Genomic DNA, 57,671 nt, shown 5'->3' with positions numbered 1-57,671 from the left:
CCTGAAGTGAGGACGTCATGACCTCCCATCCCCGGCTGAGCATCGGCCTGCCCGTGTACAACGGCGAGGAGTACCTGGCCGAATCGCTCGACGCCCTGCTCGGCCAGACCTACGAGGACTTCGAGCTGGTCATCTCCGACAACGCCTCGACCGACGGCACCGAGGACATCTGCCGCAAGTACGCCGCACGGGACTCACGCATCCGGTACGTCCGGCTGCGCCGGAACATCGGAGCCGCGCCGAACCACAACTACGTGTTCACCGAGTGCCGCGGCGAGCTGTTCAAGTGGGCCTCGCACGACGACCTGTACGCACGGGACCTGCTGCGGCGCTGCGTGGAGGCGCTGGACGAGCGGCCGGACGTGGTCCTCGCGCACTCCGGCCAGGCGGTCATCGACGGCGAGGGGCAGGTGAAGGTCCCGTACGAGTACGGACTCGCCACCGCCTCGCCGCACGCGCCGGAGCGCTTCCGCAGTTTCCTGTTCGAGCCCGGTGGCGACGACTTCTACGGGGTGATGCGTGCCGACATGCTGCGCCGGGTGAAGCCGCACGACAGCTACCACCACGCGGACCGGACGTTCGTCGCCGAGATCGTCCTGCACGGGCCCTTCCACCAGGTGCCGGAGCTCTTGTACTTCCGCCGCGACCACCCCACCCGCGCCGAGCGGGCGAACCCTTCCAAGCGCTCCCGGTGTGTCAACCTGGACCCGCGCCGGGCGGGCCCGCTGCACCCGACGCCCAGGCTGCTCGCCGAGTACGTCTGGGGCTTCGCCTCGGCGATCCAGCGGGCGCCGCTGTCCGCGGCCGACCGGCGCGCCTGCTACCGCCACCTGGCCGCGTGGATGACCAGCCGGGCCCGGCCGGGCGCCGGCGAGCGGGTCGAGGACCGTGCTCCGGCCGACCAGGCCCAGCTCACCGTCTCCGTCGACGACCTCGTCGCGGGACGCGAGGGGCGGCTGACGTGAGCACTCCCGTACGCGTCGGGGTGTTCGGCCTGCTCGGCTCCGGAAACCTCGGCAACGACGGGTCGCTGGAGGCCGTGCTCGGGTACCTCCGCGCCGAGCACCCGGAGGCGGTCGTGGACGCGCTGTGCGGCGGACCCGAGGTCGTCGCAGCCCGGTACCGGATCCCCGCGACGCGGCTGCACTGGTACCGCGGGGAGTACCGGACGGCTTCGCGTGCGGGCGCGATCGCGTCGAAGGGCCTGGGCAAACTCGTCGACGTCTTCCGCACCGCCGCCTGGGTGCGCCGGCACGACGTGGTGATCGTGCCGGGCATGGGCGTCCTGGAGGCCACGCTGCCGCTGCGGCCGTGGGGATTTCCGTACGCGCTGTTCCTGCTCTGCGCGAGCGGCCGGCTGTTCGGCACCCGGGTCGCGCTGGTCGGCGTCGGCGCCGCCGCGATCGGCGACCGGCCGACCCGGGCCTTGGTGCGCTGGTCGGCGCGGCTGGCCGCCTACCGGTCGTACCGGGACGCCCTGTCGCGCGACGCGCTGCGGGAGATGGGCGTGGACACCGCGCGCGACGAGGTCTACCCGGACCTCGCGTTCGCTCTGCCGGCACCACCGGCCGGCACGCCCTCCGGGCCGCCCGGCCTGGTCTGCGTCGGCGTCATGGACTTCCACGGCGGCAACGACGACCGCGCCCGTGCGGAGGAGATCCACCGCCGCTACCTGGACGGGACGACCCGCTTCGTCCGCGCGCTGGTCGAGGACGGCAGACCGGTGCGGCTGCTCACCGGCGACGAGTGCGACGCCCGTGTGGTCGCCGCGATCCTCGAAGCGGTGGACTCGCCGCTGGTCACCGCCGCGGAGGCGGCCTCGCTGGCCGATCTGATGAAGGAGACGGTGGCGGCGGACACCGTGGTGGCGACCCGGTACCACAACCTGGTCTGCGCGCTGAAGGCCGGCACTCCGACGCTCGCGCTCAGCTATGCGGCCAAGAGCGACGCGCTCATGGCCCGGATGGGGCTGGACGCGTACTGCCACCCGGCCCGCGAGGTCGACGCCGACCGGCTGCTGGAGCAGTTCCGCACGCTGGAGAAGCGATCGGCTGAGCTGCGGCAGACCCTCGCCGAGCGGAACCGGCTCACCGCTCGGCAACTCCGGGATCAGTTCGCCGCGTTGACGGCCGCCCTGTTCCCGGCGAACGACGACCCGCACGCCCGCACCCGGCAGGAGACTCCATGAAGGCGACCCAAGTCCCGGCCATCGCCGGCGCGTATCTCTTCGAGCCGACGCCGTACGCCGACGAGCGCGGTTTCTTCTGCCGTACGTTCGACACCGACGTGGTCCGCTCGGTGGGCCTCGACCCGGACGCCTTCGTCCAGGACAGCGTGTCCCGCTCGGTGCGGGGCGTGCTGCGCGGCCTGCACCTTCGTTCCGGCCTGGGCGAGGCCAAACTGGTGCGATGCTCGTACGGGCAGATCTTCGACGTCGTCGTGGACCTGCGGCCGGACTCGCCGACGTACCGGAACGTGGCCTCCTTCGAGCTGTCCGGCGAGACACAGACGAGCCTGTACATCCCGGCGGGGTGCGCGCACGGCTTCCAGGCGCTGACCGAGACCGCCGACACCTCGTACCGGATCGACCGGCCCCACGATCCCGCCGAGGACGTGACGATCGCCTTCGACGACCCCGAGCTCGCCATCGACTGGCCGCTGCCGGTCGCATCGATGTCCCAGCGGGACCGGGAGGCGCCGAGCCTCGCCGAGGCCCTGAAGCACATGGAAAGGTGAAGTGAGCGTGGACACCGAAGAGTTCCCCCTCCCCCGGTCGCGGGCGGCGAACGAGCGGCTGCACGCCCTGGTCCCCGGGGGCGCGCACACCTACGCCAAGGGCGACGACCAGTACCCCGAGCACCTGGCCCCGGTCATCAGCCACGGCCACGGTGCCCACGTGTGGGACGTCGACGGCAACCGCTACGTCGAGTACGGCTCCGGCCTGCGGTCGGTCAGCCTCGGCCACGCCCACCCGCGCGTGACCGAGGCGGTGCGGCGGGAACTCGACCGCGGCAGCAACTTCGTCCGGCCGTCCGTCGTGGAGGTCGAGGCCGCGGAACGCTTCCTGGCCACGGTGCCGACCGCCGAGATGGTGAAGTTCGCGAAGAACGGCTCCGACGCCACCACCGCCGCGGTGCGCCTCGCCCGCGCCGCCACCGGGCGCCCGCGGGTCGCCATCTGCGCCGACCATCCGTTCTTCTCCGTCGACGACTGGTTCATCGGCACCACGCCGATGTCCGCCGGTATTCCGTCGGAGACCAACGAGCTCACCGTGGCGTTCCCCTACGCGGACCTGGCCGCCACGGACGAGCTGCTCACCCGGTACGAGGGCGAGGTCGCCTGCCTGATCCTGGAACCCGCCACCCACACCGAGCCGCCGCCCGGCTATCTCGCCGGCCTGCGCGAGCTGGCCGACCGGCACGGCTGCGTCCTGATCTTCGACGAGATGATCACCGGCTTCCGCTGGTCCGAGGCGGGCGCCCAGGGCCTGTACGGCGTCGTCCCCGACCTTTCCACGTTCGGCAAGGCGTTGGGCAACGGATGCGCCGTCTCGGCGCTGGCCGGGCGCCGCGAGCTGATGGAGCTGGGCGGGCTGCGTCACTCCGGCGACCGGGTGTTCCTGCTGTCCACCACGCACGGTGCGGAGACACACTCCCTGGCGGCCGCGATGGCCGTGCAGACCACCTATGCCGAGGAGGGCGTCACCGCGCGGCTGCACGCCCTCGGCGAGCGGTTGGCCACCGGTGTCCGGGACGCCGCGGCGGCCATGGGCGTCGGCGACCACGTCGTCGTCCGGGGCCGGGCCAGCAACCTGGTCTTCGCCACCCTCGACGAGAACCTCCGGCCGTCGCAGCAGTACCGCACCCTGTTCCTGCGCCGGCTCCTCGCGGGCGGGGTGCTGGCACCGTCCTTCGTGGTGAGCAGCGCGCTCAGCGACGCCGACATCGATCACACGGTCGATGTGGTGGCCCAGGCGTGTGCGGTGTACCGGAAGGCACTGGACGCCGCCGACCCCACCCCCTGGCTGGGCGGACGGCCGGTGAAGCCCGTGTTCCGCCGCTCGGTGTGACGTGCCGTCAACGCCGCTCCGGCCGGCCGGCGTCGGCCGGAGCGTCAGCCGGACGGCCGGCCGTCCCGCCGGCCGTCCCGTCAGCCGTCCGGTCGACCAGCCACGCGGTCGCCGGTGTCACCGCCAGCGCGGTGCACCAGCCGCCGAGGACGTCGGTCGGGTAGTGCGCGCCCAGGGCCACCTGGGCCCAGCCCATGGCGGCGCCGGCGGCCAGCGCCGCGGCGAGCACGAGTGAGGTGCCGGCCGTCCGGCCGAGGCCGAGGCGCCCGGCCGCGAGCAGCGCCATCACGAGGGCGAGCGCGGTGAGGAAAGCGGTGTGCCCGCTCGGGTAGGACAGGTTGTCGTCGCCGTGGATGGTGCGTCCCACCAGGGGCTTGATCAGTGTCGTCGTCCCCACGGCCAGGCCGACGGCGACCACGACGAGCACGGCCGCGCGAGGACGCCGAAGCAGCAGGCAGCCCGTCACGGAGGCCAGGACCAGCATCGCCGCTCCCACGGGCTCCCCCAGGAAGTCCGTGGCCAGAGCGACGTTGCGCCACGGCGGCCCCACACTGTCCGCCGTCGGCTGGACGACCCACCTGTCCACCCTGCCGGGCTCGCTGTGTCCCGCGTACAGGAGCCCGAGCACGACGACCACCAGCCCGGCGAGCACCGCGACCAGCCCGAGCCACCCGCCCAGCGACGGAGGCAGCACCGCACGCGCCGGCCGGCCGGTCACGCGCCCACCGCTTCCGGTGGCGGCTCGGCCTGCCGATGCCCCCGGTGTCCGGCTGCCGCCACAACCCCGGCGGAAGCCCTCACACCGTCGAAGATCGTCCGGCGGATAACGCTGCACCTCCCCCTTCGTCATGGCTGACGTCATGTCACCCGCTGCCGCGATGCAGCGCCCCCGAGAACTGCCCGCTGCCTGCGCCCGCCCCTCCCTCAACGAGCCCCCACCGACTCTGACTTGGTCCCGCTTGGCCGCACGGGCGGTGCACGACTGCCACCCTAACCAACAGTGATGGTCAGCGGGCCCTAGCGGGCCCTTCCTCGTGTTTCCGACTCCTCCTGCGATCGCCCAATCCAGTCCCGGAACCCGGTTTGCGGCGGGACGGCGTCGTGTCAGAGGCGTTCGACGATGGTCACATTGGCCTGACCGCCGCCCTCGCACATCGTCTGCAGTCCGTAGCGGCCGCCGGTGCGTTCCAGTTCGTGCAGGAGCGTGGTCATCAGCCGGGTTCCGGTGGCGCCGAGCGGGTGACCGAGGGCGATCGCGCCGCCGTTGGCGTTGACCTTCTCCGGGTCGGCGCCGGTCTCCTTCATCCAGGCGAGCACCACCGACGCGAAGGCCTCGTTGATCTCGACCAGGTCGATGTCGTCGAGTTTCATCCCGGACTTCTTCAGGGCGTACGCGGTGGCGGGGATCGGCGCGGACAGCATGCGGATCGGGTCCTCGCCGCGCACCGAGAGGTGGTGGACCCGGGCCCTGGGGGTCAGGCCGTGCTCCCGCACGGCCCGCTCCGACGCGAGGAGCATGGCCGAGGCGCCGTCGGAGATCTGGGAGGAGAGCGCGGCCGTCAGCCGGCCGCCCTCCACCAGAGGCTGCAGTCCCGCCATCTTCTCCCGGCTGGTGTCGCGGCGCGGGCCCTCGTCGTGGGTCACGTCGCCGTAGGCGACGGTCTCCCGGTCGAAGCGGCCCTCGTCGATGGCCCGGACGGCCCGCTGGTGGGAGCGCAGCGCGAACTCCTCCATGGCCTCCCGGGTGATGTCCCATGTGCGGGCGATCTCCTCGGCGCCGAGGAACTGATTGACGGGCCGCTCCCCGTAGCGGGCCCGCCAGCCCGCGCTGCCTGCGAACGGGCCCTCGGTCAGGCCCAGCGGTTCGGCGGCCTGCCGGGTGGCGAAGGCGATGGGGATCTGCGACATGTTCTGCACACCGCCGGCGACGACCAGGTCCTGGGTTCCGGAGAGCACGCCCTGGGCGGCGAAGTGCAGGGCCTGCTGCGAGGAGCCGCACTGGCGGTCGACCGTCACACCGGGCACCTCATCGGGCAGTCCGGCGGCCAGCCAGCAGGTGCGGGCAATGTCACCGGCCTGCGGGCCGACGGTGTCGAGGCAGCCGAGGACGACGTCCTCGACGGCGGCCGGGTCGACGCCGGAGCGTTCCATCAGCGCGGTCAGCACGTGGGCGCCGAGGTCGGCCGGGTGGACGGCGGACAGCCCGCCGCCCCGTCGGCCGACCGGTGTGCGCACCGCTTCGACGATGTAGGCCTCGGCCATGGCGTCTCCTCCTTGGTGGCTGCGATCTGCGGGTCCGTCTACGAGCCGCGCAGGGCGATGCCCTCCAGCACCATCGACAGGTACTGGCGGGCGATCTCCTCGGGGCTGTGCCGGCCGCCCGGCCGGTACCAGGACGCGGCGACCCAGACGGTGTCGCGCACGAAGCGGTAGGTGAGCCGTACGTCCAGGTCGGCGCGGAAGACCTTGGCGGAGACTCCGCGCTCCAGCGTGCCCAGCCACGCCTTCTCGAACTTCTGCTGCGACTCGACGAGATAGGCGAAGTGCGGCTGGGCTCCGAGGTGTTTGGCTTCCTTCTGGTAGATGGCGACCGCGTCGAGGTGGCGGTCGATCTCCCGGAAGGACTCGGTGACGAGGGCCTCCAGCGTCTCCCTGGGGCCGAGACCGGCGGAGAGCACGGCGTCGTACCGCGCCCAGAGCTCGTCCAGGAAGCCGGAGAGGATCTCGTCGAGCATCGACTCCTTGGAGTCGAAGTGGTAGTACAGGCTGCCCGCCAGCATTCCCGCCGCGTCCGCGATCTTGCGGACGGTGGTGGCGTTGTAGCCCTGCGCGGCGAACACCTGGGCCGCGATGGCCAGGAGTTCCTCGCGCCGCTCGGGCGGGCTCATCGTGGTCTTCTTACGGTCGCTGCTGCTCTTGCTGTTCGGCACCGGGCCATTCTCGCCTCACGGGTGCTGGCTGCTGACCGACAGCACCTCGCCGGTCAGGTACGACGAGTAGCCGCTGGCCAGGAACACGATCACGTTGGCCACCTCCCATGGTTCGGCGTAGCGTCCGAAGGCCTCCCGGCCGGTCAGCTCCTCGAGCAGTTCGGGGGTGGTGACCTTGGCGAGGTGCGGGTGCATGGCCAGGCTCGGGGAGACGGCGTTCACCCGCACGCCGTACGCGGCTGCCTCCACCGCGGCGCACCGGGTGAGGGCCATGACGCCGGCCTTCGCCGCGGCGTAGTGGGCCTGGCCGCGCTGGGCGCGCCAGCCGATCACCGAGGCGTTGTTCACGACGACACCGCCGGCGCCCGCGGTCTTCATGCGGCGCAGGGCGGCGCGGGTGCAGCGGAAGGTGCCGTTGAGGGTGACGTCGAGGACCTTGTCCCACTGCTCGTCGGTCATGTCGACGAGGTCGGCGGTGCCGCCGAGGCCCGCGTTGTTGACGACGATGTCCAGACGTCCGTGCCGTTCCTCGGCGTGGTCGAACAACGCGGTGACCTGGTCCTCGTCCGTGACGTCGCAGGGCAGGGCGGTGACGCGGTCCGTGCCGAACCCGGTGGCCAGTTCCGCCTCGGACTCCTTCAGGCGGCGGGTGTGGGCGTCGGAGAGCACGACCCTGGCGCCCTCCTCGAGCAGCCGCCGGGCGGTCGCGCCGCCGATCCCGGCGCCCGCGGCGGCGGTGACGACGGCCGTGCGGCCGGTGAGCAGGTGATGGCCGGGCAGGTACGGGGGCGGGACCGAGGTCATGGGCGTACCTCCTTGGGCAGGCCGAGGACGCGCACGACTCCTCGACGGCGACGATCGGCGGCAGGGAGCGTTCGCGCTGCCCGGGCGTGCCGAACGCGATGAGCCCTGCTGTTCCAGGCTCGCGCCCCGGCCTCCGTACTCCTTCGGCCGGCCGACGCAGGTCCACCCGGCGGTGCTCATGAGCGGCTCCCGGCGACTCTCGACGGCTGACGTCCCGTACGTTAGCCTACCAAACACTTGTTAGGGAAGGAGGATGCGGATGTCCACTGCCCGTACTGCGCCCTCGGAGCCCGTCCGCTACGAGCGCCGCGGCGCCGTCGCCGTGGTGACGATGGACCGGCCCGAGTACCGCAACGCCCAGAACTCCGCGATGACCTACGCCCTGGACCGGGCCTTCTACCGCGCGGCGGACGACGACGAGGTGAAGGTCGTGGTACTCGCCGGAGCGGGGAAGCACTTCTCCGCGGGCCACGACATCGGCACCCCGGAGCGGGACGCGCACCTGCCGTTCGACCGCAGGGCCGGGCTGTGGTGGGACCACTCGCAGAAGTCGGGGGCCGAGAGCCGCTTCGCCCGCGAGTCCGAGGTGTACCTGGGCATGTGCCGGCGCTGGCGCGAACTGCCCAAGCCGGTCATCGCCTCGGTGCAGGGCGCGTGCGTGGCCGGCGGGCTGATGCTCGCCTGGGTCTGCGATCTGATCGTCGCCTCCGAGGACGCCTTCTTCGCCGACCCGGTGGTGCGCATGGGCATCCCGGGGGTCGAGTACTTCGCCCACCCGTGGGTGATGCCACCGCGGATCGCCAAGGAGTTCCTCTACACCGGCGACCGGATGGCCGCGCGGCGCGCCTACGAGGTCGGCATGATCAACCGGGTCGTGCCCCGCGAGGAACTCACCTCGCACACCCTGGAGTTGGCGGACCGGATCGCTGCGATGCCCCGGATGGGGCTGGCGCTGACGAAGCGGGCCGTCAACCAGGCCGAGGACCTCCAGGGCCTGCACCAGGGGCTGGACTCGGTCTTCGGTCTGCACCATCTCGCCCACGCCCACAACGCGGAGACCGCCGCCGACTCGCTCGGCGGGATGGACGTGCGCGCGATGAAAGAGGCACGCCGCTGATGGACCTCGACTTCACCCCCGCCGAGGAGGACTTCCGGTACGAGGCCCGGGACTGGCTCGACTCCCATGTGCCGGCCGTCCCGCTCCCGTCGCTGGAGACCGCCGGGGGATTCGCCGCCCATCGGGAATGGGAGCGGACGCTGTTCGCCGACCGCTGGTCGGCGGTCTCCTGGCCCGAGGAGTTCGGCGGCCGTGGGGCCTCCCTGCTGAAGTGGCTGATCTTCGAGGAGGAGTACTACGGGGCCGGCGCGCCAGGCCGGGTCTCCCAGAACGGCATCAACCTCCTCGCTCCCACGCTCTTCGAGCACGGCACCGCCGAGCAGCGGGCGCGCGTCCTGCCGCCCATGGCGAGCGGTGAGGTGATCTGGGCGCAGGCCTGGTCCGAGCCGGAGGCGGGGTCCGACCTGGCCTCGCTGCGGTCCACCGCCGTGCGGACGGAGGGCGGCTGGCGCATCAGCGGCCAGAAGACCTGGTCGTCCCGGGCGGCCTTCGCCGACCGCGCGTTCGGCCTGTTCCGCAGCGACCCGGACCCGGACCGGCCGCACCGGGGCCTGACGTACCTGATGTTCCCGCTGGACGCGGAAGGGGTCACCGTACGGCCCATCGGGCGGCTGGACGGCAAACCCGCGTTCGCCGAGCTCTTCCTCGACGACGTGTTCGTACCGGACGCGGACGTCATCGGGGAGCCGGGGCAGGGCTGGCGGGTCGCGATGAGCACCACCGGCAACGAGCGCGGGCTGACCCTGCGCAGCCCCGGCCGCTTCACCGCCGCGGCCGGCCGGCTGACCGCTCTGTGGCACTCCACCGCGGGCCCCGATCCCACAGCGGGCCTCACCTCCGGCTCCGACCCCGACCCCGACCCCGGCTCCGGCTCCGGCTCCGGTGACACCGCGCTGCGGGATCGGGTCGCCGACGCGGTGATCGGTGCGCGCGCCTACCAGTTGTTCACCTACGCCCACGCCTCACGCATCGCAGCCGGTGGGTCGATCGGCGCCGAGTCCAGCCTCAACAAGGTCTTCTGGTCCGAGCTGGACATCGCCCTGCACGAGACGGCTCTCGATCTGCTCGGCGCCTACGGCGAGCTGTCCGACGAGGCCGCCGAGGCACCGGCACACGGAAGCTGGGCGGAGGGGCACACCTTCTCCCTGGCCGGACCGATCTACGCCGGCACCAACGAGATCCAGCGCGACATCATCGCCGAGCGGCTGCTCGGCCTGCCTAAGGGGCGCCGGTGATGCGGTTCCTCCTCGACGACGAACAGCGGGAGTTCGCCCGCGCCCTGGATGGCATGCTGGCATCCGCCGGCACACCCGGCGTCATACGGTCCTGGGCGACCGGCGACCACGGCCCCGGACGCGCCCTGTGGGGCCGGCTCGCGGAGGCCGGCGTCTTCGCCCTCGCCGTTCCCGAGGAACACGAGGGTCTCGGGCCGCTGCCCCTCGAACTGGCCGTCGCCTTCGGCGAGCTGGGCCGCCATGCCGTGCCCGGTCCGCTGGCCGAGACGGCCGCCGCGGGTGCGCTTCTGAGCCGGCTCGAGGGCGGCACGGCCCGAACCTGGCTGCCGCAGCTGGCGTCCGGCAAGGCCGTGGCGTCCCTGTGCGTCCTCGCTCCCGGCGGCAGCCCGTACGCCCTGGACCCCGACGCCGCCGACGCGGTGTTCGTCGTGGACGGCGACACCGTACGCCTCGCGGAATCGCACGGCCCGGTCCAGCCGTCGGCCGACCCGGCGCGGCGACTGGCCCGCCCGCTCGGCGGAGTGGTCCTGGAGCAGGGCCCCTCGGTGGTGGAGGCCGCCGCGCACGCCGCCGATGTCGCCGCGCTGGCCACCGCCGCCCAGGCCCTCGGGCTGGGACGCTCGCTGCTGGAACGCACGGTGGACTACGTCCGGCAGCGCACCCAGTTCGGGGTGCCCGTCGGCTCGTTCCAGGCGGTGAAACACCGCCTGGCCGACACCCTCATCGCGCTGGAGTTCGCCCAGCCGCTGGTCCACGCCGCCGCCCTGGCCCTGGCGGCGGACGATCCGACGGCAGGCCGGGAGGTCGCCGCGGCGAAGGTGTCGTCCTGCGAAGCGGCGTACACGGCGGCGCGGACGGCCCTGCAACTCCACGGCGCTGTCGGCTACACCGAAGAACTGGACGTGTCCCTGTGGATCCGCAAGGCCCGCCCCTTGCGCACCGCATGGGGCACCCCGGCCACCTGCCGCGCGCGGGTCCTCGCGGACGGAGCGGTGCGATGAGGTGGACGGAGGAACAGCGCGAACTGCACTCGCCCGTACGGTCGTTGCTCTCACGCCACGCGGGGGCGGCGGCCTGACGCGTCCCACATCGTCCTCGTCCACGTCGGCACCTGGCGGCGCAGGTCCGTACGTCAGACGAGGGTCGGCAGCCTGTCCAGCGTGGCGTGTGCCTCCGCCATGATCCGGTCGACGAGTTCGGCGCAGGACGGCAGGTCGTCGATCAGTCCCCCGACCTGCCCGCAGGCCATCACGCCGAGGTCGGTGCGGCCGTCGACCATCGCGGCCTTGAGGAGCATCGGTGTGCTGGCCGCCAGCAGCACCTGGCTCCAGGTCAGTTCCTTGCCGTGCCGCATCGCCAGACCGTCGCGCACCAAGGCGGCCCAGCTCATGCCCGACTCCCGCCTGAAGGCGGAGGCGTGCCGGAGAGCGCGCAGCAGGGAGGCCGCGCGGCCCGAGCGCTCCAGCGCGTCCACGAGGTCGGTGCGCAGCATCCGGTGGGGCAGGCCGTCGACCTTGGTGGTGACGGTGACGTCCTGGACGGCCGCCGCGAGGTAGCGGGCCTTGACGGCGTCGGGGACGGTGCTGTCGGAGGTGAGCAGGAAGCGCGTACCCATGGCGATGCCGGCGGCGCCATAGGCCAGTGCCGCCACCAGGCCGCGTCCGTCCCGGAAGCCGCCGGCGGCGATCACCGGGATGTCGACGGCGTCCACAACCTGCGGGAGCAGCACGGTGGTGGCGACGCTGCCGGTGTGGCCGCCGCCTTCACCACCCTGCACCAGCACGGCGTCCGCGCCCCAGGCCGCGACCTTCTCGGCGTGCCGCCGGGCGCCCACGGAGGGGATGACGACCACTCCGGCGTCCTTCAGACGGGCGATGAGTTCCGGTCGCGGCGCGAGGGCGAACGAGGCGACCTTCACGCCCTCGTCGATGATGAGCCGCACCCGCTCCCCCGCGTCCGCGGCGTCGGCCCGCAGGTTGACCCCGAAGGGCGCGTCCGTACGGGACTTGACCTCGCGCACCGCCGAGCGGAGCTGCTCCGGGGTCATGGTGGCGGACGCGAGGATGCCCAGCGCTCCGGCGTCGGCGGCGGCGGAGACCAGGCGGGGCCCGGCCACCCACCCCATGCCGGTCTGGACGATGGGCGTGCGCACTCCGACGAGTTCGGTGAGGGCCGTGGCGATCGCGATGCCGCTCATGCGGGCACCTCACGGTCGCGGGCGCCCTTCGGGTCGATGACCTCGCGGATCAGGCGCAGCTCCTCGGTGGTGGGCTCACGGGTGTACGACACCTCGTCCGGGACGGTGAGCGCGAAACCGGTGGCCTCGAGAACCTGCTCGACCGTGACCCCCGGATGCAGCGAGCGCAGCCGCATCGAGTGGTCCGGCGTGGCGAAGTCGAAGACGCCCAGGTTGCTGACCACCTCCGGGACGTCGTGGAAGCGGGTGGCCGACGGGCCAGCCTCGGCGGCACGGTCGTAGCCGACTCCGCACACCATGTCGACCTGCTCGACGAAGACGCGCGTCGAGTGTTTGGGCACCCAGTAACTCGTCGGGTTGTTGAGTGTGTTGATCGGGGCGCCTCGTACGCCCAGGAGTTGCCGGGCGGGGCGGGCCCAGTCGCCGATGCAGGAGATGTTCTGGTTTCCGTGGCGGTCGATCTGGCCGGCGCCCATCATCACGTGCCGCCGCCCCGTGGCCACGAGGGCCAGGTGCTGGCGGTAGGGCAGCCAGCCCTCCACCACCTGGGCGCGGGCGCCGAGCGCCGGGACGTCGCCGATCAGCAGTGCCTCACCGTCGGTGAGCAGCAGGTCGGGCGCGAACGTCAGCTTCGCCAGCCGGGCGCCGATCGTGGGGACGGTGCCCATGGGGCCGGCCAGGACCTCCCCGGCGTGGCGCCAGGCCTCCGCGCAGGCCACGACGCAGTACTCGGCGCGCGTCGTCTCGTTCGTCGTGGGACTGCTCACGCCCGCTCCTCGTGGAATGCCGCGACAGCGGCTTGGTACGTCTCTTCGCCTGCGGACAGATAGCGATCGGTGAAGGCCTGCCAGGCTTCCGGGTCGCGGGCGGCCTGGGCATAGGCGCGTTGGAAGGGCTCGTCGCGGTCGTAGTCGGGGGCGCAGGAGGTGAAGTGCGCGCCGTGGGGCGTCTGGACGACCCCGGTCACGAACGCGCGCTTGACCAGGAGGGACTGGGGGGCCGCGTCCTTGAGCAGGTCGGCGGTGTCGACGAGTTGCTCGCAGGAGACGTACGCGGCGTCGGCGGCCTGGCAGAAGAGGTCGTCGAAGTACGGATCGGGCCCGAGGTATTGGGCGTTGCCCTGTGCGTCCGCCCGGTTGAGGTGGACCAGCGCGGCGTCCAGGCGCAATGCCGGGACCGCGACGAGCTCCTCCCCGTCGTCGTAAGGGGAGACCACCGTGCGCAGGTGCGGGTTGACCCTCATCACGTCGGAGCCGAGTCCGGCCCGGACCGGCAGGAAGGGCAGCCGCTGCGCGGCGGCGGTCAGGCCCCACATGAACATCGCCTCGTCCAGCTCGACCAGGTCGAAGGCAGCACGCTGCCGTGCCGCGGTGAAGTGCGGCTCCAGGGGGACGGAGTCGAGGGTGGCGAAGGCTGCGACGAGCTTGCGGATTCGTCCGGCTGCCGCGAGCAGGCCGATGTCCGGGCCGCCGTAGCTGACGACGGTGAGACCGGTGACGTCCGAGCGCAGCAGCGCACGCACCAGTGCCATCGGCTTGCGCCGGGATCCCCAGCCGCCGATCCCGATCGTCATGCCGCTGCGCAGACGCGCGACGACCTCGTCGGCGGTCATCGTCTTGTCGCTCACCGCGATTCCCCCTCGGACGGCTTGGACGACACAAATGCTTCCCGGTACCTGTCCGAGATGCCGCTGAGGTTGGCTTCGAAGGTGAAGCCCTGTTCGAAGCGGTAGCTGCGGCGGACGTCCACGGGGTCGATGCCGTTGATCGACGCCTTGGCTAAGCGGATGAGCAGCCCGTCCTTGGCGGCGATCTCCCTGGCCAGTTCCATGGCCGCGGCGTGCAGTTGCTCGCGCGGGACGACCCGCCACACTGAGCCGTGGCGGTGCAGGTCCCCGGCCGTCACGGTGCGCGAGGTGTAGTACAGCGTCCGCATCAGGTGCTGCGGGACCAGCCGGGCCAGATGGGTGGCGGCGCCGAGCGCACCCCGGTCCAGCTCGGGCAGCCCGAAGGTCGCGTCGTCGCTGGCCACGATCGAGTCGGCATTGCCCACCAGACCGATGCCGCCGCCCACGCAGAAGCCCTGCACCGCGGCGATCACCGGGACCTCGCACTCGTAGACCGCGGCGAACGCCTCGTAGCAGCCGCGGTTGGTGCCGACGAGCGCCGTGTACCCCGCGGTGCGCTGCATCTCCTTGATGTCGGCGCCGGCGTTGAACCCGCGCCCGGTCGCGGTGAGGACGACACAGCGCACACCGGGATCGGCGCCGGCCGCGCGCACCGCGGCGGCCAGGTCGTACCAGCCCTGGACGGGGAGGGCGTTGACCGGTGGGAAGTCCACGGTGATGACGGTGATGCCCTCTTCGGGGCTTGTGGTGGAGACACCCATGAGCGGATCAGCTACCTTTCCACCAAACGTTTGTTAGGTACGAAGGTAGCAGCGAAGCACGCGTCACGGGAGGACCCATGGCAACGATCACCGATCTGAGCGGACGGGTGGCGGTGGTCACCGGCGGAACGAGGGGGGTGGGCGCGGGCATCACCCGGGCTCTGCTGGAGGCCGGGGCCGAGGTGGTGACCTGCGCCCGGCGCCCCGCGGACCAGCCTGTCGAAGCGGCCGGCCGCACCGCCCGGTTCCTCCCCATCGACCTGCGCGACGCGGACGCCGTCGGCGCCTTCTTCACGCGGGTGAGCGATGAGTACGGCAGGCTGGACGTCCTCGTCAACAACGCGGGGGGCACCCCGTACCGGATGCTCGAGGAGGGCGGAGCCGAACGGCACTCCCGGGTCGTCGAGTTGAACCTGCTGGCCCCCCTGACCGCCTCCCTCGCCGCCCACGAGCAGATGCGCTCCCGGCCCGGCGGCGGCTCGATCATCATGATCGGCAGTGTCAGCGGCAGCCGTCCGTCCCCGGGCTCGGCGGCCTACGGCGCGGCCAAGGCGGGGCTGGAGCAGCTGGCCCGCAGCATGGCCGTGGAGTGGGCCCCGAGAGTCAGGGTCAACACCCTGGTCCTCGGCATGGTCCGCACCGAGCTGTCGCATCTGCACTACGGCGACGAGAGCGGCATCGAGACCGTCGGCCGCACCGTGCCGCTGGGCCGGCTGGCCGACCCCGCTGAAGTGGGCGATGCCTGTGTCTTCCTCGCCTCCGAACGCGCCTCGTACATCAGCGGCGCGAGCCTGCTCGTCCACGGCGGTGGCGAACGCCCGGCCTTCCTCGACGCCGCCATCGCCGGCAACTGACCCACTGAACTCCCCAGACCGCCAACGAGAGGACACAGAATGTCCGGACTGTGCAGCGAACGTGTCGCGATCGTCACCGGGGCGGGGCGCGGACTCGGGCGGGCGCACGCCCTCGCTCTCGCCGCCGAGGGCGCGAAGGTCGTCGTCAACGACCTCGGTGTGGGCCTCGACGGCACCGGACCCGAGGCCGGACCCGCCCAGCTCGTCGTGGACGAGATCCGGGCGCGCGGCGGGCAGGCAGTCGCCCACGGCGGGGACGTCTCCACGGCCGAAGGTGCGGCCTCGCTGATCCGCACCGCCGTCGAGACCTACGGCCGGCTCGACACCCTCGTCAACAACGCCGGCTTCTTGCGCGACCGCATGCTGGTGAACCTGGACGAGGACGACTGGGACGCCGTCATGCGCGTCCACCTCAAGGGGCACTTCCTTCCGCTGAAGCACGCGGCGGCGCACTGGCGGGCAGAGGCCAAGGCGGGCCGCGCCCCGAAGGCCCGGGTCATCAACACCAGCAGTGGGGCGGGACTGCTGGGCAGCGTCGGTCAGGGCAACTACTCCGCGGCCAAGGCGGGGATCGTCGGACTGACGCTGGTCGCCGCCGCCGAGATGGGCCGTTACGGCGTCCTGGTCAACGCCGTCGCCCCGGCGGCCCGCACCCGGATGACCGAGGCGACCTTCGCCGAGACCATGGCGGCCCCCACCGACGGGTTCGACGCCATGGCTCCGGAGAACGTCTCCCCGCTCGTCGTGTGGCTGGGCTCCGCCGCCTCCGCCGGCGTGACGGGTCGCGTCTTCGAGGCGGAGGGCGGTCGCATCACCGTGATGGAGGGATGGCGGCCCGGCCCCACCGTCGACAAGGGCGCCCGCTGGTCCCCGGCCGAGGCCGGGGAGACGGCGGTGAAGCTCCTCGCGGAGGCGGCGCCGCCGGAGCCGGTGTACGGCTCGCGATGATCACCGGCGGGGCCGGGCCGGCACACGGCCGGGTGCCGGCCCCGGACTCGCCGCCTACCAGGCCGCACTCCACCTCGCCGCCATCCGCATCCGGGCACGGCGCTGAGCGCACAGCCGGGACCTAGTAGCTGTCGTAGCTGGGCTTGCCGGTCGGCCGGTAGACGCCCACGACGGTGCCGCTCTTCGTCGTCGAGACACTGACCGGCTCCAGTGCGGTGGGGACCGCTCCGTCGGCGAACAGCCGCTTGCCGGTGCCGATGATCACCGGATGGATGGTCAGCCGGTACTCGTCGACCAGGTCGTGCCGCATGAGCGTCTGGGCGAGGTCGCCGCTGCCGACGACGTTGATGTCACCGCCGTCGGACGCCTTCAGCTCGCGCACGGCGTCGGCGACGTCGCCCTCCAGCAGCGTGGAGTTCTCCCACTCCAGCGACGTCAGGGTCCGGGACGCCACGTACTTGCGCATGCTGTTCATCCGCTCGGTGAACGGGTTGGCGGGATCGGCGGTCGGCCAGTACGCCGCGAAGATGTCGTACGTCTTGCGGCCGAGCAGCATCGCGTCGGAGGGCTCGTACCAGCCCGCGATGGCCGCGCCGACCTCGTCGTCGGACACCGGCTTCTGCCAGCCGCCGTGCTCGAAGCCGCTCTCGGCGTCCTCGTCCGGACCGCCCGGCGCCTGCATGACGCCGTCCAGCGACAAGAACGTGCAAACGATGATCTTACGCATGATGCGCTCCTTTCATGTCGTCTATGGGACTGCGCGACCACCGGAAACTCATCGGCGGGGCTCTCCCGTCCTCGCGTGAAGGTGACCCAGGTGCGGACGCCGGCCGGACAGCGCCTGCACGCCCAGGAAAGCCGGGCGACACGTGACCGGCCCAGCTGTCGTCACGAAGGCAACCCGCGGGTGCTTTTCAGGACCGCGCCATTGAACTCCACGGTCGACAGGTTTTTCGCGCCTGTGAAATCGGCGCCGCTCAGGTCCGCTCCGGTGAAGTCCGCGTCGCGGAGGTCGGCCTGCCTCAAGTCCGCTCCGCGCAGGATGGCGCCGGGCAGGCTGGCACGGACGAGACTGGCCCGCCGCAGACGGGCATCCTCCATCACCGCCCTTGTGAGGTACGTGTCGTCGAAGTGCGCTCCCTCCGCCTGGATCCGCCTCAGGTCGGCACGCACGAGGTGCGACCGAGCCAGATCGGCATCGGTCAGGACGGCATCCGCCAACTCGGCACCGTCCAGACTTGCTTCCCGCAGAGTCGTGCCCACCATGACCGCCCCGGCCAGACGGGCGTGCTCCAAGTCAGCACTGCTCAGGTCCGCGGCGCTGAAATCGGCCTCCGGGAAATTGATACCGATCACCCGCTGGCGTGCCCGGTCCCACATCCCCATGTAGCCCAGGTGGCGCAGGCGGACGTTGCGCAGGTCGAAGTCGCCGCTGCCGTCACGTGTGGGATCCCGGTTGGCCAGGACCGTCATGGCCGCCTGGGTGTCCGTGGCCGGGCGGACATCGGCTGAGCCGCTCCCCTGGCCGTGAGCGTGCTCACGGACGTATGCCGTCAGCAGGGTCACGACGGTGGGCTGATCGGGCGGCGAGTCCCGCATCAGTCGCTCCAAGCCGTAGATTCCCCCGAGGCGGACGTCCACGGCCGACGAGGAGAGGTTGCCGATCGCCGCGTTGAACCGGCCGGTGACCTGCCCACGCTCGGCGATCCGCAGCTGTTCGCCCGACTGCTCGACCGAGACCCAGGTGAACAGCAAGGCGGCAAGAGCCGCGATCCCCGGTAGCGATGACGCGGCCAGCGCCGCCCACTGCAGGCGGTCTCCCGCCGTAGGGTCGCCCGCGCGAGGACGTCCTGCCCGTCTTCGGCTTCCGTGACGGGTGCCTCGGTGAGAGATGCGACGCAGCTGCGCCAAGGTGCTCAACCTGGTCATACCGGCCATGGAACCCCGGAACCAGGGACGGACCGGCGTTCTGGCGGTGCGGTGGACGACAGCTTCGGGCGAACGGCCGAATTCGTGCACCTTACGACCGAGCGATGGCCGCTGACCGCGAGCCGGCTGCCGTGCCCGTCGAGGGCGGGGCACCGCGTGGTGCCCCGCCCCTGGGCCGGAGGGCCGGTGGGTCAGACGGTCGCCGGGAGCGGCTCGGAGGTCGGCGGCGCCGCCAGTCGGCCGGTGCGGTACAGGCCGTACAGGGCGGCCGCGCAGACCAGGCCGAGCACACACAGCGTGATCCACGGCAGCGCGGGCAACCCGGCTGCGCGGGCGGCGTCGAGCGCGGCGCCCGTGCCGAGGTTTCCGACGGTGATACCGATGCCGCAGATCGTGTTGTACAGCCCGTAGTGGGTGGCGACGAGGCGGTCACCGGAGAGGCGGACGATGGTGTCCATCTCGAACGGGTAGGCGATCATCGTGCCGATCGCCAGCAGCAGCGCCGCGAGCGTCGGCGGAACCGCCGCGAGCAGCCACAGCCCGATCCCGGACTCCGGTACCGGAACGGCGGTGGCGAGCAGCAGGGGCACGAAGGCCAGCCCCATCGCTGCCAGTCCGCGCACCAGTGCCTGCCCTGGCTCGTACCGCGCTTTGCACCACGCCGTCACTCGCGTCTGACCGAGGATCGTGGTCAGCCCGGAGACGGCGAAGAGCATCGCCACCGCCGCCGTGCCGAACTCCCCGTCACCGCCGAGCCGGCGTACCTCCAGCGGCAGCGCCAGGTAGACCTGGAAGGACAGGACGTACGAACCGATCATGGCGAGGGAGAAGAGCAGGAACGGCCGGTTGGCGAGGATGCCGCGCCACTGTGCGAGCACACCCTGGTCGGTGTGAGCTTCCTTCCGCTCGGCGTCTTGTGCCCTCCTGGCGGGCAGCGCACGGATCTGCACGACGCTCAGCAGTGCGAAGATCCCGGCGGAGACCAGGCAGGTGATGCGGAAGTCCACGCCGGTCAGCACCATGCCGGCCAGGGGGCCGAGCAGGATGCCCGCCTGGTAGAACACGTTGAACAGGGCGAACGCCTCGACCCTGCGCTCCCCCGCGTCGGCCGCGAGATACGCCCGTACGGCCGGGTTGAACAGCGCCCCGGCCAGCCCGGTGGCCGCGGACGCTGCCAGCAGGGCCGGCAGGGAATCGACCAGTCCGAGCGTCGCGAAGCCGAGAGTGCGCAGCACGCATCCGGCGACGATCAGCGGCTTGTAGCCGAGCCGGTCGGCGAGTGTGCCCCCGACCAGGAACATGCCCTGCTGGCTGAAGTTCCGTACGCCGAGGACGAGTCCGACGATCCAGCCGGCCAGCCCGAGCGTTCCGGAGAGGTGGGCGGCCAGGTAGGGCATCAGCATGTAGAAGCCGAGGTTGATGGTGAACTGGTTGACCATCAACAGCTGGACGCTGCCCTCGTACGATCGGACCTGGGTGAGCAGCCCCTTCACCGGTCCTCCTCCGAAGCGTCGGACGCGAGTTCCGATGCGCCCTGAGCGCGTTGCAGCGTGAGGGGATCGACGACGGTGGGGCACCGGGTCCATCGGGTGACCTCCTTCTCGTCCAGGCGACCGAGCAGCTCCGGTTCGGGTGCCGGTGGCGACTCCAGCAGGCCGTGGGCGGCGCAGTAGTCGTCGTCGTAGACCGTCCCCAGGTATCGCTGCGGACCGTCGGGGAAGATCGAGACGATCCGTGCGTCCGCCGGCATCGTCCGGGCCAGCCAGCCGGCCACCAGCGCGACCGCGCCGACACTCCAGCCACCGGTGGCGTAGTGGGAGGCGGCCAGTTGACGGCAGGTCCACACGGCCTCGTGCGGGGCGACCCAGTGCACCTCGGAGAAGTTCTCGTAGGCGACGTTGCGCGGGTAGATGCTGGAGCCGAGGCCGCGCATCAGGCGGGGCCGGGCGGGCTGGCCGAAGATCGTGGAGCCGATGGTGTCCACGCCGACGACGGTCACCTCGGGGTAGAGCTGACGCAGAACGCGGGAGACGCCGGCCGAGTGGCCGCCGGTGCCGACACTGCACACCAGCACGTCGATGTGGCCCATCGCGGAGGCGAGTTCGAGAGCCAGCGGTGTGTAGGCGGCGACGTTGTCGGGGTTGTTGTACTGGTCCGGGCACCAGGAGCCGGGGTGCTGCTCCAGCAGCCGCTGGACGCGGTCGCGGCGGGCCTGCTGCCAGCCGCCGGTGGGGTGTGGCTCGGAGACGACGTTGACCTGGGCGCCGTAGGCGGTCAGCAGCCGGGTCATGGACAACTCCAGCCCCGGATCGGTGACCAGGGTGACCGGATGGCCGTACACCATCCCGGCCAGAGCCAGCCCCAGTCCCAGGGTCCCGCTCGTGGACTCGATGATCCGCCCGCCGGGCCGCAGGTCGCCACGGGCACGGGCCCGCTCCACCATGTGCAGCCCCGGACGGTCCTTGATTCCGCCGGGGTTGAAGCCTTCGAGCTTCGCCCAGAAGCCACGCCCGGTGGGGGCCAGCGGCTCCGACACCCGCAGCAGCGGGGTGTCCCCGACCAGACCGGACAGGGCGGACTGGCCGGAGGGGGTCGCGGCCTTGGTCAATGACTGCATGTCTGTGTGTTCACTCTCGCTCGATGAATACCTGTGCGGTTCATCTCGCGCGTCCTGGACAGGAGGCGGACCACACGTCCGCGCTCGGTCCATGGGCACGCGGCAGCCGTGAAGCCGGTCGGCTGCGAGCGAGTGGTCTAGATCCGCCACCGCGACGTACGAGCGAGCGCCACGCGGCCGGTGCGTGCGCTGCGACGTCTACGGCGTTCACGCCGTACGAGGGGCCTTGCGACCACCACGGACACGGCAAGGAGTACGACGGCCATCGCGCCGAGGGCAAGTTCCTCAGTCGGCTGGGCCGCGGTGCGCACGATCACGTCCGCCGCACACTGCTCGCCCCCGTGGGGAGCGTGGGGGCCATGCGGGTCCTTGTCCGCTGCCGTCACCACCGATGCAACAGGCACGGACACCGGCTCGTGCGTCTCCTCGGACACGCAGTGCACGACGGCGCAGAGCACGAGCGCCGTCACGAGGGCGCCGCGGATCGCCGAGACGAATCGGCGGGACATCGATGAGCCGCAAAGGGCCCGTAGGGCGTGCGCGAGCGTACGGGAATGGGTCGACACAGGTCCTCCGCGCTGCTGCCACGTCTCCGGCAAGCCCGGAGTGAGGCGCAGACATGGGTGGGGGCAGGACGGCTTCGACGAGCGTGACGACCCATCATGAGCACGGGACAGGACGCTCGTCGCGCGGTACGGGCCGAACCGGTGACATCCGGCAGGCCGGTTGGAGGGACTGCGTGCCTCTAGACCTGCCGCACCACGGAAGCTGCTCTGAGAGCCACGGAGGACTCACCGTTCATGGGACCACCAGCGACTGGCCCTCGAAGGGTTGAGGCATCGTAGGGACGGGTCGATTCACGAACCGACGTGGCAAGGCAGGGCGACACCAGGGCAGAAGTCTGCGGAGGCTGTCCGGATACGCAGTGCTCGCCAGGATGTGACGGCCCATGGTCCCCATGGTCGTCGTCGGTGCCCGTGACGGACAGCGCCGCAGGCTCGGCGCCTGCATGGCGGACGCCGCCGTCCGACGGCGCGGTGAGGACCGTTGCGCTGGTGGAGAGGTGTCCCTTGACGCTTCCCACGTGCACGCCGTGCGTCACGAGGACGCCGAACAGGACCACGACCGAGGCCAGCACGCGCAGCAGCGGACCCGCACCAGAGCGGGTCCTGACGATGCGCCAGGGCGACCGAGCCGTAATCATGCCGTGATCGTAGCGGCTCGTCGGAAGTGATCGACCACCGATGCCGGAACACCGGGCCAACTCGTCAGATGAATGGCTTGTTTGCCGCGGCTCGTACTCAGACGACCTGCTCCGGCCGCCGCATACAGGAACGACCGGCACCGTGGGCGGGGCCGAAAGTCGCAGCCGGGCCGCCGCCAGAGGCGGCCGACGCATCTCGCAGTACCCCTGAGGGGTATCAAGTCCAGCACGATCGAACCTTGCGCTGGATACGGGCGGGGGGTATACATGGAGCCGTTCCACCAGATACCCCCCGGGGGTATCAGATCCCTAGCTGTGGAGAGTCCCATGTCGAACTGCTGCACCCCTGACGGAAGTTGCCACACCAGCACGGAGATCAAGACGACCTACAAGGTCCAGGGCATCGGCAGCGCCCACTGCCAGGGCGTCGTCGCCAAGGCCGTGGGTGGCCTGGACGAGATCACCGCGGTCGACGTCGAGATCGGCACCGGCCTGGTCACCGTGACCACCGCCACCGAGCCCGACCAGGCGCTCGACACCCTGATCGCCAAGACCGTCGACGAGGCCGGCTACGACTTCGCCGGACGCGTCACCGCCTGACCCACGCGCCCGGACGGGGGTCGCACCTACTTCGCGACCCCCGCCCCGCACGTCAACCCGAAATACCCCCAGGAGGTATATTCACGACGGAGTCCAGCCCGGTGCGGCACACCGACCGGCAAGGTCCTGCGCGCCTCCGCGGACGGAACGCGATCCCCGAGGCATTCGCCGCCCGTTCTCCCTGTCGCACCTGGCCGGGCTGATCACCTACCCCGTCGCGGGATGGCTCGGCACGAACGCAGGCTTCTTCACCCTCGCCTGGTCCCTCCTCGCGGTCCTGGCCGGGGTGGGAGCGATCGGCGCCCTGCTCCTGTGGCCGCGCCACGACGGACAGGGAACCGTGGCCGGACTGGCAGCACCCGACCGGCACACGCCCAGCAAGGACCGGTCCGCCCTGGCCAAGGCCGCGTGAAGGGCGCCGGGCCTGCTGTCCGACCTGCGCACCCCGGCCCCGCCGCCGACGGGCACGTCGTCTCGCTCCTACCACTCGGCCAAGGAGCCGTCGGCCTGGCGCCATACCGGGTTGCGCCACCGCTGACCTGCCTCGGCGGCCGTGCGTACGGCGTCTTCGTCGATCTCAATGCCCAGGCCGGGGCCGGTCGGTCGGGCGATGTGGCTGTCGGTGAAGTCGAAGACGCTGGTGTCGACGAGGTAGTCCAGCAGGTCGTTGCCGGCGTTGTAGTGGATGCCGAGGCTCGTCTCCTGTATGAGGGCGTTGGGGGTGGCGAAGTCGATCTGCAGGGAGGCGGCGAAGGCGATCGGCCCGAGCGGGCAGTGCGGGGCGAGCGCGACGCCGTGCGCCTCGGCCATCGCGGCGATTCTGCGCACCTCCGAGATGCCACCCGCGTGTGACAGGTCGGGTTGGGCGACGGCGATGCCGGATCCGAGAACCTCGCGGAAGTCCCAGCGTGAGTAGAGCCGTTCGCCGGTGGCGATCGGAACGACCGTCGAGTTGCAGATGCGCGCGATGTCTCCGGTCAGCTCGGGCACGACCGGCTCTTCGACGAAGAGCGGGTGCAGCGGCTCCAGCAGACGGCAGGCCTCGCGAGCCAGGGCCGGGGAAGCACGCCCGTGGAGGTCGATGGCGATGTCGGCCGCATCGCCGATGGCCTCCCGCACGGCGGCGACGCGGCCCACCAGCCTGTCGAGTTCGGCCTTGGACTCCAGGGTGCGAACTCGGCCGGTGCCGTTCATCTTGACCGCGTTGAAGCCCTGCTCCATGCGCTCGAGGGCATGCTCGGCGACCCGGTCCGGCTCGTCGCCGGCGATCCAGGAGTACGTCCGCATACGGTCGCGCACCGCGCCGCCGAGCAACTCGTGGACGGGCACGCCGAGGGCCTTGCCCTTGATGTCCCACAGTGCCTGGTCGATTCCGGCCACCGCGCTGGACAGGATCGGGCCACCGCGGTAGAAGCCGCCTTTGGTGAGCACCTGCCAGTGGTCCTCGATCCGGTACGGGTCCTGGCCGATGAGGTAGTCGGAGAGCTCCTCGACGGCGGCCGCGACGGTGGCCGAGCGGCCTTCGATCACCGGCTCGCCCCAGCCCGTGATTCCCTCGTCCGTGCGGATGGCCAGGAACAGCCAGCGTGGTGCGACGGAGAACGTCTCCAGTGCCGTGATCTTCATCGTGGTGCCTTTCGGTTGAGGTCCTCTACCAGCTCGGGGAGACGCTCGAACTGGGCGGGGTCGGCCAGGGCCGAGCCGAGCGAGACGGCGGCGGCTCCGGCGTCAAGGAACTCCAAGGTGTTGTGCAGGCCCATGCCTCCGGTCGCCACGAAGCGAGCCTCGGGGAACGGGCCGGCCATCGAGGTGATCCAGCCGGACCCGAGGTCGGTGGCGGGGAAGGCTTTGAGCCAGGTCAGGCCGAGTGCTTGGGCCTGCTGGATCTCGGTGGCGGTCGCCACGCCCGGCAGATGCGGCAGGCCCGCGTCGAGCGAAGCCTCCGCGACCTCGCGGGAAAACCCGGGGGCGACGGTGAAACGTGCCCCGGCCGCCACGGCTTGCCGCACGCGGTCGAGGGTGGTCACCGTGCCGGCGCCCACCGCGGCGCCGCATTCCTCACCGGCTGCCACCGCCGCCCTCAGCGCCGCTAGCGCGGCATCGCTCTGGATCGGCACTTCGACGAGCCGGATGCCGACTTGCCAGGCGCGCCGGCTCACCTCCACGGTGCGTTGCTGGTCGAAGCCGCGCAGGATCGCCATGAGGGGGAGGGCGTCGAACGCCTCCTGGAACAGCCGGTCGTATGCGGTCATGTGGGTCGTCACCACTGGGTCAGTCGTCATTGGGTCAGTCGTCATTGGGTCCGGCGTCATGGGGTCCGTCGTCATTGGGTCCAGCCAAGTGCTCGGGAGATGGTCTGCGCTGTGGTCCGGATCGTCGGCAGCAGTTCTCGCAGCCGGGCGAGGTCCATCTGCGCTTTGAGCGCCGTGACGGACAGAGCGGTGCGCACAGCACCCGTGCCGTCCCGGACCGGGACGGCGACGCAGTTGATGAAGGGCTCGTACTCTCCGTCGTCCGCCGCCCAGCCACGCCCCCGGATCTCGTGCAGCTGGGCGGCGAAGTCGCCGGCGGTCGTCACCGTCGCGTCGGTGAACCGCTCGTAGGAGTAGCCGTCCAGGACCTGGGCGCGCTCCTCCTCGGGCATATAGGCCAGGAGCACCTTGCCGACGCCGGATGTGTGCAGCACGACTGGCTTGCCGATCTGTGAGTACAGCCGCACCCCACCCTGTGGATCGACCTTGTCGACGTAGAAGACGCGGCCGTCCTCGACGGTGGCGATGTGTACGGTGAGGCGGAGCTTGCGTCCCAGCTCCAGCAGGTGCGAGTGGGCGATGGTCCGCAGGTCGAACTGTTCGAGTGCGGATTGGGCCAGACCGGCGAGCCGGTAGCCGACGGTGAACGAGCCGTCCTCCCGCTTGCGGGCGAGTCCGCCCTGGCACAGGTCCTGCAACAGCCGCAGCGCCGTGGTCCGGTGGACTCCCAGGCTTGCGGCGACGTCCGTCGGATGCTGCGGGCTCTCGCTGATCAACTCCAGGACGCGGATGGCGCGTTCCACGGTCTGGCTCATCGGGCGGCCTCCGCCGCACGCAGGGCGGTGGCGTCCGCGTGGTCCCCGACCGAACCCAGGGCGAATGCGGCCAGCCGGTGGCCGAGCCCCAGCCGGTCGGCCGGCCCGGCGCCGCGCAGCCAGGCGGAGAGGTAACCCGCCGCGAAGGCGTCCCCCGCACCGACGGGTTCGACCACCTCGACCGGGCTCGCGGGGACGAAGACGCCCGGGCCGCCCCCGGCCGGGAAGTGCGTGGCGCCGACGTCCGCGTTTTTCACCACGACACACACCCCGGGCCCTACCAGCTCCCGAACCTGCTCCCCGGTCTCCGCTCCCCAGACGTGCTGGGCCTCGTCCAGGCCGACGAAGACGACGTCAGCCTGGCGGGCCAGGGCGAGCAGCGGCCCGGCGGCTTGCCGCGTACTCCACAGCGCGGCGCGATAGTTGACGTCGAACGAGCAGCTCACCCCGGCCGCACGCGCACGTTCGAACAAGGCTGTGGACATCCCGGCACAACCGTCTGACAGGGCGGGTGTGACCCCGGACAGATGCACCAGGCGCGCCGTGGACAGCGGGAGGCGGTCGAGAGAGGCAGCGGTCATCCTGGAGGCGGCCGAGCCGGTCCGGTAGTAGTGCACCCGGGTGCCCTCCGGGCTGGGGTCCTTGAAGTACACACCGGTCGGTGCCGAGCGGTCCCGCTCGACGTGGCCGACGTCGACGCCTGAGCGCGCGATCTCGGCCAGCACCCGCTCCCCCAGTGGGTCGGCGCCCACTCGGCTCGCCCACGCGGTGCGATGGCCGAGGTCGGAGAGGTACTGCGCGACCGTCGACTCGGCTCCTGCGACCCCGAGGGCCGCACCGCGTGCGGTGGCGAGACGCTCGCCCGGCGCGGGGGCCACCAGGACCATCGCCTCACCGAGGCACAGCACTTCTGGTTCCGGCACTTCTTCTCACACCTCCGTGTACTCGATGTCGGCCGGTGCGCGGCCGTCCCCGGCGCCGCTCCTGAGCTGTTTCCGGCGCAGGGCGCGGGGCGCGGTCTCCGGAAGCAGCAGGACCGACACGGCGGTGACAATTCCCGACAGGGCCATGTATCCGGCCAGCAGCCATGGGCTTCCGCCGCCCGCGTGGACCAGCAGGGTGGCGATGAACGGCGCCGTGCCGGAGAAGAGCACGGCGGTGGTTTCGCGGGCCAGGACCAGGCCGGTGTAGCGGACCTCCGTGGGCAGCAGCTCGGAGAAGAACGAGCCCGCCGGGCCGAAGATCATCGAATTGAGCATGACGGCGAACCCGAGGACCACGGCCATCACGATCAGTGGTGTGGACTTCGTGCCCACCAGGAGCCAGAACGGTCCGGCGAACACGGCGATGGCCAGACCGCCGGCGATCATCAGCGGGCGCCGGCCGATCCGGTCGCACAGCCAGCCGCAGACCGGTATGCCGAAGATGGACACGGCGGAGGCGACGGTGATGGCGATGACGGCCACGTTGTCCGGCAGCCCGAGTTCCTGGGTGGTGTAGGCGGGCAGGTAGCCCTGGATGGAGTACGAGGCGATGGCGGTGGCGCAGCCGGCGCCGATCATGAGCAGGATCCGCCGGCCGTGGTGGCGGACCGCCTTCGCCAGCGGGGCCTTCTCCGTCTTGCCCTCGGCCACGGCGTCCTTGAAGGTCTCGCTCTCCTCGGACGTGTACCGCAGGACGACGCCGCCGATCACCACGAGCACCGAGGCAAGGTAGGGCAACCGCCATCCCCAGCTGAGGAACTCCTCCTGGGGCAGCGAGGAGACGACTGCCATGGATCCGGACGCGCACAGTACGCCCAGGAACTCACCGGCGCCGGGCAGCGAGGCGTAGAGGCCGCGGTTACCCGGCTTGGCACTCTCGGTGGTCCACACATAGGCGCCGCCGAGTTCGGCGCCGACGCCCAGTCCCTGCAGGATCCGGCAGACGACGAGCAGCGCCGGGGCCCACACGCCTATCTGTGCGTAGGTCGGCAGCACGCCGATGGCCAGGGTGCCGAAGCCCATCATCAGCAGCGTCACCATCAGCACCGGTTTACGTCCCCAACGGTCGCCGAAGTGGGCCAGGATCAGCCCGCCGACGGGACGCGCGGCGAAACCGACAGCGAAGGTGGCGAACGAGGCGAGAGTGGCGGCGAACTCGGACTCACCCGCGAAGTAGATCTTGTTGAACACCAGGGCCGCGGAGGTGCTGAACAGGAAGAAGTCGTACCACTCCAGGACGGAGCCCACCACGGCTGCCATGGCGTTTCGGCGCCGTGACCCGCGCTGCGGATCGTGGCCGGCTGTCTCGGCCACAGGGTTGTCCGGCATGCGTGCTCCTTTGCACGGCAGGTGTCCTGCCACGGCGTTTCGCCGCAGTTAACCGGGCGCTGAGCAATACGCACACTGCCTTTCTCTCGGGGTGAGTTCGCTGTGGTGTGACGTGGGGTGAGGTGGGTTCGTTGATCTCCTGGGACTCGTTCTCGGGGGGTGTGGCTCTGCGGCGGGTTGTTGTACGACTCGTGGCAGGAGTTGATGGTGCGGGCGTTTCCCGTGGTGATGCCGTCCGGGCAGAAGTACTGGACGGTCCTCGACGACGACTTGGAGGTCGTCGCAGTTGCTGATCAATGGCTTCGGAATCTGCGGTTCGGTCGGGACCGGGCAGAGCTGACGACGAAGGCGTACGCCGGCGGTGTCGCGCTCTACCTGCGGTGGTGCCGGTCGACGCGTCGGGAGTGGACGGCGGCAGGGCGCGACCTGGGTCTGTTCATGATCTGGCTGAAGTACACCCCGGCGCCCCGGGACGGGGTGGTGCCAGTGGTGCGGTCGGGGCCGGGTGCCGTCCCGGTGCGGGGTGAGCGCCGCATCAACCGGGTGCTCATCGCGGTGCGAGGCCTGCTGTCGTACGCGGTGTCGGTCCGGGAGGCACCGAGGTCGGTGCTCGGGCAGATCTACGAGCTCGCCGACAGCCGGGACCTCCCGGCGGAAGCCCAAGGCGAGGACGGCAGCCTGTTCTACCGGTTGCGTCCGGTGCACTCGCTTCGTGAGCCGGAGACGCAGGTGGACCGGGCGGAGGACGCTGAGCTGGTGGCTATGTTCGCCGCCTGCCGGAGCGCGCGGGACCGGCTTGTCGTCGTGCTGGTCGGCAGGGTCGGGCTGCGCCGCGGCCAGGTGGCGGGTCTGCGGCGTAGCGATGTCCATCTGCTGCCGGACTCCCGTGCGCTGGGCTGCGATTACCCGGGCGCCCATGTGCATGTGCGGCGGCGGGAGAACGGGAACGGGGCCTGGTCGAAGTCGCGGCATGCGTGGGTGGCGCCGCTGGACTTCCTTGTGGTCTCCGCGTTCGACCTCTACTACGAGGAGCGGTACCGGCTGCTGGGGACGGGTGGGAGTGACTTCCTGCTGGTGAACCTGTTCCGGGCACCGCTGGGAGAGCCGGTATCGCCGGAGGCGATCGGGGAGCTGCTGGAACGGCTCAGCGACCGGGCGGGGCTGGGCAGGAGGGTGGGCGCGCACATGGCGCGCCGGGCGTTCGCGTCGAACGTCGCTGATGCCGGAGGCACCCCGGATGAGGTGCAGGCGGTGCTCGGGCAGAAGGGCCTCGACTCGCAGGCGCCGTACCTGTTCCCAGATCCAAAGCGAGTGCGGGCTGCGGTCGATCGGGTGCCGTCACCGCGCGGGTTGGGCGGGCCGGAGGCGGGACGGTGACGGCCGTGCACGCCACAGCTCCGTCCGCCAGCGAGACGTCGACGGGTGATGAGCGGCTCGGGGAGATCCTCCGCGCCCTGGATGAGGACTTCCTGGTTCTGCTGGGGTGGGACTGGGATCGGCGGGTGATCACGTGGCCGCGGCAGCATCCGGTCATCGGCCTGCCGGACTGCCCCGTGCCGGGGTGCCCCTTGGCGATCACCGTTCTGACGCGGCCGATGTGTGGAGGCTGTATGGAACGGTGGCGCAATTCCAGCCTCCCGCTTGACGAGTTCCTGCTCGTGCCGAAGGAAATGAGCCGCGGCGTCGGTCAGAGCCCCTGCGTGGTTGAGGGCTGCGAGCGGCCGCGCCTCACCGTTGCCGGCAGGCTCTGTCTCCTCCACCAGAATCAGCGATCCGCCACTGCTATGAAGGTGTTGGGCTGGGAGGAGTTCCTCGCCCACCCGAGCGTCGTCGGGCATACCGGATTCGGGCCGTGCGCGGTGGCCGCGTGCTACCTGGAGGGCGTCAGCGGGAAGGACCCGTACTGCAAGGCACACCTGAAGCGCCTGTACCGGGCCCGGACTGTACCTGGGTTCGACGAGGCGCACTGGCGCCAGACAGACAAGGCCATCTGCACCACCCGCGAGGTCAGCCTGCGCGGCATGCCGGACCGGCTCGTCGCCGAACTCCTCTACGGGCTGTCGGTCCGCACCCGGGAAGGCTTCAAGTCCCGGCCCGAGTGCCTGCGTCCGCTTTATGACCGGCTGCGCGCCCACCAAGTGCAGCAGCTGAAGGAGGTGACGGACCCGGCGGCTCACGGGCACAGCCGCGAACAGGTCACGATGATCAGGGCATGGCAGCGGGCTCTGCGGCTGCTGAACATGACGCCAGAGGCCGAACGCGTCAAGGACGTCTGGGACATGGCGGTCTTCGGCTACAGCGGCCACATCTCGTTCGCGCCCGTGCTGCAGGAGCCGCTGCGGGAGGCAATGAAGGTCTGGGTGTACGACGACCTGCCCCGGCGCCGGAACAAGAACGCCGTCCAGCACGCTCGCGCGATCATCGCGGCCGTGGGCATGCTCTCGGAGAGCCTTCGGGTACAGCGTCCGGACCGCGGCACGGTCCCTGCGGCATGGGGGCGCAGCGACATCGTGGCCTTCACCAACCGCATGGGCTACTTCACCTCGACCGGGCAGATCAGCCCGGCCCGGCGCCTGGCCTTCACCCGGTTCGTCCGCCGGGTCCTGCTCCGCTTCCGTACCCTCGGCCTCACCGCGCCCGGGCAACTGCTGGAGGGGATGCCGGCCGACTTCGCAATCTCGCCGGAAGACATGCCCGACGAGCCCGAGGACACTGAGGCTGGCCGTGACCTCCCGGACGAGGTGCTACGCCAGCTGTGCGCCCACCTCGACGAGCTGGAGGCCATGAGCAGCGTCGAGGTCCGAGTCGCCACCGAGCTGCTCATCGACACCGGACGGCGCCCCGACGAGATCAACACCCTCGCCCTCAACTGCCTGGAGCAGGATCCGGACGGCTCCGATGTCCTGGTCTACGACAACCACAAGGCATACCGGCTTGGCCGACGCCTGCCGATCGGAGCCGAGACCGCCGCGACCATCCGCCGCCAGCAGCAGCGCGTCCGCGAACGCTTCCCCACCGCCGACCAAACCCGCCTGCGGCTCCTGCCGCGCCCCAAGACCAACCCGGAGGGCACCAAACCTCTCGTGGACATCTCCACCCACCACCGGGCCTGGGTGAACTCCCTGCCCGACCTCCTCGTGCCCGTCGTCGTCGCCGACGGGAACACCCGCATCCCGCGGCTGGTGCCGTTCGACAAGACCCGCATCTTCCCCTACGCCTACCGCCACTGCTATGCCCAGCGGCACGCCGACGCCGGCGTCCCCGTCGACGTCCTCAAGGAGCTGATGGACCACCGGCTGGTCCACACCACCATGGGCTACTACCGCGTCGGCGAGGAACGCCGACGCGAAGCCGTCGACCGGGTCACCGCCCTGCAGTTCGACCGGCACGGCAACCGGGTCTGGCGCACCGCGAAGAGCCTGCTCGACTCCGAACACGTCCGCCGCGCGATCGGCGAGGTTGCCGTCCCCTACGGCGGGTGCCGTGAGCCCTCCAACGTCGCGGCCGGCGGCCACGCCTGCCCGCTCCGCTTCCGCTGCCTGGGTTGCGAGCACTTCTCCACCGACGTCTCCTACCTCCCCGACCTCCAGGCCCACCTCGCCGATCTGCTCCGCAGCCGCGAACGTCTGATGTCCGCGTTCGAAGCCGACGACTGGGCCCGGACCCAGGCCATGCCCTCACAGGAAGAGATCCGCCGGGTGCGCCGCCTGATCGAACGCGTCCAGACCGACCTCGAAGACCTCACCCCCGAGGACCGCGCCCAGATCGAGCAGGCCGTCACCCTCGTCCGCCGCAGCCGCACCGTCACGCTCGGCATGCCCCGTGTGCGCCAGCCCGTTCCCGACGTCCGCCCGACAAGGATGCCGAAGTGACCTCTGCGATGAGCAACGGCCGCGAGGCTGGCACCGAACGGCGCCGCAGCCGCGTCCAGGAAGCCATCACGACCGCCGCGCGCCACGGCACACCGCTGACCGCATCGGCCATCGCCCGTGCAGCACAGGTCGACCGCACCTTCCTCTACCGCCACCGCGACCTTTTGGAGCTCCTCCACGCGGCCGGTCTTCGGTCGGCCGGTGAGATGCCAGAACCAGGGACCGCCACCGGGGCATCGCTGCAGGCGGACCTGGCCAATGCCAATGCCCGCGCTGCCCGTCTATCCGCAAGGGTCCAGCAATTGGAGACGCTCCTCTCCCGGCACCTCGGGAACCAGCCGTGGCACGAGTCGGGTCTGGGCAGCCCGGCCTGCACCGAGGAACTCCAGCAGACGATCACCAAGCTTGAACAGGGCACCGCCGACTTGACCACCGCCCTGGAGGAGCGAGAGGCCGAACTCAAGGCCGCCCGCGAGGCCAACCGCCAGCTGACGAGAGCCTTGAACCAGCGCGAATGACCGTCCGCGCGCGTTGAGACGGCAGCGCACTGCAGCGAAGCCTGGCTGGGGACTCATAGGGGCACGGTGCTTTCCCGGACCACGAGGGTTGGCCGGAGCAGGACCTGTTCGGCCTTGGCGTCTGGGTCCTTGAGCCGGTCGAGGAGGAGGCGCATGGTGTGTCGTGCGACCAGTTCCAGTGGCTGGGCGAGGCTGGTCAATCCCGGGTCGACAAAGTGTGCGCCGACGCTGTCGTCGAATCCCACGACGCCGACGTCACGGCCGGCGGCCAGTCCTCGCTCCCGGCACGCTCGAAGCGCACCGATCGCGATGGTGTCGCTGACGCACACGAATCCTGTCGGCGGCGTCTTCCTGTCGAGGAGTCGGCCGGCGAGTTCCCGGCCCGTGCTGATTTCGTCGGGCCCGCTGGCCGCGAGATCACGGGTCGAGAAGCCGTGTGCACGCATGGCGCGGCGCCAGCCCGACTCCCGGTCGTCCCCGAACCCGCTGGGCCCGTCCCAGCCCAAGTAGGCAATGCGCCGGTGACCGCGTTCGGCGAGATGGTCCACGGCCTGCTCCATACCGGCGGCGCCGTCGACGTCGACCCACCACGTGTCCGACATGGGATGACCCCAGGGGCGCCCGAAGGAGACGAAGGGAATGCCGCGTTCGCGCAGGAAGGTGATACGAGGGTCGTGGTCCTGGGTGGAAGTGATCACGAAGCAGTCGACGGTGTTCGTGCTGAAGATCTCCTGGATGACCTGGATCTCTTCCTCGTCGGTGGCGGCGGGGTGGCAGTAGACCGCGTGGTCGGCTCGGTGTGCCGCTACCGAGAGTTCGTAGAGATAGCTCGCCCATACCCCGCCCGACTGACCTTCGGTGGTCGGCAACAGCCGAAAGCCCACGGCTCGCGGAGACTGCGTGCGCAGTGAACGCGCGGCCTGGTTGGGTCGGTAACCCAACTCGTCGACCGCTTTGAGGACCCGCCGCAAGGTCGTTGGGCTGAGACGGTCCGGGGAGTTCAAGGCGTAGTGAACGGTCTGCTTGGAGACTCCCACCCGCGCCGCCACCATGGCCATGGTCGGCCTTGGCGACCCGGACGTTCCCTCAGCGGCTGGCCTGCGGCCGCGCGGCGGAACCGATGGTTGATCGGTAAAACCCATCCGTCCATTCTGGTGGGCTGGAAGCGCCACGGTCAAGGATGTTCGATCCGCCCGCCCGTATCGCCGAGCCGATCAGGCCCCAGGGTCGCGGCGAGCTGTCGTCGAGCGGCCTCCGGGCATGAACGGGTATGCCTCGCGCCGCAAAGAACCCCGTGAACTGGTGCAAAACGAGTAATGGGTCAGCGGGCATGCCGGACCCCTCTCGATGACGCCCCAGCGCGGGCGGCACTCCGCCGGCTGCCATCACGGGCATGCAGACCTCTTGACTTGCTGCGGCAAACGCCCCTACGGTCCCCGTTTTATCGGTAACACAGAAGTTATATCGATGACACCGAGGGCCCGCGAACCTGCGCCCACAAGCTCGACCAGGCGCCGTGACGCGGCGAAACGATCAAGGGCTGCTCTACGGCGACGTACCGTCAGCGGAAGGGACGACTGTGTTCAGAAGCAGGAATGTGATCAAGGAGGCGGTTGCCGCCTCTACTGTTGACCGCCGCAACATCCTCAAGGCGGGCATGTTCGCCGGTCTCGGTCTGGCCGCCGCGCCCGCGCTTGCGGCATGCGGCGGTGGCTCCGCGGGGAGTGGGCCTGGCCTGAAGTGGGCGGGTTGGGACGGGCCGCCCCAGTCGGAAGTGTTCCGTCGGTTCTCCGAGAAGATGACCGACAAGCTGGGCGTGAAGGTCACTTACCAACAGGTCGTGGGTGACTACCTCTCCAAGCTGCTGCCGCAACTGTCGGCCGGCGCCGCTCCCGACGCCTTCTACGTCGGTGACATCTACATGGCCAAGCTGATCGAGACCAAGCAGGTGCTCGACCTCACCGACTACCTGGGCAGTGGTGACGCCGCGGTCAAGCTCGATGACTTCCACGAGGGGCTGTACCGGTGGTGCAGGCCCGCGGACGGCAGCCCCGGGCTGTACGGGCTGCCGGTGGACTGCAGTCCGCTGGTGTTCTGGTTCAACAAGGACCTCCTGGCCGAGGCGGGTGTCAGCACCGACCCGGCTGCCCAGTTCGAGGCGGGCACCTGGACCCGGGACGCGCTGACCGACCTGCTCGACAAGATCCGCGCCACCAAGAAGAGGGGTCTGGTGCTCAATGGCAGCGGCTGGTTCGACTGGTTCGGCTGGATGTCCACCTTCGGCGGGACGCTCTTCGACGAGTCCGGTAAGGCGGTGTTCGACGCCGACCCCAAGTCCCAGGAGGCGCTGGCGTGGCTGTTCGAGCAGTTGAAGTCGGGGAACATCACCTACTCCGGCGCGCTCCCGCAGGGCCAGGGCGCTGACGTGCTGTTCTACGCCGGCCAGCTGGCCTGCCTCACTTACAGCCGCGTCATCCTGCCGAACGTCAAGAAGGCCAAGTTCGGCTTCGACATCGCCCCCTTGCCCTCCCTGTCCGGTAAGGACGTCATGCCGGTACCGGTCAACACGGCGGCGCTGTCGGTCAACGCCAAGTCCAAGAACCAGGCCAAGGCGCTGGAGTTCCTCGGCAACTTCCTGAACGCCGAGGGGCAGAGGTTCCGCCTGTCCGACGGCGGCAACGCGGTGCCATCGATCAAGGGACTGGACGACGTCGTCACCGAGGGCAACGTGCCCGCGCACGGCAAGCTGTTCAACGACGTCGCGGCCAAGGGCTACGCCGTCCCCAGCGCGATCGCCGGCAACGCGAAGGTCGCCCAAGAGCTCCCGGTGCTGGTGGACAAGATGCTCAAGGCGGGCAACGAAACGCCGCGTTCGTTCAGCGGCAAGGTGGTCAAGCTGATCAACGGGGGCGCCTGATGGCCGTCAGCAGCACCGGTTCCCAGGCCCGGGCGCGGCTGACGTCCGCGGACCCGGACGTCCACCTAAGCCGCCGGAGCCGGCGTCGGCGAGGCGGGGACACGGCCGCGGGATACCTGTTCCTGGCGCCCCAGTTGCTGGGGCTGGTGGTGTTCATGGTCGGCCCGCTGCTGTTCGCCCTGGTGCTGGCGTTCTACCACTGGGACGGGTTCGGCACTCGATCCTTCGCCGGCCTGTCCAACTTCGCGGAGGTCATGTCCTCCCCGCGCATCCAGCGCGCGGCGGTCAACACCGTCTGGTTCACGGTGTTGCAGGTGCCGGGACTGATGCTCACGGGATTGTTCTTCGCCGTGCTGATGCAGCGTGCCGGCAAGCTGACCCCGGTGTACCGGCTGGCGTTCTTTGCCCCGGTGATCACCTCTTCGGTTGCGGTCGCGGCGATCTGGCTGTGGCTGTTCAACCCCGACATCAGCCCGGTCAACAACGCACTGCGCGAGATCGGGCTGCCCGCGCCGAACTGGCTGCAGGACGCCCGGTTCGTCATCCCGGCCTTCGCGATCGTCGGGATCTGGCAGGGCCTGGGCTACCAGCTGGTCATGTTCATGGCCGGGCTGCAGAGCATCGACCGCTCGTACCTGGAAGCCGCCGTGCTGGACGGCTGTTCGGAGTGGCAGAAGCTGCGGCACGTCACCATCCCGCTGCTGTCCCCGACCATCCTGTTCCTCTCCATCACCTCGATCATCGGCTCGTTCCAGGTGTTTGACTACATCTACGTCTTCTTCGACGACAGGGCTCCGGACTCCGCCCGCACCATCGTCTACGAGGTGGTCCGGATCGCCTTCGGTGAGTTCAACTTCGGGGAGGCATCGGCTCTCGCCCTCCTCCTGTTCCTGGCCCTGCTCGTAGTCACCGGCTGCCAGCTCGCAGCCCAGAAGAAGTGGGTGCACTACACAGAATGAGTACTTTCTCCGACACCCACAGCCACGCGGCCACGACCGCCTCCGGCTCCGGCCGGCCCGCCCGTCGCAACCTGCTGCTGCACGCGGTCCTCCTCGTCTGCGCCATCGGTATGGCTCTGCCGTTCGCCTGGATGCTGTTCTCCTCGTTCAAACCCTTGGGCGAGATCTTCATGCAGCCGCCCAAGCTCTTGCCCCAGGACTGGAACGAGCAGGGCTACCGCACCGCTCTGGGCGGGGCCGACTTTGTCCGCGGGTTCTGGAACAGCACCTACATCGCCCTGACGGTCACCGCGGTCTCCCTGCTCACCTCGGCGATGGCCGCCTACGCGTTCGCGCGGATCGACTTCTGGGGCCGCCGCCCGCTGTTCATGGTCTTCCTCGCGACCATGATGGTCCCCGGCCAGCTCACGATCATCCCGCTGTACATCATCATGGGCTGGCTGGGCTGGGTGGACACCCATGCCGCAATCATCGTGCCACCCGCACTGTTCAACGCCTTCGGCGTCTTCCTGCTACGCCAGTACATCAAAGGCATCCCCGTGGAGTTGGAGGAAGCCGCCCAGCTCGACGGCGCCGGCCGGGTCCGCAGGTTCGTGACGATCATCCTGCCGCTGCTGCGCACCCCTCTCACGGCGTTGGGGATCTTCACCTTCCTCGGCCAGTGGAACAACTTCTTCTTCCCGCTGATCTTCCTCAACAGCTCCGATAAGTTCACGCTGCCGCTGCTGGTCAACCAGTTCAAGGGCCAGTACGTCTCGGACTGGCCCGCGCTGATGGCCGCCACGACGTTGCTGGCTGCACCGATGCTGCTCGTGTTCGCGTTCGCGCAACGCCAGATCGTCGAAGGCATCGCCCTGTCCGGCTCCAAGTCCTGAGCCACGCATGTGCGTAAGGCCGGTTCTAGAAACCCGGGCTACGCCCAGCCACTCAGCGCACCCAGCCCACGCACCCCACAACAAGACCCATCAGAGAAGGGCACGCATGGCCCCCCACAAAGACCCCTCCGACCAGGACAACCCCACCCACGACCCGGCACCCGCGCGGTCCGAGCACGCCCCTCCCGGTCACGAGGACCACACCACCACCGCCACAGAAGAATCCCGGCCCGACACCGGGTGGACGCTCAGCACCACCGAAACCGACGACGACTACGCGCCGACCTTCCTCGCCAACGGCTATTTCGGTGGCAGGATCCCCGCGGCGGGGACGGGATACGCGACGACGCCGATCGAAACCCAGGCGCACCTGGCCGGGTTCTTCGCCCAGGACGGCCCGATCGAGAAGTACGCGAACATCCCGACCTGGTCCACGCTGGCGTTCTCCGACGAGTCGGGCACCTACGGCCGGCTGCCCCAGGCGCGGGGAGGTGAACAGGACGACCCGGAGCAGGGAGCGGTCAGCGACTACCGGCAGACACTGAACCTGCGGGCCGGGCTGCTGACCACACAAGCGACGTGGACCTCACCGGCGGGCCGCCGCACCGATCTCACCTACCAGGTACTGGTCCACCGGGCCCGGCATCGGGTGGCCGCGGTCCAGCTCACCTTCACCCCGCACTGGAGTGGCAGCGCGCGCGTGTCCGGGGTCTTCGACGGAACCAGCGCAAGGCTGACCGAACAGTCGAGCAAGGGCTACGACGGTACGGCGGCCGAGTCGTACGAGACGGTGACGACGCTCGGCACGGACATCACCGCAGCGCTCGCGTCGCGACTGGAACTGCCCACCGGGGTGGCGGCACACGTCGCCGAGTTCGAGACCGACCAGGTCCAGTCGGCTGGTGTGCAGGCGACCTTCGATGTGAAGGCTGGCAGCACGTACACGGTCACCAAGTACGTCGGCGTGGCCAGCTCCCAGGACTCCGACGACCCGCTGTCGGCTGCTCGCGCCGCCGCGGCGGCCGCGGCGGACACCGGGTACGGTGACCTGCTGACCGAGCACAAGGCGGCGTGGGACGACCTGTGGCGGGCCGACATCGAGGTCCTGGGGGATCCGGTGCTGCAGCTGCAGGTCCGCGCGAGCATGTTCTACCTGCTGGCAAGCACCCGCGCCGGGGTGAACTGGAGCCTGTCCCCGTGCGGCCTGTCCGGCGACGGATACAACGGGCACGTCTTCTGGGACACCGAGACCTGGATGTATCCAGCGCTGCTGGCCCAGCACCCGGACATCGCGACGGGTATGAACACCTATCGACAGCAGCGTCTGGCCGCAGCCCAGGAGTACGCGACCCGAACAGGGTTCGGGGGTGCGAGGTTCCCCTGGGAGAGCGCGCTGCATGGAGACGAACAGACCCCACCCGGCTGGGAAATGGGTGACCTCGAGCACCACATCACCGCCGACATCGCACTCGCCCACTGGCAGTACTACCTCGCCACCGGCGATCGCGACTGGCTCGCCGAGAACGCCTGGCCGGTGCTGAAGGGTGCAGCCGAATTCTGGGCGAGCTCCGCCGTTCCCAATGATGCTGGCGGCTACGACATCAAGCAGGTGATGGGTCCGGACGAATACCACTTCCCGGTCGACAACAGCGTGTACACCAACGTCGCGGCCGCTAAGACCCTGCGGATCGCCACCCGGGCAGCGAAGATCGTGCGCGTGGCCGCGGACCCCGAGTGGGACCGGGTCGCCGACGGCCTGCGAACCCCGTACGACGAGGATCCGGGCATTCATCCGCAGTTCGACGGCTACGACGGCGACACCATCAAGCAGGCCGACGTGGTGATGCTGCAGTACCCCTGGGAGCACCCCATGCCCCCCGAGGTCGCGCGGAACGATCTCGACTACTACGTGCCGCGCACCGACCCCGACGGCCCGTCCATGACCGACTCCATCCACTCCATCGCCCACGCCGCACTGGGGACTCCCGGGTCCGCCGCCTACGACTTCATGCGGCGCAGCGTGGACCCCTTCATACGCCGACCGTTCAACCAGTTCGCCGAGCAGCGTCACGGAGGCGCGTTCACGTTCACCACCGGACAGGGAGGTTTCCTGCAGGTCTTCCTCTACGGATTCAGCGGGATGCGCTGGCGTGAGGACCGACTCAGGCTCGACCCGACCCTGCCCCCTCAGCTGGACGGCCTCACCCTGCGCCGGATGCTGTGGCAGGGACGCGAGTTCGACGTCGAGATCGGCCCGGAGCACACCACGATCACGCTGACCGGAGGTCTCCCGACGCAAGTAGAGGTCGCGGGCGCGACACACCCACTGCGTCAGGGCGCACCGCTGATCCTGCCAACCCGCCGGCCCGAGCCGCTGCCCACCTGTGACCTCGCCGGCGCGTCGCGGAGAGCGTGACCGCAAGCTCGCGGTCCCTCTCCGCGTCCATCAGCACCGCGACAGGCAATCCGGCCACCGCCTGACCATCCACCTCGCGGTTGCTGCTCGCCGCAAGCTGGTTATCACCGAAGTCGAAGTGGCGGCGCATCAGGCCCAGCGCAACAACCAACTGCGACTGGTGGCCCGCGGACGCGAAGGGGGCCCACAAATCCCTGAGCGAAGCGGTGCCGCCCGCCTGCGACACCTTCATCCGCAGCCCGACCGGTTCGGCAACGTGCCAAGGCCATCGCGGCAGGCGTACCCCCGCAGGCAACGGCGTCTGATGCACCGTCTCGACAGTTTCCCAGGAGATCGAACTCATGAGTTCAGAAGCACACCGGAACACGGTAACTGCGTGCCGGGGGCCGGGATCGGAGTCCTCCTCTGGCCCGGAGCGCCCCGCGGGCTCAGCGGCCACGACCTCGCCGGCCTACCGGGACCCTTCGAGACCGCTCGAGGAACGCCTCGAGGATCTGCTCGCCCGCATGACGCTGCCGGAAAAGGTCGGCCAGATGCTGCAGCTGGACGCCCGGGGCGACTTGGAGGAGGTCGTGGCCACGAAGCTGGCCGGGTCGATCTTGCATGCCTCGCCCGAGCGCATGCACGCTGCCGTCGAGCTGGCGGCAGCCACCAGGCTGGGCATCCCGCTGCTCGTCGCTGACGACTGCATCCACGGCCACTCGTTCTGGCCGGGTGCCACGATCTTCCCCACGCAGTTGGGGATGGCCTGCACCTGGGACACCGAGCTCGTTGAGCGCATGGCCCGGGCCACCGCGGTGGAAGTCGCCGCGACGGGCATCCACTGGACCTTCTCGCCGGTGCTGTGCATCACCCGCGACCTGCGATGGGGCCGTGTGAACGAGACCTTCGGGGAGGACCCGCTGCTCATCGGGGAGCTGGGCGCCGCGATGGTCCGCGGGTATCAGGGAGCGGGACTGGACGACCCGACAGCGATTCTGGCCTGCGCCAAGCACTTCGCGGGCTACTCGGAGACGCAGGGCGGACGCGACGCGAGCGAGGCGGACCTGAGCCGGCGCAAGCTGCGCTCATGGTTCCTGCCACCGTTCGAGAGGGTCGCTCGCGAGGGCTGCCGCACGTTCATGCTCGGCTACCAGGCGATGGACGGGGTCCCGATCACGGCGAACAAGTGGCTCCTGAACGACGTCCTCAAGGGCGAATGGGAGTTCACCGGCACGCTCGTGACCGACTGGGACAACGTGGGCCGGATGGTGTGGGAGCAGAAGGTCTGCGCAGATGCCGTGGAGGCCGCAGTGGTCGCGGTGCAGGCCGGAAACGACCTGGTGATGACCACGCCGGACTTCTTCGAGGGCGCCCAGGAAGCAGTCGCGCAGGGGCGGCTGCGAGCAGAGGAGATCGACGAGGCGGTCCGGCGGATTCTGAAACTGAAACTGGAACTGGGCCTGTTTGAGGATCCCCGTGTGCCGGACCAGGCACGCCAGGCCGACGTGATCGGGTGCGCCGAGCACACCGCCCTCAACCTCGAACTCGCCCGAAGGTCCCTGGTGCTGTTGCGCAACGACGGCACCTTGCCCTTCGACGGCGGACTGGCCGTAGACGGTCAGGGTCACACCGCCACCGCTGGGGGCCCTCGCACGATCGCCGTGATCGGTCCCAACGGCGACGACCCGCAGGCCATGCTCGGCGACTGGGCCGGCGCATCCGGTCAGGTGGACTGGATGCCGGACGGGCACCCGCGCGAGACCGTCACGACGGTGCTCGACGGGTTCCGCGCAGCCGTTCCCGAGGGATGGACGGTCACCTACGCCCGCGGCGCCGACATCGGGCGCCTCGTGCCCGACCCGCAAGGACCGGTCTACCCCGACGGACAGCCACGTCCGCCCCTGTTCGCGCCCGCACCCGTCGACGAGGCTCAGATCGCGGAGGCGGTGAGCCTCGCGCGCGCGGCTGATTACGTCGTCGCCGTCGTCGGAGACACCGTCGCGCTGACCGGTGAAACTTGCTCGACCGCGACCCTGGAGCTGCAGGGCGGACAGGTCACCCTCCTCGAGGCGCTCGTCGCAACCGGCACACCCGTCGTCGTGGTGCTGCTCCACGGCAAGCCCTCGGTACTCCCCGACGCCGCGCTGGCGGCGGCAGCGCTGATCGAGGCGTTCAACCCAGGCATGCGAGGCGGCCAGGCGGTGGCCGAGCTCGTCCTCGGTCTCATCGAGCCGTCGGGACGCCTGCCCCTTTCCGTGCCACGCCATGTCGGGCAGCAGCCCGTCTACTACAACCAGGTGCGCGGCCAGCATGGTGACCGTTACGCCGACCTGACCCAGGAACCACTCTTCGTCTTCGGGGAGGGCCTGTCCTACAGCACCATCGAGTACACCGACCTGGCCATCCTCGATGAAGCCGTGGCATGGGACGGCGTGGTTCGCGCCGAGGTCACCGTCTCCAACACCGGCGCCCGGCCGGTACTGGAAACCGTGCAGGCCTACATCAGCGACGTGGTCACGAGCGTCACGTGGGCACAGCGGGAACTCAAGGCCTGGCGGCAGGTCACGGTCCCACCCGGTGACAGCGTGCGGGTCCGGCTGGCGATCCCCGCCGCGGCATGCTCCCTGGTCGACGCCGAAGGGCGCCGGATCGTCGAGCCCGGAGCGTTCGACCTGCTCGTCGGCCACAGCTCACGCACCGCCGACCTGCTTCGCGCCCGTTTCACTCTCAGCCAGCCATGACACCCGTCACCCTGCCACGGTTCAACGAGCTGCGGTGCCTCGTCGCTGTGATCGGGGACCAGGGCGTGGCACCGCACATCGTCCAGCCGAAACGTCTTCGAACGCGGCAACGACCTCCTGTGCGCGCTCAACCTCTCAGACCAGCCGATCCCAATTCCCGACGCCTGTGTCCTGCTGCACAGGGACCTGCGCCCTGACGCCCCGAATCCACCAGGGCCTGTCCGGTGTTCCTCCCCGCCGACCGGACAGGCCCTGGTCCCCACCCATATGCTCGGACGGGCCATGGCCGTTCGTCCGGCATGTCCTGTGCGTCTGCCATGAAGACGTCGACGATTGTGCCGCACCGGCTACCCGGGTACTTCCGCCCGCAGCTCCGCCGCTTGGTGACGGAAGAAGTGGGACACCCGGTCGGCGCTCTGAATCTCCCCACGGCCATTGCGCCGCGGACGTCTACCGATCGGAGCTGATGTCATGCGGCGCCACGTACGACGTGATGCCATCGCTCGTTCGCCCGATCCAGCGATAGCACCACATGTGTTGCACGCGCTATCGTCCCCTGCACAACCGCTGAGCTGCACTGATCCGCGTCGAATCACGTAGCACCACAGTTTTCCCCCAGAGAATCCTTTGTGCACATGTTGCACGGCTGGCTTCGGTTGCCTGTCGAGCCGAGGAGTGACGCCATTTGCGGTGATTGTTCTTCGCTCTGGAAGACAGCGCCGAGGCGACCAGGCTCGGCAAAGGCAGCCTGTACGGCGCGTTCGGCGGGAAGGAGGAACCGTTCCACCGCGTGTTCGACGATCTGAGCTGAGGGCGGGGCGGTCGGATTTGAACCGACGTCCTCCGAGATGATGTCGCGGCGCATTACCTCTGTGCTACGGCCCCGCCTTGCCGCTGATCATCGTCATTCCGAAGAAACGCGGAACTCGAATTCGGGACGGTCCCACGGAATGGCGGGCGGGTTCGCGAGCGCGGTCCCGATCCGCACCGCACCCGCGCGGTGGTAGAAGTCCTCGGCGGGAAGATGCGACACGACCCTGACACGGTCGAGCCCGGCGGCACGGGCCTCGGACTGCATGTGCGCGACGAGCAACCGTCCAATACCCCGTCCTTGCACTTCGTCGGCGACGAACAGCAGGTCGAGCTCCGGTGGAGCGAGGACGAGCGAGTAGAACCCGAGGAGCCGGCCTCCATGCTCGTCGGCGCCGACGGCCGCAAAAACGCGGTGGGCCTCGATGTAATCAGGCCCGACCCGGTAGCCCGCGACTGCGGCTGCGTACTTACCCGCGTAGGCGCCTGAGCCACGCACGAGCCGCGTGAGCCGTTTGGCATCCCGCGCAACGGCCCTCCGAATCGTGATCGGCTGGCTGATCGGGGAGTTGCGTGAACTCATCGGGAGAGTATTTCGCACCGGGGCGTGCCGTCGTGCGGCGGGTCGGCTGCTCGGGCAGGATTCCTGCACCGCTCCCGGGAACCGCCTGCCCAGGCCCCGATCGACCAAGTCACTACCGCCGCATCGGCCGCCTGCCGACAGCAACTGGGACGCCCGAACCGCGGAGGAACCGGAGAACAGGGTCGTCAACCGCTGCTTCCCCTGGGCCAGCCGCAGCGAGGAGACGCTGGACTTTTTGTTAGCAAACGGATGTGTCCTGCGTGATCGCGCCAAGTCCCTGGGCCGTGTGTGGCGCATCGGCCGTATAACGCGTGCCGTCGCTGTGTCCTTGCTTCGGGTGGCTCCCAAGAGGACAACCGAGTGCAGCGGCGCCCGCGCCGGCGTTGTAACCCACCTGTTCGGAAGCCCCGCCAGGCCGCACCCGCGGGACTTCTCGTCGCACGGACGCCCCTATAACGCGGGGGTGCTGGATACGGTTCTGACCAGGTTGAAGACCTCTCGGGCGGCGTATCGCTTGAGGCATCGGATGATCTCACGACGGGTCTTGCCCTCCCGGGTGCGGCGTCCGTAGTACGCCTGGGTGCGCGGGTCGTGGCGCAGCCGGGTGAACACGATGCGGTGCAGGGCGGCGTTGGCCTGACGGTCGCCACCGTGGTTGAGCCGACGCGAGCTGCGACGGCCCGAGGAGTACTCGATGGGACTGGCTCCGCACAGGGCGGCGAACGACGCCTCGGTGCTCAACCGCTCGGGGTTGTCTCCCATGGTGATCAGGAGAGTGACGGCGCTGTCCGGGCCGATACCCACAGCCGGGTCGGCCATGACCAGGACGGCCTTGAGCTGGTTGATCGCCTGGGTACAGGCCTTGACCGCGCAGTCCTTGGCGAGTTTGAGCATCCGGGCGCTGTGCACCGGACCGGCGGCGGTCTTTGCCCGGGCTCTGGCGCGACCGCTGAGCACGGCCCGCGCGGCAGCCTGTGCGTCGAGCGGGTCCGACTTTCCGAGCAGACGGCGGGCTGTGCGGTCGGGCCGGTTCACCTCGTACACCTCGACGTGCTGAGCCAGCAGGGCGGCCCGTAGCGTTCACCCTCACTGCTCCGGGCACACGCCGCGACCAGCTCTACAGAGAGACGCGCGTGATCTTCGAAGATCTCCGGACAGTCGATCTGGCACACCACATCACGCCTGGGCAGTTCCGTTTGGATCAGCCGGTCGTTGATCGGGTTGTGCCGTTGACTGATGTGCAGTGGGCGCGGATCGGTGCGCCATTGTCAGCGGCTGCTGGCAGCATCGCCGCTATGAACGCCATCCGTACCACCCCGCCGCGGCCGGTCGACGTCACCGCGGTCTTCCCCCAACTGGCTCCGCTGGCACGCACAGCAACCCGGTTGCACCCCTACCCCGGGGCTCCGTCACCACGCGACAGTTCGGTCGGTGGGCCGCTCTTGTGGCCCGCCGACGAGCCCTGGCCCCACTGCGACGGCCCTCATGAAGTGAACGGACTGAACCCGGCGATGTCCCCCGCGGATGTGCGGCTGGAACGGCGGCTCCGTGCCGCCACGCGAGGCCGGAGCCTGACCCCGAAGGAGGAAGAGACCCTTGACCGGATCCGTCCCCGGCGGGGGCTTCCGCTGAAGCCGGCGGTCGCCCAGCCGTATGAGGGATCCTTAGCGATGCTGCCCGTTGCGCAGTTGTACGTGCGGGATGTGCCTGATCTGCACGCACCGGCCGGGGCGGACCTGCTTCAGGTTCTGTGGTGCCCCTTCGATCACCCGATCATGCCCAGGACTGCGCTGTTCTGGCGGTCGGCAGCCACGGTGACCGACATGCTCACCACGCCCCCGGAACCGCCCGCAGTGAAGTCGGACAGCTACCTGCCCGAGCCGTGCCTGCTCAACCCGGAGCAGATCACCGAGTACCCCAACCCCATGGAGTTGAGCAAGGAGGTGCGAGAGTCGCTTGGGGACTGGAGCACGTGGCAGGCAGCCGACGCGGGTGTGGACAGCTCCTACGCGCCCGACCCGGAGAGGTTCTACCGGAACAACCTGTCCGTCGCACCTGGCTGGAAAGTCGGCGGCTGGGCTTCCTCGGGCCCCACCGATCCCGATCCCCAGCTCTGCCTCGCCTGCGACACCAAGATGGACCCGCTGCTGGCCATCGCCACCTTCGAATGGGACGACAGCAACCGCAGTTGGGCCCCTGACGAAGATCAGGCCCGCATCAGGGCGTCCTCCACGCATACTCGCCCGGAAGATCAGACCGTGATCGATTTCTTCCTAGCCAAAGGCATTGAGGTGCACGTCCGTGGTCGTGTCCCTCTTGAAGGCCGCGCCACGCCGCCCCTCACCGACCCTGACCCGAGACAACCGACCGCGGTCCAAATCGGCAGCGGATACATACAGCAGCTCTACGTCTGCCCGACTTCGCCGGAGCATCCCCACACCGAACTGATGCAGTAACCGGTCAGACGGCAACCGGCCATCCACCTGGCGGGACAGCGCCTAGGCAGATTCGTTTGGATCAGTCGGACGTCGATCTGGGCATGTCGCTGGCTGGCGCCCAGTGGGCGCGGATCGAGCCGTTACTTCCGGACCGGACGCCGAAGAGGGGGGCCGTTGGCGGGATTGCAAGGATGTGTGCTCGCGCGCCTGGGCCGCCACCGGGCCCCGGGGACCTCAGTTCCTGGTGCTCGCTGGGCAATCAGGCGCCAACGTGGAGATATGCCGCCCAGAAGGAGGGCAGCCGGGGCAGTTCATCCCGCGCGGCGCGCACGGCGTGATGCAGGGCGAGAGCCGAGTTCTCGGTCGCGAGCGCCTTGCCTTGTGCGAAGAGGTACTTGTAGAAGCGCTCAGCGAACCTGCAGGCGTAGGCATCATTGATCTCCCAGAGCGTGCCCACCACATGTGCGAAGCCTGCCAAGTGGAAGGCGCTGGTGAGGTGAATGGCTTCGTCCCACAGTTCAGGCACGGCTGAGAGGGCCGTGCCGCATGCGGACAGGTAGGCAAGACGGGCGTGTCCGAGCTTTAGCTGCGCGAGTTGGGCCACGGTGAGCGGGCTCGTGTCGTGGTCGAGGAGGAGCAGTCGGCTCAGGGAGGGATCCGAGGGATGGTCGTCACCGTGGCAGGCGAAGTGGACGATGGAAGACCGGGGCAGCTGTGACAGGACGTTCTCGCCAGTAGGGCGGAGGTCTTGGGCCTCGGTGCGATTGTCTCGTGCCGTGTCGCTGTCCGCGTAACGTCCGCGTTCCTTTTCCATGAGCAGCACATGGTGGGGCAGGAGGTCGCCGACGATGGACACTTCGGCGGGAACGTGTTCCAGGCGCCCGGGGACGCCTGGCGTGACGGGCATGGCGACGATCAGCGCGCGGTCCTGTACGTAATCCGTTGTGGTGCCTGCGGTCCGGCGGGCGTGCCGCAGGGAGCGGACGGTCGGGGTGTAGGAGGAAACGACCCGGTCCATCACCGTCCGGCACCGCGGATCGTCCGATGGGTCCGAGTGATGACCTGCGGCGTGCAGAGGCAGGACGCTCAGCAGGCCGCCGGGCGCCCACCAGATGCGTGGCCACTCCGCGCCGGGCGGGGGCGGCCCATGATGGCCCAGAGCCCGGAGCACCGGCTCTGCCACGGCGTCCCAGAGCCAGGCGAGCGTGTCAGTGATGTCGGCCTGGGCACGTCGTCTGCTGGTCGGCGTCGTTCCGTCCGTCGCGGAGCGGAGTGCCTGACGGAACGCAGTGATCCGCTCCACCACCTCTGAGCGCGGCAGGCCAGGAAGCTCGAGGGACGTGATGCCGTCTGCCGTGAGAAGCAGAGCGTCGCTGCGGTAGGTACTGACATTCAGGGCGACGATGGGCCCGTCCTTGGTCTGGGCGATCAGTTCTTCTTCGCTCAGGGGGAGTGCGAAGTCGGCGTAGCCGTCGATATCGCGGATCAGGGTCAGCATCGTCTCGAACTCGGCTGTGACATTGCGCCGCTGGTCTGCCGAGCGATGCAGCCAGGGGGAGGTTTCTTCGGCGCCGGCGGACACAGTGTCGGGGAGGCTGTCCAGCAGATCGCGCAATTCCACGAACCGTGCCGCGAGCTGAGGGTGTTCCCGGCGGAGGGCACTGAGGTCGCTTCGAGTGTCCAGTGACTGGTTGAGGAGAACGGCTCTGCCCGTTTCCAACAGGTGCAGGGCTCGGGCAGCTCGCCGGTCCTCGGACCGCCGCCCGTCGGACAGGGCGTGTGCTGCGGATTCCGCAGGCAGCCCGGTGAAGATTGCGAGAGCGTGCTGCTGGTCACCTCGTTGGAGGTGCCGAGGCGTCAACAGCGGGAGCAGCGTGATCGCGTGTTCGAGCAGGTCGGACGCCCGCCCGAGGTTGGACGGGGCGATCAGCTGCGCCGCGGTGATGCCGCTGAACACGCGCAGGAGCGGCACGGCAGTGGCGCGTTCGAGTACGCCCGCGAGGACGGTCGACGCGACATCGCGGTCTGCCTCAGCCCGGGCAGCTGCATATCGAACGCTCAGGGCCAGACCGAAGGTGAGCTGTGCCTCGTCTCGGTGCGGGTGGTCGCGTTCACGGGTGGCGGCGGACAGCGCGGCCCGGGCTGTGTCGACGGCCTCGTCCATATCCCGTGCGGCGCCGGTCCGAGCGGCGCGCTCCCGCAGCGCCCCGGCGAGGTTGGCCAGCCACTTCACCTGATCGGGGTGCTCGGAGGGGGTGTCGTCGACAGCTCTACGGGTAGCCTCGACGGCCTCGTCGATGTCTGACTTGTCCCCAAATCGTGTGAACCGGGATTCCAGCGCCATAGCGAGGTTCGACAGGCGTCCGGCGCGGCGGGGGGAGCCTTCCGGGGTGGCGTCGACGGCGTTTCGGGCCGCCTCGACAGCCCCGTCGATGTCCGCCCGATGGCCGAGTCGCGCGAACCGTGCCTTGAGGGTCACGGCGAGGTTGGACTGACTGCCCGCCCATGTGACGTGATCGGCCCGCATCGAGGCGACCGCGGCGTGCATGGCCTCGACCGCACCGTCGAGGTCTGCCAGGGCTCCGTTCAGCCGGTATCGCCGCTCCAGCGCCACGGCTAGGTTCGAGAACGATTCGGCCCGGACGGGATCGTTGTCCGGGATGTTCGACAGTGCTGCCCTGTGCGCCTCGATGGCGGCGTCCAGGGCTGCTGGGTCGCCCCTGGCCTCCGATCGGAGCCGCAACGTGGTTGCCAGGTTGAGCAGCCGGGTGGCCCTGTCCGGATGGTCATCGGGGGTGGCGTCCAAGGCCGTCTGGTCCGCCTCCAACGTGGCATCGAGGTCGGCTGGGTCCTGAGTCAACTCGAATCTCGCCCTGAGGGCCCCGCCGAGATTGGAGAGCAGCGCCGGCCGGTGCGGGTGACCCTCGGGCGTGATCAGAAGGGCCTCGCGACCGGCCTCGATGGCAGTAAGGAGGTCTTCCGCGTTCCCGGTGCGCTCGAACCGCGCTGATAACGCGAGGCTCAGATGGGTCAGGTTTGCCGCGCGGTCGGGATGGCCCGGCAGGGCGGCGTTCACCCCTGCCCGGGCCACGGCGATCGCTGCATCGATGTCCGCGACCGCGTCCGTCCGTTCGTACTGGGCAATGAGGGCGCCGCCGAGATTGACCAATCGCCCGGGTGCCCTCGGATGGTCGATGGCCGTCGCGTCCACGGCGGCCCGCCCTGCCACGACCGCTGCCGCTAGGTCGTCCGGTTCACCAGTCTTTCGGTATCGGCCGGCAAGCGCGATCCCCAGGTTCGACAGTCGCTCGGGCAGATCGGGATGGTCTGCTCTGGTGACGGTCACGACGGACTGCCAGAGGGTCACGGCAGCGGTGAGGAGACCGGGGTGCTGTGCGTCGACAGCTTGTTGCAGCACAGTGCGGGCCACAGGCTGTACGGCGTCTGCAACGTCCGGCAGCAGAGGAGGGGGAATGTCGTGGACTCCCGATACGAAGCACAGCGTGAACAAGGCGACTGCCCCCTCGCGATGTCCTCGAGCCTGCTCGTCGGGCAGGGCGACCGAGCGGTACCAGTGGAACCAGGCCAACGCGTACCGGGCCCGGACGTCGTAGTCGTCATCGCTCAGTAGGGCGGACAGCCGTCGGGCTGCCTCTGTAGCGGCCGGATCCAGTACCGCCGTTACGTCGTGCTGTGCCACTACCCGTGCAAGCCGGGACTCAAGGCACGCGGTCCAGTGATTTCGCTCCTGCACAAGCCCCCCGCGTTTCGCCATATGGCAGCGACGCTAGCCGAATGTGACCTAGGATTCGATGACTTGGGCGGATGTGATCGGATGATTCATCATCTGATGCGTTTCACAAACCTGGCTATGTCCGGGCCCGGCCCGTCGGAGGGGGACATGATGAGGGATCTGCCGCAGCGAGCTGCCGATGGCCTCGCGGTCGTGTGTGCGACCCGGGAGGCAATTCGTGAGGTCTTAAGGGACGCTGACAACGGTGACGACACGCCGTTGGGGTCTGTGCTGAGCGCCGTGACCGGCGACGGAGACCTGGCGGCCGCGCTGGATCGCCTGCATGCTGCGCTACTGAACGCCGGCGACGCGTTGGGGCTGTACGGGCAGCAGCGACGATCGCTGCTGCCCCCTGGGCACGACGAGGAGCCGCTCGAGCTCTGGTACAAGTGCCCGATGCGCATCTGTTCCGGTCGCCCCTGGCCGCAGCCGGAGCCGCTGCTCCGTTGCCGCATAAGCGGGCACGAGATGATCCGCACGAGGCTGTGATCCGTGGGCGGCTTCCTGGGAGAACTCGGCAAGAAACTCGCCGAGCGCTGGCTGTCTCTGCTCGTCCTACCCGGGGCCCTGTACCTCGCCGTCGCCACAGCGGCGCTCACGCTCGGACAGTCGGACGCACTCGACGTGGTGCTACTGGCCGACCGGATCGGCGGCTGGGCGAAGGCTCCCGCCGCGTCCACCGCCGGCGGCCAGGTGGTGGTGGTGGCCGCCGTGCTCGCGGGCGCGGCGCTGGCGGGCATCACCGCTCAGGCACTCGGTTCCCTCGTCGAGCGCGTCGCACTCGCCGTCGGATGGCGCAACTGGCCTGCGCCCTTCCGATGGATCGCCGACCATCGTGTATGTAAGCGTCGACGGCGCTGGGACAGCGCCCACTCGGCTTACCAGGCAGGCGTGGCGAGAGCCCGTCGCACGCACCATGGAGGCGCACCTCCTGACTCCGCTCAGTGGCGCGCCGCCCATCAGACCCGCTCCCGGATCGCTCCCGAAAGGCCGGACCGGCCGACCTGGAGCGGGGACCGCGTCCATGCAACGGCCGTTCGCCTCGATCGTGACCACCATCTCGACCTGGGTACCCTCTGGCCTCATCTGTGGCTCCATTTGCCCGACGCCGCACGTGCCGAGATCACCATGGCACGTCAGGACTTGACGCGCGCCACTACGCTCGGTGGTTGGGCCGTGCTCTACGCTGCACTCACCTGCTGGTGGTGGCCCGCGGCCCCGGTTGCGGTAACACTTCTGCTCACTGCCCGATACCGGATTCGTTCCGCAGTTGCCACGGACGCGCTGCTACGCGAAGCCGCCACGCGCCTGCACGCGGTTGAGCTCGCACGCCACTTGGGCATCGATCACGTCGGCCCCCTCACTCCCCAACTCGGTGACACCCTCACTCACCTGCTGCACGCCCGCCCGCCCGCGTCCACACCCGACTGTCTGTCTCCCTGAAGGCCGATGCAGCCCCGACCAGGACGAGCGCCGCCGCGGATGCCGTCGGCCGTTAATCCGTTTTCAGGGCGGTGTGTCCTACCGGCAGGAGTGCGGCCTGGACCTGCCGAGTGGCCGGCTGGGCCGTGCTCTACGACGCCGTGGCCTATCTGTGGGGGCCGCTTTCCTCCTGGTCGCCGGCCTGTTCCTCACGGCACGGCAGCGAGGGCGCCGGGCGGTGCAGGCATACGCCCTGCTGGTGGAGACGGCGACCCGACTGCACGCGGGCGACCTGGCCCGCAGTCTGGGCTTCGACCACACCGGTCCCCTCGACGCCCGGACCGGGCAGGCCATGACCCTGCTCGTCCAGGGGCAGGGTCATCTCATCCCGCTGACGGTCGGCTGTCCCCGGCAAAGGTAGCCGGGCTGAGTGCGGGATGGTCTGCCAAATCCTGTCATGGGATGATTGGTTATCGTTGTGACCGGGGGGTGACGGGGCGGTGGAACGAGACTTCCTCGCGGATATGGAAGCGCGGTTGCAGCGCTTCCGGACCAGTGGTGATCCTGCGCATCTGCTGGACGAAGGCGCCCAAGGCGAGGCGGCTGCGTTGGCCGCTCTCCTCAACGCCGATGCCGACCTCAGGTGCCACTTCACGCTGGGGTTGTTCCACTGGTACCGCAGTCGCCTCCTTCCTTGGCGCGACGCCATGGAAAACGCCGCGAAGGCCCAGGATTTGCTGTTGCCCTGCTACGTCGCTGGACGGGAAGACCTTCCGGCATCCGTGGTGCCGGTCCTGGCCGCGCGCGTTCTCCGGTCGGCGACCGGTCGGCTGGAGGAGACGATCGCCGGTTCGGCCGGTCCTCCGCCCAGCGAGCTGGTGTCGCTGTGGGCGCGCAGCTTGGAGCTGGCGGCGCCTGGGGCTCGGGAGGAGATCATCGCCCGGGTGCTGCCCGCGGGCGGAACGTATACGCCGGAGCAGTTGGACCTCCTGATCGACGTGGGCCGCGCCATCGTCAAAGCCACTCCGCGGGGCCATGGCCATGAAGCCCCCGGCATGTCCGTGCTGGCCAGTTGCCTGATCGAGCGCTTTCGCGCCAATAACGCCACAGCGGACCTCGAAGCGGCTGACGAGGCGTTCCGCACGGCTCAGGGGATCACACCGCCAGACCACCCGATGGCCACCCAGCTGGAGCTCCAGCGTCGCCAGACGCGGCGCCTGCGACTAGCGCACATGGCAGGGAAGACAGAACTCGACGAGGCCGTACGAGCCGCGTGCAAAGCCCTGGCGGCTGACGAGTCCGCCCCCGATCGACAGTCCCGGCTCCACGACCTCGCCACCGCGCTGAACAGCCGTTACCAACGGTTCCGGTCTGCCACCGACTTGCAGGACGCCATCAACGCATTCCAGGAGCTGAACGACCATGCACCGGTCGACCACCCGGACGTCCTGCGCATCGACGAGATCAGCTCCTTGGCCGAGTTGTTGTCCGCGCGGTACCAGCTTCACCAACGGTTGCCCGACCTGGACAAGCTGATCGACGCACTCACCGCCCTCGTCCACACCGTCCGCATCACGTCCCCGCTGTACGTCCCCTCCCTGCGCCATCTCGTCACCGTCATGGCGGGCCGCTCCGAGATCACCGGCCGGCCAAAGGACCTCGACGCAGCAATCACGCTACTCGAGACCATCGAGCGTGATCTGCCCGCCAACGCGCCGCCGACCGCCGACGTTCTCCTACTCCACGGCCGCATCCTGCAGACACGGGCGAGCCGCCTGGCATCACCAGCGGACCTTGACAAGGCCATCGAACTGTACGGGTCGGCCGCGGCGGCTTCGGCGCCCGGCCGGACCGTACGACTCGACGCCCTGAAACATGTGGGGGCGGCCCTGGGCCAGCGGGCGCAATGGTCGGGACGCCGGCCTGACGACATGGACAAGGCGGTGGCCGCCGCCCAGACGGCAGTCGACGAAGCTCCGCCCGATCACCCCTTACGTCCCTCGCTCCTGCACGACCTCGCCGGCGCCCATCATCTCCGACACCACCTGACGCGGAGCACCGCGGACCTCGACGCGGAGATCCGCATCAACCGGCTGCTGCTGGATGCCGGCGGCACGGAGGACCCGGAATACCCGCTGCACGCCCAAAACCTTGGAATCGCACTGCTGTTGCGGTCCGAAGACGTCAACGACCCGTCCGACGCGAACGAGGCGGTGGACGTACTGAGCGCGGCCCTCCAGTGGGCCGAAGAGGGCACCCCGCGGGTCGGTGTGCTGGAGCACATTCTTCGTGGGGCATACCGGTGGCGCTTCACCTTCACCCGGGACTGGCGGGACGCGTGGGCCGGGGCCACGGCCACGAAAGGAAATCCGTCCCCTGATGAGTCATCCGCCGACCGGCTCTTCATGCAGGCGGACAGCTGGCCACATTCTCCCTACCCCGTCCTCGTCGATGGACTGGGGGTGGCGCATACGGAGACGCCCGGCTGGAACGAAGGTCTGATTCCCTTCCTGACCCAGGTGGGTGAAGCTCTGGACAACGTGCCTCCAGGGACCCCCGGATGGCTCTACGCGCAGCGCTTCAGGCAAGTCCTGCGTGAGTCGCCGGCCGCCCTCGGCAGCCTGGCCGGGGTAGAGGAGCTGATCAACGCCTACAGAGCCGTTCTGCAGCCGATCAACCTACCAACCACGGCCGCCGGCCACTTGGATTACGACGCCTCACTGGAGGCGCTCAGGCACGAGCTCCGTGACCCCGCCACCCGCCCGTACGGTGCGCTGCGCGTCCAGACGCTGATCGACGCACAGCACAAGGCACTCGAACAACCGGAGCCATCCGTGCCTGCGCGGTACACACACCAACTGCTGGCCTGCGCTCTACTCACCACCTACGAGCGCTCCGGTGACCTGCACGAGCTCGACGCGGGCGTACGCGCCATGCGCACTGCACTGGCGGCCACCCCTTTCAACAATCCGGAGCGGGCCGCGCACCACTGCTTCCTGGCCGATGCACTGTGGCAACGGTACGAGCGGACGGGCGAACAAGAGGACCTCACCGGCGTGATCGCCTCGCTGAGACACCTGAGCGAGCTGCTTCCAGATGGCGGCTGTGGGCAATGCCGGCGGTGCCGCCTGCGGGGCCGGCTCCACTTCAACCTCGCCTGCGCGCTGCGGCGCGTCTTCGAACAGACCGGGCGTGAGGAGGACGGGGCGACGGCCCTCCTGCAGGTGTACCTGGCACGGGCCTACGTGCTCCCGGGCCATCCCAGCTGCGACCTGTACGGGGCACTGATCAACTGGTGGACCCCGGACTCCGCACAATCCACCGAGGACTTGAAGGAACTGATCCGTGCCTACCGCGCCGTGACTGACGACCTGCCCCAGGGAGATCCCGATCGGACAGTGTGTCAGTCAAGTCTCGGAGAGCTGCTACGGCTGCTTCACCTACGTACCCAGGACAGCACGACCTTGGACGCGGCCATCGAGGCTACCCGGTGTGCCGTAGCGGGAACCGTGGTACCGCGGGCGGCACACGCCTGCGACCTGGCACGGCTGGCCGCACTGCTGCTCCAACGCCACCAACAAGAGCGCGATGAGGCCGACCGCGAAGCGGCGATCCAGGCGTACACGCAGGCGGCGGCCGTCCCCACAGCGCCGCCGGATCTGCGCCTCCACGCCGCCCAATCCGCCGCCGCACTCTGCGCCCCCGACCGCCCCAGGGATGCCACCCAACTGCTCACCAATGCGATGCGACTGCTCCCCGACACGGCCCCTCGGCATCGGCCGCGCGCCTTGCAGGAAAGCGCCCTGTCCGCTTTCCCCGGCCTGGTGGCCGACGCCGCGGCACTCACGCTCCGCACCGCGGATGCGGACACGCAGGAGCCGCCTGCCTACCAGGCGTTGACCCTGCTGGAGTCGGGCCGTGCGGTACTGATCGGCCAGGCCCTGGAGGTCCGGGGCGACATCGCCCTCCTGCGGCAACACCATCCACAACTGGCCCACCATTTCGTAGAGCTGCGCGCCGCACTCCATCTCCCCGACGGCGAAGGCGAGGTGGAAGGAGAAGCAACCAGCTCAGCGACCCGAGCCTCCCAGCACAGTCGCCGCCTGACCGAAGAGCTCACCGAGGTGCTGCAGGAGATCCGCAGGCAGCCCGGTTTCGCCTCGTTCGCGCGGCCGCCGACCCTGCGGCAGCTGGCAGCCCAGGCAGCCCAAGGACCCATCGTCGTCTACAACGTGAGCGACTACCGCAGCGATGCCCTGATCATCACTGCAGACGGCATCATGAGTCTGGCGCTGCCGACGCTCACTCCGCATGCCGTGAGACATCAGGTGCGGGCCTTCCAGCATGCACTGACGCAGGCCACCGACCCGCAGCTGAGAGCCGGGGAACGCACGGGCGCCCAAGGACGTATGCGGACCGTTCTGGCATGGCTCTGGGACAATGCGGCCGGTCCCGTGCTGCACCGCCTCGGCATCGACTCCGCGTACCGCACATCAGCCCCATGGCCCCGAGTGTGGTGGATACCGGGCGGTCTGCTCGGGCAGCTCCCCCTGCACGCAGCCGGCCATCACGACGAGGCCCTCGACGCCCCCGATCGCCGCACCGTACTGGACCGGGTGGTCTCCTCCTTCTCGCCCAGCGTCCGGGCACTCGACCACTCCCGCACGCGCGACAGAAGCCAGCACCGGCCACTCGACAAGGCGCTGATCATCTCCATGCCGACGACCCCCGGCATGAACGCCCCGCTCAGCTGCGCCGATAAGGAAGCCCACGTACTGAAGTCCCGGCTTCCCGCGTCCCTCCGGTTCACGGACGCGACGAGCGCCCAGGTCATGGAGCACCTGGCCGACTACCCGATCGTCCACTTCGCCTGCCATGCCGTGTGCCATCCGACGGAACCCTCGCAGAGCACGTTGCTCCTCACCGACCACGCCTCCGCTCCCATGACCGTGCGGCATCTGAACACCCTCAACCTCGGACAGGGCCGGCTCGCCTACCTCTCCGCCTGCAGTACGGCCGTCACCGCCGCCGATACCCTGCTCGACGAAGCCATCCACCTCACATCGGCGTTCCAACTCGCGGGCTTCCCTCATGTCATCGGCACCCTGTGGCCAGTGGACGACACGACCGCCCTCCGGATCGCCACGGCCTTCTACGGCCATCTCACCGAGTCCGGCCCCGGACCCGGCGACGTGGCTCTGGCACTGCACAAGGCCCAGCGCGACCTCCGCGACACCTATCCTCTGTTGGTCAGCACCTGGGCCGCCCACCTGCACACCGGCGCCTGAGCGGCTCAGTGTTTGGTCCTCTGGGGCGGGCACGCGCAGGTTCGGAATCCGTCCGTCGGTCACCCAGACTGCGATGAGCACCCGCAAGAAACCTATGAGGGACAACGCAAGGACGGCCGGCCGACTGACTTTCACCAGTCCGTCAGCCATTCCTACAGGTCAGCGAGCCCTTCCGCGCGGCTTGAGCGGCACTGATGGCAGCGCAGGAGCAGGCAGTGGGAGGCCGTCGTACCCCTTCACCTCACCGAACCGTGTCCCTTCCATCCAGTCCCGCCGCGCCTGCTCGATCTCCTCCTGCGTCCGCCCGATCCAGTTCCAGAACATAGCGAATCCCGCGCGCTTCAGCGCAGGTCAGCAGCGTTCCGGACCGCTGACGGTTAGCAAACTGTCAGCATCGGTCCTGGAGGAGTCTGCCACCGTGAGTTCCAATGCCTTGGTTCGTGGGATGGGGTCGTTTTTCAAGGAGTGTGAGCATCCGCGGTCGCGGTGGTCGAAGTGTCCTCATCCGTACAAGGTCCGGTATCGGTCGGCGGCGGGGAGGCAGGTGAAGGAGTCGGGGTTCGCGACCCAGGACAAGGCGATCGCGCGTTTGACGGAGGTCTACAACGCGAAGAAGGCCGCGCCGCGGGGTCAGGCGAAGGCGGACCGGATCGCGAGGTACGGGGCGATGCGGTTCGAGGAGTACACGGGTCAGTGGAAGGCCGCCCAGCGGGATCTGGGGCCGGCGTCGGTGGTGCACCTGGAGTCGCTGCTGAACATCCATCTGTTGCCACTCCTGGGCAGCCG

At 69.7% G+C, this 57,671-nt stretch carries 48 protein-coding genes and 2 pseudogenes (1 of these 50 running past the window's edge); 26 read left to right on the top strand and 24 right to left on the bottom strand.

What is annotated here, in order from left to right; all coding sequences use genetic code 11:
• The 5 genes in view from ABZ016_RS16725 to ABZ016_RS16705 are tightly spaced (at most 7 nt apart) and all read left to right on the top strand, a layout consistent with a single transcriptional unit that may run on beyond the window.
• Nucleotides 1–21: the final stretch of a hypothetical protein gene (locus ABZ016_RS16725; protein ID WP_356917507.1), read on the top strand. 1,269 nt of this gene lie to the left of the window's left edge; 21 of the gene's 1,290 nt are visible here — the last part of the coding sequence; its start codon lies off the left edge, out of view; its stop codon occupies nt 19–21.
• Nucleotides 18–965 (top strand): glycosyltransferase family 2 protein, encoded by a 948-nt coding sequence (locus ABZ016_RS16720; protein ID WP_356917354.1) that lies wholly within the window; start codon nt 18–20, stop codon nt 963–965. The genes ABZ016_RS16725 and ABZ016_RS16720 overlap by 4 nt, the downstream gene beginning before the upstream one ends.
• Nucleotides 962–2,188, top strand: a complete 1,227-nt coding sequence (locus tag ABZ016_RS16715; RefSeq protein WP_356917353.1) for a polysaccharide pyruvyl transferase family protein — start codon at nt 962–964, stop codon at nt 2,186–2,188. The genes ABZ016_RS16720 and ABZ016_RS16715 overlap by 4 nt, the downstream gene beginning before the upstream one ends.
• Nucleotides 2,185–2,736: a dTDP-4-dehydrorhamnose 3,5-epimerase gene (rfbC, locus tag ABZ016_RS16710; protein WP_356917352.1), complete on the top strand. Its 552-nt coding sequence runs from the start codon at nt 2,185–2,187 to the stop codon at nt 2,734–2,736. Before ABZ016_RS16715 ends, rfbC begins: the two co-directional genes overlap by 4 nt.
• 7 nt (nt 2,737–2,743) lie before the next feature.
• Nucleotides 2,744–4,069 (top strand): glutamate-1-semialdehyde 2,1-aminomutase, encoded by a 1,326-nt coding sequence (locus ABZ016_RS16705; RefSeq protein WP_356917351.1) that lies wholly within the window; start codon nt 2,744–2,746, stop codon nt 4,067–4,069.
• Between the two features lie 7 nt (nt 4,070–4,076).
• Here ABZ016_RS16705 and ABZ016_RS16700 read toward each other — a convergent pair whose 3' ends face one another.
• The 4 genes from ABZ016_RS16700 to ABZ016_RS16685 form a co-directional block, all read right to left on the bottom strand.
• Nucleotides 4,077–4,787, bottom strand: a complete 711-nt coding sequence (locus tag ABZ016_RS16700) for a phosphatase PAP2 family protein (RefSeq protein ID WP_356917350.1) — start codon at nt 4,785–4,787, stop codon at nt 4,077–4,079.
• 386 nt (nt 4,788–5,173) lie between these two features.
• On the bottom strand, nt 5,174–6,331 hold the full coding sequence (locus ABZ016_RS16695) for an acetyl-CoA C-acetyltransferase (protein WP_356917349.1): 1,158 nt from the start codon (nt 6,329–6,331) through the stop codon (nt 5,174–5,176).
• 38 nt (nt 6,332–6,369) lie between these two features.
• A complete protein-coding gene (locus tag ABZ016_RS16690; RefSeq protein ID WP_356917506.1) occupies nt 6,370–6,957 on the bottom strand; it encodes a TetR/AcrR family transcriptional regulator in 588 nt (195 codons plus the stop codon).
• A gap of 57 nt (nt 6,958–7,014) precedes the next feature.
• A complete protein-coding gene (locus tag ABZ016_RS16685) occupies nt 7,015–7,803 on the bottom strand; it encodes an SDR family oxidoreductase (RefSeq protein ID WP_356917348.1) in 789 nt (262 codons plus the stop codon).
• A 259-nt stretch (nt 7,804–8,062) separates the two neighbouring features.
• On the opposite strand from ABZ016_RS16685, the gene ABZ016_RS16680 reads away from it, so the two are divergent.
• The 3 genes from ABZ016_RS16680 to ABZ016_RS16670 are packed head-to-tail and all read left to right on the top strand — an operon-like array spanning nt 8,063 to nt 11,156.
• Complete coding sequence (locus ABZ016_RS16680; RefSeq protein WP_356917347.1) at nt 8,063–8,920, top strand: enoyl-CoA hydratase; 858 nt, start codon at nt 8,063–8,065, stop codon at nt 8,918–8,920.
• Nucleotides 8,920–10,155, top strand: coding sequence for an acyl-CoA dehydrogenase family protein (locus tag ABZ016_RS16675; RefSeq protein ID WP_356917346.1), 1,236 nt, complete (start codon nt 8,920–8,922; stop codon nt 10,153–10,155). Before ABZ016_RS16680 ends, ABZ016_RS16675 begins: the two co-directional genes overlap by 1 nt.
• Nucleotides 10,155–11,156, top strand: coding sequence for an acyl-CoA dehydrogenase family protein (locus ABZ016_RS16670; RefSeq protein WP_356917345.1), 1,002 nt, complete (start codon nt 10,155–10,157; stop codon nt 11,154–11,156). Before ABZ016_RS16675 ends, ABZ016_RS16670 begins: the two co-directional genes overlap by 1 nt.
• A gap of 131 nt (nt 11,157–11,287) precedes the next feature.
• On the opposite strand, the gene ABZ016_RS16665 is transcribed toward ABZ016_RS16670, so the two are convergent.
• From ABZ016_RS16665 to ABZ016_RS16650, 4 genes are read right to left on the bottom strand one after another with little or no spacing between them, the layout of a single operon-like run.
• Nucleotides 11,288–12,352 (bottom strand): nitronate monooxygenase, encoded by a 1,065-nt coding sequence (locus ABZ016_RS16665; RefSeq protein WP_356917344.1) that lies wholly within the window; start codon nt 12,350–12,352, stop codon nt 11,288–11,290.
• Complete coding sequence (locus ABZ016_RS16660; protein WP_356917343.1) at nt 12,349–13,119, bottom strand: CoA-transferase; 771 nt, start codon at nt 13,117–13,119, stop codon at nt 12,349–12,351. Before ABZ016_RS16660 ends, ABZ016_RS16665 begins: the two co-directional genes overlap by 4 nt.
• Complete coding sequence (locus ABZ016_RS16655; RefSeq protein WP_356917342.1) at nt 13,116–13,979, bottom strand: CoA-transferase; 864 nt, start codon at nt 13,977–13,979, stop codon at nt 13,116–13,118. The genes ABZ016_RS16660 and ABZ016_RS16655 overlap by 4 nt, the downstream gene beginning before the upstream one ends.
• A complete protein-coding gene (locus ABZ016_RS16650; protein ID WP_356917341.1) occupies nt 13,976–14,740 on the bottom strand; it encodes an enoyl-CoA hydratase family protein in 765 nt (254 codons plus the stop codon). The genes ABZ016_RS16655 and ABZ016_RS16650 overlap by 4 nt, the downstream gene beginning before the upstream one ends.
• Nucleotides 14,741–14,817: 77 nt before the next feature.
• Between ABZ016_RS16650 and ABZ016_RS16645 the strand changes: the two genes are divergently transcribed.
• Both ABZ016_RS16645 and ABZ016_RS16640 read left to right on the top strand, forming a co-directional pair.
• Complete coding sequence (locus tag ABZ016_RS16645; RefSeq protein ID WP_356917340.1) at nt 14,818–15,594, top strand: SDR family oxidoreductase; 777 nt, start codon at nt 14,818–14,820, stop codon at nt 15,592–15,594.
• A gap of 39 nt (nt 15,595–15,633) precedes the next feature.
• Entirely contained in the window at nt 15,634–16,542 is a 909-nt protein-coding gene (locus ABZ016_RS16640) for an SDR family oxidoreductase (RefSeq protein WP_356917339.1), read from the top strand.
• A gap of 121 nt (nt 16,543–16,663) precedes the next feature.
• Here ABZ016_RS16640 and ABZ016_RS16635 read toward each other — a convergent pair whose 3' ends face one another.
• The 5 genes from ABZ016_RS16635 to ABZ016_RS16615 form a co-directional block, all read right to left on the bottom strand.
• Entirely contained in the window at nt 16,664–17,269 is a 606-nt protein-coding gene (locus ABZ016_RS16635) for a dihydrofolate reductase family protein (protein WP_356917338.1), read from the bottom strand.
• Between the two features lie 161 nt (nt 17,270–17,430).
• Nucleotides 17,431–18,471 (bottom strand): pentapeptide repeat-containing protein, encoded by a 1,041-nt coding sequence (locus ABZ016_RS16630; protein ID WP_356917337.1) that lies wholly within the window; start codon nt 18,469–18,471, stop codon nt 17,431–17,433.
• Between the two features lie 191 nt (nt 18,472–18,662).
• Nucleotides 18,663–19,964, bottom strand: a complete 1,302-nt coding sequence (locus tag ABZ016_RS16625; protein ID WP_356917336.1) for an MFS transporter — start codon at nt 19,962–19,964, stop codon at nt 18,663–18,665.
• Nucleotides 19,961–21,088: a PLP-dependent cysteine synthase family protein gene (locus ABZ016_RS16620; protein ID WP_356917335.1), complete on the bottom strand. Its 1,128-nt coding sequence runs from the start codon at nt 21,086–21,088 to the stop codon at nt 19,961–19,963. The genes ABZ016_RS16625 and ABZ016_RS16620 overlap by 4 nt, the downstream gene beginning before the upstream one ends.
• Nucleotides 21,089–21,225: 137 nt before the next feature.
• Nucleotides 21,226–21,597 carry a hypothetical protein gene (locus ABZ016_RS16615; protein WP_356917334.1) on the bottom strand — a complete coding sequence of 124 codons (372 nt, stop codon included), beginning with the start codon at nt 21,595–21,597 and terminating at the stop codon, nt 21,226–21,228.
• Nucleotides 21,598–22,619: 1,022 nt separating this feature from the next.
• Between ABZ016_RS16615 and ABZ016_RS16610 the strand changes: the two genes are divergently transcribed.
• Both ABZ016_RS16610 and ABZ016_RS16605 read left to right on the top strand, forming a co-directional pair.
• Entirely contained in the window at nt 22,620–22,892 is a 273-nt protein-coding gene (locus ABZ016_RS16610) for a heavy-metal-associated domain-containing protein (RefSeq protein ID WP_356917333.1), read from the top strand.
• Nucleotides 22,893–23,178: 286 nt separating this feature from the next.
• On the top strand, nt 23,179–23,304 hold the full coding sequence (locus ABZ016_RS16605; RefSeq protein ID WP_356917332.1) for a hypothetical protein: 126 nt from the start codon (nt 23,179–23,181) through the stop codon (nt 23,302–23,304).
• Between the two features lie 68 nt (nt 23,305–23,372).
• Here ABZ016_RS16605 and dgoD read toward each other — a convergent pair whose 3' ends face one another.
• The 5 genes from dgoD to ABZ016_RS16580 are packed head-to-tail and all read right to left on the bottom strand — an operon-like array spanning nt 23,373 to nt 28,271.
• The gene (dgoD, locus tag ABZ016_RS16600; RefSeq protein WP_356917331.1) at nt 23,373–24,518 is read right to left on the bottom strand and encodes a galactonate dehydratase; all 1,146 of its coding nucleotides are present in this window, start codon (nt 24,516–24,518) and stop codon (nt 23,373–23,375) included.
• Nucleotides 24,515–25,174 carry a bifunctional 4-hydroxy-2-oxoglutarate aldolase/2-dehydro-3-deoxy-phosphogluconate aldolase gene (locus ABZ016_RS16595; protein ID WP_356917330.1) on the bottom strand — a complete coding sequence of 220 codons (660 nt, stop codon included), beginning with the start codon at nt 25,172–25,174 and terminating at the stop codon, nt 24,515–24,517. Before ABZ016_RS16595 ends, dgoD begins: the two co-directional genes overlap by 4 nt.
• 41 nt (nt 25,175–25,215) lie before the next feature.
• Nucleotides 25,216–25,959 carry an IclR family transcriptional regulator gene (locus ABZ016_RS16590; protein WP_356917329.1) on the bottom strand — a complete coding sequence of 248 codons (744 nt, stop codon included), beginning with the start codon at nt 25,957–25,959 and terminating at the stop codon, nt 25,216–25,218.
• Nucleotides 25,956–26,882: a sugar kinase gene (locus ABZ016_RS16585; protein WP_356917328.1), complete on the bottom strand. Its 927-nt coding sequence runs from the start codon at nt 26,880–26,882 to the stop codon at nt 25,956–25,958. The genes ABZ016_RS16590 and ABZ016_RS16585 overlap by 4 nt, the downstream gene beginning before the upstream one ends.
• A gap of 6 nt (nt 26,883–26,888) precedes the next feature.
• Nucleotides 26,889–28,271, bottom strand: a complete 1,383-nt coding sequence (locus ABZ016_RS16580) for an MFS transporter (RefSeq protein WP_356917327.1) — start codon at nt 28,269–28,271, stop codon at nt 26,889–26,891.
• Nucleotides 28,272–28,475: 204 nt separating this feature from the next.
• On the opposite strand from ABZ016_RS16580, the gene ABZ016_RS16575 reads away from it, so the two are divergent.
• The 3 genes from ABZ016_RS16575 (at nt 28,476) to ABZ016_RS16565 (ending at nt 32,661) form a co-directional block, all read left to right on the top strand.
• Entirely contained in the window at nt 28,476–29,648 is a 1,173-nt protein-coding gene (locus ABZ016_RS16575; RefSeq protein WP_356917326.1) for a site-specific integrase, read from the top strand.
• A 407-nt stretch (nt 29,649–30,055) separates the two neighbouring features.
• On the top strand, nt 30,056–32,143 hold the full coding sequence (locus tag ABZ016_RS16570) for a tyrosine-type recombinase/integrase (RefSeq protein ID WP_356917325.1): 2,088 nt from the start codon (nt 30,056–30,058) through the stop codon (nt 32,141–32,143).
• On the top strand, nt 32,140–32,661 hold the full coding sequence (locus ABZ016_RS16565; RefSeq protein WP_356917324.1) for a hypothetical protein: 522 nt from the start codon (nt 32,140–32,142) through the stop codon (nt 32,659–32,661). The genes ABZ016_RS16570 and ABZ016_RS16565 overlap by 4 nt, the downstream gene beginning before the upstream one ends.
• Before the next feature lie 53 nt (nt 32,662–32,714).
• On the opposite strand, the gene ABZ016_RS16560 is transcribed toward ABZ016_RS16565, so the two are convergent.
• A complete protein-coding gene (locus tag ABZ016_RS16560; RefSeq protein WP_306961362.1) occupies nt 32,715–33,719 on the bottom strand; it encodes a LacI family DNA-binding transcriptional regulator in 1,005 nt (334 codons plus the stop codon).
• Between the two features lie 740 nt (nt 33,720–34,459).
• On the opposite strand from ABZ016_RS16560, the gene ABZ016_RS16555 reads away from it, so the two are divergent.
• The 5 genes from ABZ016_RS16555 to ABZ016_RS16535 all read left to right on the top strand — a co-directional run bounded on the left by ABZ016_RS16555 (nt 34,460) and on the right by ABZ016_RS16535 (nt 42,551).
• Complete coding sequence (locus ABZ016_RS16555) at nt 34,460–35,578, top strand: extracellular solute-binding protein (protein ID WP_356917323.1); 1,119 nt, start codon at nt 34,460–34,462, stop codon at nt 35,576–35,578.
• Entirely contained in the window at nt 35,578–36,537 is a 960-nt protein-coding gene (locus ABZ016_RS16550) for a sugar ABC transporter permease (RefSeq protein WP_356917322.1), read from the top strand. Before ABZ016_RS16555 ends, ABZ016_RS16550 begins: the two co-directional genes overlap by 1 nt.
• On the top strand, nt 36,534–37,412 hold the full coding sequence (locus ABZ016_RS16545) for a carbohydrate ABC transporter permease (protein ID WP_306961367.1): 879 nt from the start codon (nt 36,534–36,536) through the stop codon (nt 37,410–37,412). The genes ABZ016_RS16550 and ABZ016_RS16545 overlap by 4 nt, the downstream gene beginning before the upstream one ends.
• A gap of 106 nt (nt 37,413–37,518) precedes the next feature.
• The gene (locus ABZ016_RS16540; protein WP_356917321.1) at nt 37,519–39,828 is read left to right on the top strand and encodes a glycosyl hydrolase family 65 protein; all 2,310 of its coding nucleotides are present in this window, start codon (nt 37,519–37,521) and stop codon (nt 39,826–39,828) included.
• Nucleotides 39,829–40,334: 506 nt separating this feature from the next.
• A complete protein-coding gene (locus ABZ016_RS16535; RefSeq protein ID WP_356917320.1) occupies nt 40,335–42,551 on the top strand; it encodes a glycoside hydrolase family 3 N-terminal domain-containing protein in 2,217 nt (738 codons plus the stop codon).
• Between the two features lie 592 nt (nt 42,552–43,143).
• On the opposite strand, the gene ABZ016_RS16530 is transcribed toward ABZ016_RS16535, so the two are convergent.
• The 3 genes from ABZ016_RS16530 to ABZ016_RS16520 all read right to left on the bottom strand — a co-directional run bounded on the left by ABZ016_RS16530 (nt 43,144) and on the right by ABZ016_RS16520 (nt 44,979).
• Nucleotides 43,144–43,416 carry a hypothetical protein gene (locus ABZ016_RS16530; RefSeq protein WP_356917319.1) on the bottom strand — a complete coding sequence of 91 codons (273 nt, stop codon included), beginning with the start codon at nt 43,414–43,416 and terminating at the stop codon, nt 43,144–43,146.
• Nucleotides 43,417–43,455: 39 nt separating this feature from the next.
• Nucleotides 43,456–43,944: a GNAT family N-acetyltransferase gene (locus tag ABZ016_RS16525; protein ID WP_356917318.1), complete on the bottom strand. Its 489-nt coding sequence runs from the start codon at nt 43,942–43,944 to the stop codon at nt 43,456–43,458.
• A 450-nt stretch (nt 43,945–44,394) separates the two neighbouring features.
• Nucleotides 44,395–44,979: a transposase gene (locus ABZ016_RS16520; RefSeq protein ID WP_356917317.1), complete on the bottom strand. Its 585-nt coding sequence runs from the start codon at nt 44,977–44,979 to the stop codon at nt 44,395–44,397.
• 98 nt (nt 44,980–45,077) lie between these two features.
• On the opposite strand from ABZ016_RS16520, the gene ABZ016_RS16515 reads away from it, so the two are divergent.
• Entirely contained in the window at nt 45,078–46,400 is a 1,323-nt protein-coding gene (locus ABZ016_RS16515; RefSeq protein ID WP_356917316.1) for a hypothetical protein, read from the top strand.
• Nucleotides 46,401–46,641: 241 nt separating this feature from the next.
• On the opposite strand, the gene ABZ016_RS16510 is transcribed toward ABZ016_RS16515, so the two are convergent.
• Complete coding sequence (locus ABZ016_RS16510) at nt 46,642–50,082, bottom strand: CHAT domain-containing protein (protein WP_356917315.1); 3,441 nt, start codon at nt 50,080–50,082, stop codon at nt 46,642–46,644.
• Between the two features lie 135 nt (nt 50,083–50,217).
• Between ABZ016_RS16510 and ABZ016_RS16505 the strand changes: the two genes are divergently transcribed.
• The 4 genes from ABZ016_RS16505 (at nt 50,218) to ABZ016_RS16490 (ending at nt 56,885) form a co-directional block, all read left to right on the top strand.
• Nucleotides 50,218–50,664 carry a hypothetical protein gene (locus ABZ016_RS16505; RefSeq protein WP_356917314.1) on the top strand — a complete coding sequence of 149 codons (447 nt, stop codon included), beginning with the start codon at nt 50,218–50,220 and terminating at the stop codon, nt 50,662–50,664.
• Nucleotides 50,665–50,667: 3 nt separating this feature from the next.
• Nucleotides 50,668–51,618 (top strand): hypothetical protein, encoded by a 951-nt coding sequence (locus ABZ016_RS16500; protein WP_356917313.1) that lies wholly within the window; start codon nt 50,668–50,670, stop codon nt 51,616–51,618.
• Between the two features lie 151 nt (nt 51,619–51,769).
• Nucleotides 51,770–52,018, top strand: a complete 249-nt coding sequence (locus tag ABZ016_RS16495; RefSeq protein ID WP_356917312.1) for a hypothetical protein — start codon at nt 51,770–51,772, stop codon at nt 52,016–52,018.
• 79 nt (nt 52,019–52,097) lie between these two features.
• A complete protein-coding gene (locus tag ABZ016_RS16490; protein WP_356917311.1) occupies nt 52,098–56,885 on the top strand; it encodes a CHAT domain-containing protein in 4,788 nt (1,595 codons plus the stop codon).
• A 159-nt stretch (nt 56,886–57,044) separates the two neighbouring features.
• Here ABZ016_RS16490 and ABZ016_RS16485 read toward each other — a convergent pair.
• Nucleotides 57,045–57,209, bottom strand: a pseudogene (locus ABZ016_RS16485) (pirin family protein); the annotation flags it as partial.
• Nucleotides 57,210–57,429: 220 nt separating this feature from the next.
• On the opposite strand from ABZ016_RS16485, the pseudogene ABZ016_RS16480 reads away from it, so the two are divergent.
• Nucleotides 57,430–57,671: pseudogene (locus tag ABZ016_RS16480) on the top strand (site-specific integrase); the annotation flags it as partial.

The organism is Streptomyces sp. NPDC006372 (assembly GCF_040612515.1).
Taxonomy (GTDB): Bacteria; Actinomycetota; Actinomycetes; order Streptomycetales; family Streptomycetaceae; genus Streptomyces.
The sequence above is the reverse complement of the archived record's forward strand: the minus strand, read 5'-3'. Positions and strand labels throughout refer to the sequence as shown.

Coding starts and splice junctions, on each gene's coding strand:
- ABZ016_RS16720 (WP_356917354.1), top strand. CDS start 18: ATGACCTCCCATCCCCGGCTGAGCATCGGCCTGCCCGTGTACAACGGC.
- rfbC (WP_356917352.1), top strand. CDS start 2,185: ATGAAGGCGACCCAAGTCCCGGCCATCGCCGGCGCGTATCTCTTCGAG.
- ABZ016_RS16695 (WP_356917349.1), bottom strand. CDS start 6,331: ATGGCCGAGGCCTACATCGTCGAAGCGGTGCGCACACCGGTCGGCCGA.
- ABZ016_RS16690 (WP_356917506.1), bottom strand. CDS start 6,957: ATGAGCCCGCCCGAGCGGCGCGAGGAACTCCTGGCCATCGCGGCCCAG.
- ABZ016_RS16685 (WP_356917348.1), bottom strand. CDS start 7,803: ATGACCTCGGTCCCGCCCCCGTACCTGCCCGGCCATCACCTGCTCACC.
- ABZ016_RS16680 (WP_356917347.1), top strand. CDS start 8,063: ATGTCCACTGCCCGTACTGCGCCCTCGGAGCCCGTCCGCTACGAGCGC.
- ABZ016_RS16675 (WP_356917346.1), top strand. CDS start 8,920: ATGGACCTCGACTTCACCCCCGCCGAGGAGGACTTCCGGTACGAGGCC.
- ABZ016_RS16670 (WP_356917345.1), top strand. CDS start 10,155: ATGCGGTTCCTCCTCGACGACGAACAGCGGGAGTTCGCCCGCGCCCTG.
- ABZ016_RS16665 (WP_356917344.1), bottom strand. CDS start 12,352: ATGAGCGGCATCGCGATCGCCACGGCCCTCACCGAACTCGTCGGAGTG.
- ABZ016_RS16650 (WP_356917341.1), bottom strand. CDS start 14,740: ATGGGTGTCTCCACCACAAGCCCCGAAGAGGGCATCACCGTCATCACC.
- ABZ016_RS16645 (WP_356917340.1), top strand. CDS start 14,818: ATGGCAACGATCACCGATCTGAGCGGACGGGTGGCGGTGGTCACCGGC.
- ABZ016_RS16640 (WP_356917339.1), top strand. CDS start 15,634: ATGTCCGGACTGTGCAGCGAACGTGTCGCGATCGTCACCGGGGCGGGG.
- ABZ016_RS16635 (WP_356917338.1), bottom strand. CDS start 17,269: ATGCGTAAGATCATCGTTTGCACGTTCTTGTCGCTGGACGGCGTCATG.
- ABZ016_RS16630 (WP_356917337.1), bottom strand. CDS start 18,471: ATGACCAGGTTGAGCACCTTGGCGCAGCTGCGTCGCATCTCTCACCGA.
- ABZ016_RS16620 (WP_356917335.1), bottom strand. CDS start 21,088: ATGCAGTCATTGACCAAGGCCGCGACCCCCTCCGGCCAGTCCGCCCTG.
- ABZ016_RS16615 (WP_356917334.1), bottom strand. CDS start 21,597: ATGTCCCGCCGATTCGTCTCGGCGATCCGCGGCGCCCTCGTGACGGCG.
- ABZ016_RS16610 (WP_356917333.1), top strand. CDS start 22,620: ATGTCGAACTGCTGCACCCCTGACGGAAGTTGCCACACCAGCACGGAG.
- dgoD (WP_356917331.1), bottom strand. CDS start 24,518: ATGAAGATCACGGCACTGGAGACGTTCTCCGTCGCACCACGCTGGCTG.
- ABZ016_RS16595 (WP_356917330.1), bottom strand. CDS start 25,174: ATGACGACTGACCCAGTGGTGACGACCCACATGACCGCATACGACCGG.
- ABZ016_RS16590 (WP_356917329.1), bottom strand. CDS start 25,959: ATGAGCCAGACCGTGGAACGCGCCATCCGCGTCCTGGAGTTGATCAGC.
- ABZ016_RS16580 (WP_356917327.1), bottom strand. CDS start 28,271: ATGCCGGACAACCCTGTGGCCGAGACAGCCGGCCACGATCCGCAGCGC.
- ABZ016_RS16575 (WP_356917326.1), top strand. CDS start 28,476: ATGGTGCGGGCGTTTCCCGTGGTGATGCCGTCCGGGCAGAAGTACTGG.
- ABZ016_RS16570 (WP_356917325.1), top strand. CDS start 30,056: ATGAAGGTGTTGGGCTGGGAGGAGTTCCTCGCCCACCCGAGCGTCGTC.
- ABZ016_RS16560 (WP_306961362.1), bottom strand. CDS start 33,719: ATGGCCATGGTGGCGGCGCGGGTGGGAGTCTCCAAGCAGACCGTTCAC.
- ABZ016_RS16555 (WP_356917323.1), top strand. CDS start 34,460: ATGACCGACAAGCTGGGCGTGAAGGTCACTTACCAACAGGTCGTGGGT.
- ABZ016_RS16550 (WP_356917322.1), top strand. CDS start 35,578: ATGGCCGTCAGCAGCACCGGTTCCCAGGCCCGGGCGCGGCTGACGTCC.
- ABZ016_RS16545 (WP_306961367.1), top strand. CDS start 36,534: ATGAGTACTTTCTCCGACACCCACAGCCACGCGGCCACGACCGCCTCC.
- ABZ016_RS16540 (WP_356917321.1), top strand. CDS start 37,519: ATGGCCCCCCACAAAGACCCCTCCGACCAGGACAACCCCACCCACGAC.
- ABZ016_RS16535 (WP_356917320.1), top strand. CDS start 40,335: ATGACGCTGCCGGAAAAGGTCGGCCAGATGCTGCAGCTGGACGCCCGG.
- ABZ016_RS16530 (WP_356917319.1), bottom strand. CDS start 43,416: ATGCGCCGCGACATCATCTCGGAGGACGTCGGTTCAAATCCGACCGCC.
- ABZ016_RS16525 (WP_356917318.1), bottom strand. CDS start 43,944: ATGAGTTCACGCAACTCCCCGATCAGCCAGCCGATCACGATTCGGAGG.
- ABZ016_RS16505 (WP_356917314.1), top strand. CDS start 50,218: ATGATTCATCATCTGATGCGTTTCACAAACCTGGCTATGTCCGGGCCC.